Annotated in this window: 60 protein-coding genes (2 of these 60 cut by a window edge); 44 read left to right on the top strand and 16 right to left on the bottom strand. The window is 63.3% G+C overall.

The window, feature by feature from the left end:
• Nucleotides 1-1,758 carry the 5' portion of a heavy metal translocating P-type ATPase gene (locus tag E2L08_RS00615; RefSeq protein WP_240757842.1) on the bottom strand. It extends 474 nt beyond the left edge of the window, so 1,758 of the gene's 2,232 nt are visible here — the first part of the coding sequence; the start codon lies at nt 1,756-1,758; its stop codon lies beyond the left edge, outside the window.
• Between the two features lie 92 nt (nt 1,759-1,850).
• Between E2L08_RS00615 and E2L08_RS00610 the strand changes: the two genes are divergently transcribed.
• The 4 genes from E2L08_RS00610 to E2L08_RS00590 all read left to right on the top strand — a co-directional run bounded on the left by E2L08_RS00610 (nt 1,851) and on the right by E2L08_RS00590 (nt 7,132).
• The gene (locus E2L08_RS00610) at nt 1,851-2,291 is read left to right on the top strand and encodes a MerR family transcriptional regulator (RefSeq protein WP_045681275.1); all 441 of its coding nucleotides are present in this window, start codon (nt 1,851-1,853) and stop codon (nt 2,289-2,291) included.
• Nucleotides 2,288-2,629, top strand: coding sequence for a YnfA family protein (locus tag E2L08_RS00605; RefSeq protein ID WP_140197623.1), 342 nt, complete (start codon nt 2,288-2,290; stop codon nt 2,627-2,629). The genes E2L08_RS00610 and E2L08_RS00605 overlap by 4 nt, the downstream gene beginning before the upstream one ends.
• Nucleotides 2,630-3,154: 525 nt before the next feature.
• Nucleotides 3,155-3,991, top strand: a complete 837-nt coding sequence (locus tag E2L08_RS00600; protein WP_133395116.1) for a protein NO VEIN domain-containing protein — start codon at nt 3,155-3,157, stop codon at nt 3,989-3,991.
• 957 nt (nt 3,992-4,948) lie between these two features.
• Complete coding sequence (locus tag E2L08_RS00590) at nt 4,949-7,132, top strand: NACHT domain-containing protein (RefSeq protein WP_133395114.1); 2,184 nt, start codon at nt 4,949-4,951, stop codon at nt 7,130-7,132.
• Between the two features lie 186 nt (nt 7,133-7,318).
• Here E2L08_RS00590 and E2L08_RS00585 read toward each other — a convergent pair whose 3' ends face one another.
• On the bottom strand, nt 7,319-8,530 hold the full coding sequence (locus E2L08_RS00585; protein WP_168771009.1) for an ATP-dependent Clp protease proteolytic subunit: 1,212 nt from the start codon (nt 8,528-8,530) through the stop codon (nt 7,319-7,321).
• 208 nt (nt 8,531-8,738) lie between these two features.
• On the opposite strand from E2L08_RS00585, the gene E2L08_RS00580 reads away from it, so the two are divergent.
• Complete coding sequence (locus tag E2L08_RS00580) at nt 8,739-10,100, top strand: COG3904 family protein (protein WP_133395112.1); 1,362 nt, start codon at nt 8,739-8,741, stop codon at nt 10,098-10,100.
• A gap of 224 nt (nt 10,101-10,324) precedes the next feature.
• Here the strand turns inward: E2L08_RS00580 and E2L08_RS00575 are convergent, their stop codons facing one another.
• From E2L08_RS00575 to E2L08_RS00550, 6 genes are all read right to left on the bottom strand, one after another.
• Nucleotides 10,325-10,720, bottom strand: a complete 396-nt coding sequence (locus E2L08_RS00575) for a hypothetical protein (RefSeq protein WP_133395111.1) — start codon at nt 10,718-10,720, stop codon at nt 10,325-10,327.
• Nucleotides 10,717-12,042: a recombinase family protein gene (locus tag E2L08_RS00570; RefSeq protein WP_133395427.1), complete on the bottom strand. Its 1,326-nt coding sequence runs from the start codon at nt 12,040-12,042 to the stop codon at nt 10,717-10,719. Before E2L08_RS00570 ends, E2L08_RS00575 begins: the two co-directional genes overlap by 4 nt.
• Nucleotides 12,042-12,542 (bottom strand): DUF2924 domain-containing protein, encoded by a 501-nt coding sequence (locus E2L08_RS00565; RefSeq protein ID WP_133395110.1) that lies wholly within the window; start codon nt 12,540-12,542, stop codon nt 12,042-12,044. The genes E2L08_RS00570 and E2L08_RS00565 overlap by 1 nt, the downstream gene beginning before the upstream one ends.
• The gene (locus tag E2L08_RS00560; protein ID WP_133395109.1) at nt 12,526-12,774 is read right to left on the bottom strand and encodes a hypothetical protein; all 249 of its coding nucleotides are present in this window, start codon (nt 12,772-12,774) and stop codon (nt 12,526-12,528) included. The genes E2L08_RS00565 and E2L08_RS00560 overlap by 17 nt, the downstream gene beginning before the upstream one ends.
• A 126-nt stretch (nt 12,775-12,900) precedes the next feature.
• Complete coding sequence (locus E2L08_RS00555) at nt 12,901-13,632, bottom strand: hypothetical protein (protein ID WP_133395108.1); 732 nt, start codon at nt 13,630-13,632, stop codon at nt 12,901-12,903.
• Between the two features lie 12 nt (nt 13,633-13,644).
• Nucleotides 13,645-14,454 carry an HIT domain-containing protein gene (locus tag E2L08_RS00550; protein WP_240757840.1) on the bottom strand — a complete coding sequence of 270 codons (810 nt, stop codon included), beginning with the start codon at nt 14,452-14,454 and terminating at the stop codon, nt 13,645-13,647.
• Nucleotides 14,455-14,620: 166 nt separating this feature from the next.
• Here E2L08_RS00550 and E2L08_RS00545 point away from each other — a divergent pair, with 166 nt between their 5' ends.
• Complete coding sequence (locus E2L08_RS00545) at nt 14,621-15,871, top strand: IS256 family transposase (protein WP_133395106.1); 1,251 nt, start codon at nt 14,621-14,623, stop codon at nt 15,869-15,871.
• A gap of 224 nt (nt 15,872-16,095) precedes the next feature.
• Here E2L08_RS00545 and E2L08_RS00540 read toward each other — a convergent pair whose 3' ends face one another.
• Nucleotides 16,096-16,773 (bottom strand): LexA family transcriptional regulator, encoded by a 678-nt coding sequence (locus tag E2L08_RS00540; protein ID WP_133395105.1) that lies wholly within the window; start codon nt 16,771-16,773, stop codon nt 16,096-16,098.
• A gap of 107 nt (nt 16,774-16,880) precedes the next feature.
• On the opposite strand from E2L08_RS00540, the gene E2L08_RS00535 reads away from it, so the two are divergent.
• From E2L08_RS00535 to E2L08_RS00450, 17 genes are all read left to right on the top strand, one after another.
• Nucleotides 16,881-17,564 (top strand): hypothetical protein, encoded by a 684-nt coding sequence (locus E2L08_RS00535; RefSeq protein WP_133395104.1) that lies wholly within the window; start codon nt 16,881-16,883, stop codon nt 17,562-17,564.
• Nucleotides 17,565-17,763: 199 nt separating this feature from the next.
• A complete protein-coding gene (locus E2L08_RS00530; protein ID WP_240757829.1) occupies nt 17,764-18,075 on the top strand; it encodes a helix-turn-helix transcriptional regulator in 312 nt (103 codons plus the stop codon).
• Between the two features lie 12 nt (nt 18,076-18,087).
• Nucleotides 18,088-18,441: a hypothetical protein gene (locus E2L08_RS00525; protein WP_206076946.1), complete on the top strand. Its 354-nt coding sequence runs from the start codon at nt 18,088-18,090 to the stop codon at nt 18,439-18,441.
• The gene (locus E2L08_RS00520; RefSeq protein WP_206076945.1) at nt 18,441-18,974 is read left to right on the top strand and encodes a hypothetical protein; all 534 of its coding nucleotides are present in this window, start codon (nt 18,441-18,443) and stop codon (nt 18,972-18,974) included. Before E2L08_RS00525 ends, E2L08_RS00520 begins: the two co-directional genes overlap by 1 nt.
• On the top strand, nt 18,971-19,846 hold the full coding sequence (locus E2L08_RS00515) for an ATP-binding protein (protein ID WP_133395103.1): 876 nt from the start codon (nt 18,971-18,973) through the stop codon (nt 19,844-19,846). Before E2L08_RS00520 ends, E2L08_RS00515 begins: the two co-directional genes overlap by 4 nt.
• 19 nt (nt 19,847-19,865) lie before the next feature.
• Nucleotides 19,866-20,492: a hypothetical protein gene (locus E2L08_RS00510; RefSeq protein ID WP_133395102.1), complete on the top strand. Its 627-nt coding sequence runs from the start codon at nt 19,866-19,868 to the stop codon at nt 20,490-20,492.
• A 12-nt stretch (nt 20,493-20,504) separates the two neighbouring features.
• On the top strand, nt 20,505-22,187 hold the full coding sequence (locus tag E2L08_RS00505; RefSeq protein WP_133395101.1) for a DEAD/DEAH box helicase: 1,683 nt from the start codon (nt 20,505-20,507) through the stop codon (nt 22,185-22,187).
• 263 nt (nt 22,188-22,450) lie between these two features.
• The gene (locus E2L08_RS00500) at nt 22,451-22,657 is read left to right on the top strand and encodes a DUF6511 domain-containing protein (protein ID WP_133395100.1); all 207 of its coding nucleotides are present in this window, start codon (nt 22,451-22,453) and stop codon (nt 22,655-22,657) included.
• Nucleotides 22,657-23,415, top strand: a complete 759-nt coding sequence (locus E2L08_RS00495) for a hypothetical protein (RefSeq protein ID WP_133395099.1) — start codon at nt 22,657-22,659, stop codon at nt 23,413-23,415. Before E2L08_RS00500 ends, E2L08_RS00495 begins: the two co-directional genes overlap by 1 nt.
• Nucleotides 23,412-25,787 (top strand): AAA family ATPase, encoded by a 2,376-nt coding sequence (locus E2L08_RS00490; RefSeq protein ID WP_133395098.1) that lies wholly within the window; start codon nt 23,412-23,414, stop codon nt 25,785-25,787. Before E2L08_RS00495 ends, E2L08_RS00490 begins: the two co-directional genes overlap by 4 nt.
• Nucleotides 25,784-26,686 carry a crossover junction endodeoxyribonuclease RuvC gene (locus E2L08_RS17465; protein WP_338069513.1) on the top strand — a complete coding sequence of 301 codons (903 nt, stop codon included), beginning with the start codon at nt 25,784-25,786 and terminating at the stop codon, nt 26,684-26,686. The genes E2L08_RS00490 and E2L08_RS17465 overlap by 4 nt, the downstream gene beginning before the upstream one ends.
• Complete coding sequence (locus tag E2L08_RS00480; RefSeq protein WP_133395097.1) at nt 26,683-26,886, top strand: hypothetical protein; 204 nt, start codon at nt 26,683-26,685, stop codon at nt 26,884-26,886. Before E2L08_RS17465 ends, E2L08_RS00480 begins: the two co-directional genes overlap by 4 nt.
• Nucleotides 26,879-27,325 carry a DUF6362 family protein gene (locus E2L08_RS00475; protein ID WP_133395096.1) on the top strand — a complete coding sequence of 149 codons (447 nt, stop codon included), beginning with the start codon at nt 26,879-26,881 and terminating at the stop codon, nt 27,323-27,325. The genes E2L08_RS00480 and E2L08_RS00475 overlap by 8 nt, the downstream gene beginning before the upstream one ends.
• A gap of 516 nt (nt 27,326-27,841) precedes the next feature.
• A complete protein-coding gene (locus tag E2L08_RS00470; RefSeq protein WP_133395095.1) occupies nt 27,842-29,095 on the top strand; it encodes a site-specific DNA-methyltransferase in 1,254 nt (417 codons plus the stop codon).
• Between the two features lie 369 nt (nt 29,096-29,464).
• Nucleotides 29,465-30,397, top strand: a complete 933-nt coding sequence (locus E2L08_RS00460) for an IS110 family RNA-guided transposase (RefSeq protein ID WP_133395094.1) — start codon at nt 29,465-29,467, stop codon at nt 30,395-30,397.
• 40 nt (nt 30,398-30,437) lie between these two features.
• Nucleotides 30,438-31,433: a DNA cytosine methyltransferase gene (locus E2L08_RS00455; RefSeq protein WP_240757826.1), complete on the top strand. Its 996-nt coding sequence runs from the start codon at nt 30,438-30,440 to the stop codon at nt 31,431-31,433.
• A 9-nt stretch (nt 31,434-31,442) separates the two neighbouring features.
• Entirely contained in the window at nt 31,443-31,709 is a 267-nt protein-coding gene (locus tag E2L08_RS00450) for a DUF7220 family protein (protein ID WP_133395092.1), read from the top strand.
• Here the strand turns inward: E2L08_RS00450 and E2L08_RS00445 are convergent.
• From E2L08_RS00445 to E2L08_RS00425, 5 genes are all read right to left on the bottom strand, one after another.
• Entirely contained in the window at nt 31,645-31,956 is a 312-nt protein-coding gene (locus E2L08_RS00445; protein ID WP_206076944.1) for a type II toxin-antitoxin system RelE/ParE family toxin, read from the bottom strand. The genes E2L08_RS00450 and E2L08_RS00445 overlap by 65 nt on opposite strands.
• Nucleotides 31,953-32,228 (bottom strand): type II toxin-antitoxin system Phd/YefM family antitoxin, encoded by a 276-nt coding sequence (locus tag E2L08_RS00440; RefSeq protein WP_133395091.1) that lies wholly within the window; start codon nt 32,226-32,228, stop codon nt 31,953-31,955. Before E2L08_RS00440 ends, E2L08_RS00445 begins: the two co-directional genes overlap by 4 nt.
• Nucleotides 32,229-32,303: 75 nt before the next feature.
• The gene (locus tag E2L08_RS00435) at nt 32,304-32,864 is read right to left on the bottom strand and encodes a DUF3489 domain-containing protein (RefSeq protein WP_133395090.1); all 561 of its coding nucleotides are present in this window, start codon (nt 32,862-32,864) and stop codon (nt 32,304-32,306) included.
• Between the two features lie 95 nt (nt 32,865-32,959).
• A complete protein-coding gene (locus E2L08_RS00430) occupies nt 32,960-33,178 on the bottom strand; it encodes a hypothetical protein (RefSeq protein ID WP_133395089.1) in 219 nt (72 codons plus the stop codon).
• 14 nt (nt 33,179-33,192) lie between these two features.
• A complete protein-coding gene (locus tag E2L08_RS00425; RefSeq protein ID WP_133395088.1) occupies nt 33,193-33,462 on the bottom strand; it encodes a hypothetical protein in 270 nt (89 codons plus the stop codon).
• Nucleotides 33,463-33,607: 145 nt separating this feature from the next.
• Between E2L08_RS00425 and E2L08_RS00420 the strand changes: the two genes are divergently transcribed.
• Together E2L08_RS00420 and E2L08_RS00415 are read left to right on the top strand one after the other, a co-directional pair.
• Entirely contained in the window at nt 33,608-34,168 is a 561-nt protein-coding gene (locus E2L08_RS00420) for a hypothetical protein (RefSeq protein ID WP_133395087.1), read from the top strand.
• The gene (locus tag E2L08_RS00415; protein WP_133395086.1) at nt 34,116-36,152 is read left to right on the top strand and encodes a phage terminase large subunit family protein; all 2,037 of its coding nucleotides are present in this window, start codon (nt 34,116-34,118) and stop codon (nt 36,150-36,152) included. The genes E2L08_RS00420 and E2L08_RS00415 overlap by 53 nt, the downstream gene beginning before the upstream one ends.
• Before the next feature lie 11 nt (nt 36,153-36,163).
• Here E2L08_RS00415 and E2L08_RS00410 read toward each other — a convergent pair whose 3' ends face one another.
• Nucleotides 36,164-36,778, bottom strand: a complete 615-nt coding sequence (locus tag E2L08_RS00410) for a plasmid pRiA4b ORF-3 family protein (protein WP_133395085.1) — start codon at nt 36,776-36,778, stop codon at nt 36,164-36,166.
• Between the two features lie 48 nt (nt 36,779-36,826).
• On the opposite strand from E2L08_RS00410, the gene E2L08_RS00405 reads away from it, so the two are divergent.
• From E2L08_RS00405 to E2L08_RS00375, 7 genes are read left to right on the top strand one after another with little or no spacing between them, the layout of a single operon-like run.
• The gene (locus E2L08_RS00405) at nt 36,827-37,042 is read left to right on the top strand and encodes a phage head-tail joining protein (protein ID WP_133395084.1); all 216 of its coding nucleotides are present in this window, start codon (nt 36,827-36,829) and stop codon (nt 37,040-37,042) included.
• Nucleotides 37,043-37,045: 3 nt separating this feature from the next.
• Nucleotides 37,046-38,581 carry a phage portal protein gene (locus E2L08_RS00400; RefSeq protein WP_240757813.1) on the top strand — a complete coding sequence of 512 codons (1,536 nt, stop codon included), beginning with the start codon at nt 37,046-37,048 and terminating at the stop codon, nt 38,579-38,581.
• Between the two features lie 4 nt (nt 38,582-38,585).
• Nucleotides 38,586-39,617 (top strand): head maturation protease, ClpP-related, encoded by a 1,032-nt coding sequence (locus tag E2L08_RS00395; RefSeq protein WP_168771008.1) that lies wholly within the window; start codon nt 38,586-38,588, stop codon nt 39,615-39,617.
• A gap of 4 nt (nt 39,618-39,621) precedes the next feature.
• On the top strand, nt 39,622-39,987 hold the full coding sequence (locus E2L08_RS00390) for a head decoration protein (protein WP_133395082.1): 366 nt from the start codon (nt 39,622-39,624) through the stop codon (nt 39,985-39,987).
• Between the two features lie 25 nt (nt 39,988-40,012).
• Nucleotides 40,013-41,026, top strand: coding sequence for a major capsid protein (locus tag E2L08_RS00385; RefSeq protein WP_168771007.1), 1,014 nt, complete (start codon nt 40,013-40,015; stop codon nt 41,024-41,026).
• On the top strand, nt 41,026-41,337 hold the full coding sequence (locus E2L08_RS00380) for a head-tail joining protein (protein WP_133395080.1): 312 nt from the start codon (nt 41,026-41,028) through the stop codon (nt 41,335-41,337). The genes E2L08_RS00385 and E2L08_RS00380 overlap by 1 nt, the downstream gene beginning before the upstream one ends.
• Complete coding sequence (locus E2L08_RS00375; protein WP_133395079.1) at nt 41,334-41,960, top strand: DUF6441 family protein; 627 nt, start codon at nt 41,334-41,336, stop codon at nt 41,958-41,960. Before E2L08_RS00380 ends, E2L08_RS00375 begins: the two co-directional genes overlap by 4 nt.
• Before the next feature lie 65 nt (nt 41,961-42,025).
• Here E2L08_RS00375 and E2L08_RS16905 read toward each other — a convergent pair whose 3' ends face one another.
• On the bottom strand, nt 42,026-42,193 hold the full coding sequence (locus E2L08_RS16905; RefSeq protein ID WP_168771006.1) for a hypothetical protein: 168 nt from the start codon (nt 42,191-42,193) through the stop codon (nt 42,026-42,028).
• Nucleotides 42,194-42,348: 155 nt separating this feature from the next.
• Here E2L08_RS16905 and E2L08_RS00370 point away from each other — a divergent pair, with 155 nt between their 5' ends.
• From E2L08_RS00370 to E2L08_RS00315, 12 genes are all read left to right on the top strand, one after another.
• Entirely contained in the window at nt 42,349-42,768 is a 420-nt protein-coding gene (locus E2L08_RS00370) for an acyl-CoA transferase (protein WP_133395078.1), read from the top strand.
• A gap of 24 nt (nt 42,769-42,792) precedes the next feature.
• A complete protein-coding gene (locus E2L08_RS00365; protein WP_133395077.1) occupies nt 42,793-43,731 on the top strand; it encodes a phage tail tube protein in 939 nt (312 codons plus the stop codon).
• Nucleotides 43,731-44,168: a phage-derived protein YdaY family protein gene (locus tag E2L08_RS00360; protein WP_133395076.1), complete on the top strand. Its 438-nt coding sequence runs from the start codon at nt 43,731-43,733 to the stop codon at nt 44,166-44,168. The genes E2L08_RS00365 and E2L08_RS00360 overlap by 1 nt, the downstream gene beginning before the upstream one ends.
• Nucleotides 44,159-44,395: a DUF7697 family protein gene (locus E2L08_RS00355; RefSeq protein ID WP_168771001.1), complete on the top strand. Its 237-nt coding sequence runs from the start codon at nt 44,159-44,161 to the stop codon at nt 44,393-44,395. The genes E2L08_RS00360 and E2L08_RS00355 overlap by 10 nt, the downstream gene beginning before the upstream one ends.
• Nucleotides 44,388-46,805 carry a phage tail tape measure C-terminal domain-containing protein gene (locus tag E2L08_RS00350; RefSeq protein ID WP_133395075.1) on the top strand — a complete coding sequence of 806 codons (2,418 nt, stop codon included), beginning with the start codon at nt 44,388-44,390 and terminating at the stop codon, nt 46,803-46,805. Before E2L08_RS00355 ends, E2L08_RS00350 begins: the two co-directional genes overlap by 8 nt.
• Nucleotides 46,805-47,431, top strand: coding sequence for a DUF2460 domain-containing protein (locus tag E2L08_RS00345; RefSeq protein ID WP_133395074.1), 627 nt, complete (start codon nt 46,805-46,807; stop codon nt 47,429-47,431). Before E2L08_RS00350 ends, E2L08_RS00345 begins: the two co-directional genes overlap by 1 nt.
• Nucleotides 47,428-48,312, top strand: a complete 885-nt coding sequence (locus E2L08_RS00340) for a phage/gene transfer agent baseplate hub protein (RefSeq protein ID WP_133395073.1) — start codon at nt 47,428-47,430, stop codon at nt 48,310-48,312. The genes E2L08_RS00345 and E2L08_RS00340 overlap by 4 nt, the downstream gene beginning before the upstream one ends.
• Nucleotides 48,313-48,350: 38 nt before the next feature.
• Nucleotides 48,351-48,803, top strand: coding sequence for an NlpC/P60 family protein (locus E2L08_RS00335; RefSeq protein WP_133395419.1), 453 nt, complete (start codon nt 48,351-48,353; stop codon nt 48,801-48,803).
• A gap of 9 nt (nt 48,804-48,812) precedes the next feature.
• Nucleotides 48,813-52,799 (top strand): baseplate multidomain protein megatron, encoded by a 3,987-nt coding sequence (locus E2L08_RS00330; protein ID WP_133395072.1) that lies wholly within the window; start codon nt 48,813-48,815, stop codon nt 52,797-52,799.
• Nucleotides 52,800-52,809: 10 nt separating this feature from the next.
• A complete protein-coding gene (locus E2L08_RS00325; protein ID WP_133395071.1) occupies nt 52,810-53,886 on the top strand; it encodes a DUF2793 domain-containing protein in 1,077 nt (358 codons plus the stop codon).
• On the top strand, nt 53,883-54,191 hold the full coding sequence (locus E2L08_RS00320) for a hypothetical protein (protein WP_133395070.1): 309 nt from the start codon (nt 53,883-53,885) through the stop codon (nt 54,189-54,191). The genes E2L08_RS00325 and E2L08_RS00320 overlap by 4 nt, the downstream gene beginning before the upstream one ends.
• Nucleotides 54,192-54,346: 155 nt before the next feature.
• A protein-coding gene (locus E2L08_RS00315; RefSeq protein ID WP_133395069.1) for a YcbK family protein crosses the window boundary here: on the top strand, nt 54,347-54,791 show its 5' portion. 230 nt of this gene lie beyond the right edge of the window; only the first 445 of its 675 coding nucleotides appear in the window; the start codon lies at nt 54,347-54,349; the stop codon falls past the right edge of the window.

Genomic DNA, 54,791 nt, shown 5'->3' with positions numbered 1-54,791 from the left:
CACAGACGCGATGCCAAGCGCCTTGAGTTGCTGCACCGCGCGGGCGGTATCCTCTCGGGGTTCGTCCCGGAGCGCTACGAGTCCGACCAACTGGCTCCGGCGGAAGACCGCGACGACTGTCTTGCCTTCATCTTCCATGCCGACCACCGCCCGGAGCGCGTGGTCGTCCAACACACCGCGCTCCCCGGCGAACCGTGGAGAGCCCACCCAGGCGGTTTCACCCTCAACGACTGCTTCGGCCCCTTTGCCCGGAAGCGCTTTGGCGGCGGTCGCGGCCAGGAACGGCGCTCCCGCAGCTTCCGCGCGGGACAGGATCGCCTCCGCCAGAGGATGGCTCGACCCCGCTTCGACGGCGGCAGCCAGCGCCAGCACCTCTGTCTCCGATCCCGAGATCGGCACCACGTCCGTGACGCGCGGCCGTCCGTGGGTCAGGGTTCCGGTCTTGTCGAATGCGACATGCGTGGTGGCCGCCGCGGCCTCGATCACGGCGCCTCCTTTCATCAGCAGCCCGCGACGCGCGCCTGAAGAAAGCGCAGAGGCGATGGAAGCCGGTACCGAGATCACCAGCGCGCAGGGGCATCCGATCAGGAGAAGCGCGAGCGCCCGGTAGATCCACGTATCCCAGCCTTGCCCGAACGCGAGGGGCGGGACGATGGCCACCAGCACCGCAACTCCGACGACGGCCGGCATGTAGATGCGGCTGAAACGGTCGATGAAGCGCTCGGTCGGGGCCCGGGCGCTTTCCGCTTCCTCGACCAGCCGGATGATACGGGCAATGGTGTTGTCCTCGGCCGACTTGGTGACCCGAACACGCAGCGCCGCCTCGGAATTGATGGAGCCGGCAAAGACGGAGGCACCGGGTTCCTTCAGCTTCGGCACACTCTCGCCCGTGACGGCGCTCTCATCGACGCCCGAGGTGCCCTCGATAACTTCGCCATCTGCCGGGACCCGGTCTCCCGGGCGCACCAGAACGATCTGGTCCACCTGCAGCTGGTCGGCTGGTATCACCCGAGTCCGGCCGCCGATCTCCAGGATCGCGGTCTTCGGTACCAGACGAGCGAGCGCCCGGATCCCGTCGCGGGCCTTGTTCGCCGCAACACCTTCGAGAACCTCCCCGACGGCGAAGAGGAAGACGACGAGCGCCGCTTCCTCGGCGGCGTCGATGACGAGCGCGCCGCTGGCGGCGATTGTCATCAGCATCTCGATCGTGAATGGCATCCCCGCTCTGGCGGACGCGACGGCGCGGCGTGCGATAGGGGCGACACCAATGAGCGTCGCGAGGATGAATGCCCACGTTGCCACATCCTGGGAGGCGAGCAGTTTCACGGCCCATGCCGCCGCGAGGAGGAGACCGGTGCCGATCACCAGTCTGCCCTTCGCGGTCTGATACCAACGCGAACCGGGCCCGGGACCGCTCTCGGGCCCTGTCGATCCAGCGTTGGGCTCGAGTCCTGCGGCATCTCGCGAGCCGTCCGCACGGGACGCTTGCTCATCGTCCGGCAGCACGAAGCCTTTCCGATCGGGGCTCGATCCTTTCGCCGCGATCCCGTAGCCGAGCCGCTTGACGATTGCTTCGATCTGGTTGCGAGAGGTCTGCCCTTCATCCAGAGTCAGCCGAAGCCGCTCGGTCATCAGCGCCACATCGACGTCGCTCACGCCAGGCAGGCGTTCGACCGCACCCCGGACCTTGCCGGCGCACGACGCACAGTCCATCCCGGAAACCGTCCATTCGTAGGTTGCACTGTCGTTCGCCGTCATCACGCCCTTCCAACCCGCCCAGCGGGCAACATTGTATTTGCTGAGTCGGGAACCTAAGGTCTCTAGTAGCTATAGCTTCAAGAGGAAATCTGATGCTCACCATCGGAAAATTGGGCGAAGCGGCCGGCGTGAAGGTTCCGACGATCCGCTACTACGAGCAGATCGGGCTCCTGCCGGAGCCAGATCGCAGTGCCGGGAACCAGCGGCTCTATGGGCAGTCGGCACTGGATCGGCTAGCCTTCATCCGCCATGCGCGGGAGCTCGGTTTTCCGCTGGACGCTATCCGAGACCTTCTGAGTCTCTCTGACAGACCCGATCAATCCTGCGCAGCCGCCGATGTCATCGCCAGGGCGCAGCTGGCCGAGGTTGAAAGCCGCCTTGCGCGCCTGACTGCGCTGAAAGGCGAACTTGAGCGCATGGTCGTGCAATGTGCAGGCGGTCGGATTGCCGATTGCCGGGTCATTGAAGTTCTGGGCGACCATTCGCTATGCGCAACCGATCACCAGCATCCGGAGAGCGAGGCGGCATCGTGAACGCACCCGGCACCCTCGCCATCTACATCGGTGCCGCTCTGGCCGAGATTGCGGGCTGCTTTGCGGTCTGGGCATGGATGCGGCAAGGCGCGAGCGCGCTCTGGCTGGTCCCCGGCCTCCTGAGCCTGGCCGTCTTCGCTTGGCTCCTGACCCTTGCCCCCTCCGATTTTGCGGGGCGGGCCTACGCAGCTTATGGCGGGGTCTATATCGCAGCCTCGCTCCTCTGGCTGTGGCTCATCGAGAAGCAGCGCCCGGACACTTGGGACCTGACAGGTGCCGCAATCTGCCTCGCCGGTGCGGCCGTCATCCTGTTGGCGCCGAGGGCGGCTGGTGGATGATCGGGGGTGCTCTCCAAGATCAAGGCAGCCGACTGCCGCTCATCGTTGCCGACATCACGATAGAGCCAACCTTTGCGGACGGACTCCCGCTCTTCCAGCGCAGCAGCTGTGCATATCAAATAAAATCAATGACTTATACTGGAGAAGGTTGGACGTCAGACCCATCCCCTCCGCCACATACCATTCGCGAACCCGAGACGAGGCCCCAGTGTGGGCCTTTTTTCTTTTTGTTTCAAAGGGGTTTAACGAGGCCATCCGACTTTCGGAGACTGGCCGTTTGCCGGAAATCGGTCTCTGAACGCCCCGCGTCTCCTTTCACCCGCCCTTCACCCAAATCGAGACGCATTGAAAAATATACGTCTTTTCAGATGCTTGCCGGAAATGGGTTGAGCTGCAGTTGAGGTGGGTTCGACCGCTAGCGAAAAGACCCGAGACACCCGAGGGCGGCGTGTTTCTGCGAAACGGTGCGAACGGTCGCGAGAAGTCTTTGATGACAAACAGTCTTTCCGCTCCTAGCCTGGCGGCATGTCGAACCGGCCTTGGACAGATGCAGAAAACGACCTGATCGTCGCGGATTACTTCGCGATGCTGGCTGAGGACATGGCGGGCCGTCCCTACAACAAGGCTCAGCACCGCCGCAGTTTGATGCCCCTATTACAGAGCCGAACGGAAGGCTCGATCGAGTTCAAGCATCAGAATATCAGTGCGGTGCTGAAGGGGCTCGGCGAAGATTGGATCCCTGGCTACAAGCCAGCGTTCAACTTCCAGATGACTTTGGTTGATGCTGTGGAGCGCTGGTTGGCATGGAACCCGGCTTGGCTTGGGCGGATGCCTGGCTCGCGACCAGCCATTGGCCTACGCGAGGCTACACAGATCTGGATAGGACCGTCACCAACGCTGTCTAACCAGCCGCCGCCGCAGGAACTGGAGCAGATGCTGCATGTCGCTAGAAAATTTGACGTTGCGGGTCGGGATGAACGCAACCGTGCTCTCGGCCGTGCCGGAGAAGAGCGGGTCGTTGCACACGAACGATCTGCATTGAAGTTGGCCGATCGAGAGGATCTGGCGCGCAAGGTGCGTTGGGTTTCAGAAGAGGATGGCGACGGTGCTGGGTATGACATTGCCAGCTTCACGCCGGACGGACGGGAGCGATTGATCGAGGTAAAAACGACAAACGGCTGGGAACGCACGCCCTTTTACATTTCTCGCAATGAACTGGCGGTCGCCGAAGAGCGCCGGTCGGAATGGTGCCTGTTTCGCCTCTGGAATTTCTCACGTGAGCCGAAAGCGTTTGAGTTGCACCCGCCGCTGGACGCGCATGTCTCGCTAACCGCGACAGCGTTTCAGGCGAGTTTTCATTGAGCTCCTGCTTGCTGCGGAGGCCAATTTCTCACGGGTCACTGCCCGAAAGGCGAAAATGAAAGCCGCCTTTTTCTTGCAGACATAACGGCACGAAGGGTGGAAAGCGAACGTTCGCGGCACCCGCGAGCGTCCTGCGCATTGAGGGCTAAAGCTGACATTGTTCGAAGCGACACAAACGTGTTTGACCTACACAATCCTTGGTCGTGAAAACACAGGGAGTGTTGACTTCATGTGGTCCGAACAGAGACAGTGGGGCAGTTGTGATCGGCAGTGCCTTACTGGTAATGTTCATATAGGTTTTAACAAAGTAATGGCAATCCGACCCATTCGCACCCACGTTCTAATCGATTGGAACAGCGAGCTGCGGTCGTTGCAAGGCCACATTGCGAGCGACGGAGAAGAGGTCGCTCGCCGGGTACTCAAACAGGTCTGTCGCCGCGTCGGCAGGCTGTTGCATGATCAAGCGGGAGACGAAGCGTTCTTTCTATCTTTGCGGGCGTACCATGGATGGCGTAGAGGTTTTGAGCCAACAGTCAGGCGCCGTGCCTTGGAAGCTGCTTTCGTGTACAATCCAGCTAACCCAGACGATCGTGGGCTAAGCGAGTATTCTCCCAGACGCTCACAGGTCGTGAGAAGCTTGGAGTTTGGAGACCGGTTGTTGGGCGCGAGGGAAGTGCGGCTCTGCGGTCAAAGGCAGGACCATCATTTGCCGAGCACTGTGCAGCAAGATCGAGCTGGCAGCCTGGGAGAAAAAATGGTCGATACAGCGCTTGTCTGCGACCTCATTTTCCTCGCGATGGAGGATGATGACAGCTGGCTCATTGTTGTCGGACAAGACGCAGACCTAGTCCCAGGCATTCTAACGGCCGAAGGACTATTGCAAGGAACAGATCGCCGCGTGATCTTTCTAGCTCGCGGTGGTATCACCAACAGTAACCCCACTATGACGGATTTGATATGCCGCCGCTAAGCCTTTCCATTAAAGACATCAATGCCTTTGCCGATCTTGGCACGCAGGTCGTGACGGAGAGAAACGAGTTTACAGTAACCCGAAACGGGGACAGGTACACGGTCACTGAGAATGGACAAAGCTACACCGTTACAACCTCGAATGGCGCTGAAAAAACCTTTCCGAATGCTGGCGCGCTTCTAGTCGATCCGGCATTTGCAGACCTTCCGAGAATTGCGAAGAATCAAGTGGTATTGCTATCGCCGCAAAGAATTGGTGATAGCCCGGTGCCGATTGTCGGCGAACTGAAGAGTATCGTTGGCAATAGCTCGCCATTCGCCATCGAACAAGGTCAGACGCCTTGGTTTGCGCTCGATCAATGGCTCGCCAATCAGCAGGGTTCCAGCAATCAAGACGGGACGGACCTCCTCTTGATTGACGGTCCAGCCGGTGTTGGGAAGACTACAGTCGTCCGTGAAGCGGCTCTATTGCGTGCTGAGTACTACGATGGATCAGCGCCGCTGATACTTCAGATTGCGAGCCGCGGGCGAGTTCTTCAAAACATCGCTGACCTAATTGCATTTGCGCTGCAAGATGTTCGATCGAATCTGACGATTGGGCAACTAATGTCGCTGGTGCGGCATGGACTTATCATTCTTGCTATCGATGGCTTCGACGAATTGTCCGATCCAAACGGCTTTGAGACAGCTTGGAGCGGGCTGAACGGCCTTATCGCAGATTCGCGCGGTGTAGCGACATTCCTACTCGCGGGGCGGGAAACATTCGTTTCCACCGAGCTAATGCAAAGGCAACTAACGTCCTTTAATACCGAAAATGACAGGCTTTCGGCTCTGACATTGGGAGACCCTGACCCAGTAGCAGCGAAGAATTGGTTACTTCAAAACCCGGGCTGGGACCACACGCTATTGGGTCGAAAATTCGTCGAGCCAATTTTTGATCACGGCTCATATGCCCTACGCCCTTTCTTTCTTGATGTTATTGCGCGCGAACCTGCTGCGCTCGCGAGTGACGAGCCCCCTGCTTCAGATTTGCTGAGTTACCTTGTCCAGATCATGCTTCGAAGGGAAGCGAAGAAATTCATCGAAGCGCTCGACCCTCCCGGTGGACCGGATAACACTCAAGACTATGAAACTTACGTCGGGCGTTTCTTGGAGGAGGTCGCGCGCGATCTGGCTGAGAACCAATCTGAGGCATTGGCTGACGATGCCCTTGACCTGCTCGCGACCGTTGCTGCCGACGGGCTGCTGCCAGACGATCAAGTAGCAGCTGTTGTTCAGCGTGCTCGAACAGTAGTATTTCTAGCCAATGACCTGCGTGCAGGTCACGTCCGTTTCGCCCATGAACAACTCTTGCAGCACTTCCTCGCTCGCGAAGCGCTTCGATCGGTAAGTGAAGGCGAGACACCTCGATATGTGCGGCGCAACCTGTTCGGGCGCGACGCATTGGAAGTGTTCGCCCACGTAGCAAGGGGCCGCCACGACGTGTCAGAGCGTTTCCTAAATTCGGTCCGCGCAGGCATCGCCCAACCATCTCGCGACAGGACGAACACGAACTTATCGGTGCTCGGAGTCGCAGCCGCATGTGGAACGGCCGTTGAAAGCGCCGATCTTCAAATTCGAGACGTCGGAATCAACGAGTTGTATTTTCCTTTTTCTGCGCCGATCGGGATTTCGTTTCGAGATACAGCAATCAGCATCCTGTATGCCGCTAGTGCCGACCTCCGGAATGTCGTCTTTGAAAGCGGGGTCCATATATCCACGCTTGAAGTCGATCGGCGAACCCAACTGCCAGTCCAATTACCTCAACCGCAAATGCTGGTGCATGCTGGCGGAACGACAAGCGACCCCAGCGAAATCCAAGATATTCTCAACCCTGATGCTCAACAGTCCGCTGCCCACCTCGATTGGTCGGATGATCTTTTTGAGATTCTGGGGCGGATTGAACGCTACCGAACGTTCTGGCTGAGGACAAATCTAGACGATACGGACCATCAAGGACGGCGCATCGTAACTCACCCCTCGTGGCCAAGCGTGTACAGTGCTTTGCGCAGTTTGGATCTCGTCACTGTCAAAACAAAGCAAGCATCTGGGCCATACGCCGAGTTCATCCATTTCCGGCAAGATGTTATCTTGACCGAACACAAGGACCTATTCCGAGCTCTAAATGGTTGATCCACATTGGCTTGTGTTGATGCAGTTGCAGCGAATGTCGGCACTGCGGGATGCCGCCGCAGCATGGCAGCAAGATGTCGAACGGCAGCTCTGGGCCGTTTGCGTCAACTATGTTCGGTTCATGGATATCTGTGGAACGCTGATTGTCTCACCTGTTGATCCGGGCCACCGTTCGGACCGTCGTACTTACCTTACGGCACTGACGACGTCCGGAGTAGTGATCCGCTGGCCAAGGCCCAGTTTTGGCCAGCACCATTGCTTGGCCGGAACATAGGAAATCGCTTGGCAAAGCCGGTCGCTCACGCAAATCGCCTGACACTCTTCGAAGCTGACGCCGCGGTGTCCCCTCTTTGTCAGATCGTAGCCTGAGAAATCCGTCGAGGGCAGGATCGTCATTTGCGAAGTCTTAGCGGTTCGCGCCGGTGTTGCCGGCTGTTCTGGTGCGCGATAGATTCCCGGACAGCTCGCAGCAATTTCAGCGACCTTCTGGTCACGTATGTCCTGCTCGAAGCCCCAGAAAGTGGTTCCGGCCGGAGTGTACACCCGCGCGCCGATGGTCGTGGCCCGTGCCAGGCGTGCCTTTACCTGTGGAGGGATGCGCATGAATACGCGAGTCCGTCCATTGTCCCGGTTCAGGATCTCGTAGCTGTCGATGCGGTTGTCGCTACCATCGACGACGAAGGAAAAGGTGCCGACGGCGGCAACTGGCGGTTCATCCAGAATGGCATAGGCGATCAGACCGTCGTCGCAGAACAGGGTCATCTCATTGGTCCCGTAGAGGGACTCGTGGAACATGTAGAGGGCGACCTTGCCGTTGAGGTTTCGGTATTCCATGCGGTCCTCGTAGACAGGCCCGGTGACGACCCGCCAGCGTTCGAGCTTGTCGGAAGACAGCCAGGTGATCGCATTGGGCGGCGTATTCGACATCTCGGCGAAGAGGGTGCTGCTGACCCTCTGGCGCTTCAGCAGCGCGACGATCTCGGCCGCGAACCTCTGGGCGATGTCTATCCCCTCTCCCGTATCAAGCCCCTCCCCGGAATGGGAGAACTGGTGGACACCAAGCCTCCCATTCGCAGCGAGGTACCGCAGATCGGCTCCGATGAAGGCCAGGACGCAGGCGGAGGCGCATTCCGCATTTGGGTTCTCATCCGTGCCGACCTGCGAAATGACGATTTCACTTCGGCTTCCCAAGACCCTTGCAATGCGCAACCCCTCGTAGAGACTGCCGCCGGGACTGTCGAAAAACACGAATATCTCGCGAAGGTCATGGCTGTCATAGTGCGAAAGCACGTCGCGCAACCGATCCGCGTCACCGTCTTCGATGGGCCCTGACAGCGTGACATAGAGATTAGGATCGAGAATGGGTCGCAGATCTTGGATCTCCGTCTCGATGCTCATGGCCGATCCCGCCTTCGCCATTAGGAGAAGCAACACGCATAGCAATCGGAGCATTTGAAAACCTTGGACGTTCAAACCATCTGGCACAATGGCAAAAGATCATGCGGTGCAGCGAAAGGTCAAGGCACCGACTCCGGAACGTTAGAGCTGATTGCAATCGCCTCACGTAAGTGGAACCATCTGAAGTTCGCAATCCGGGATCTTCCACATGTTCAAACGCCTCGCTGCCTTCGCGGCACTGACGATCCTCTTAGCACCTCCGGTGCAAGGAGCCGAAATCCAGAGATCGGATGACCAGGAATGCCGGGTGCAGATTACTGGTGAGATCCGGAAGGGGGATGCCGAGGCACTCGCAGGGCTTTCAGATCATTTGATTGTCGATAACGGGGAGAGCACGAGCGCTTCTGTGCTGTGTCTCGATAGCCCAGGCGGCAACATGATCGAGGGCATGAACATGGCAAAGTTCATTCTCGAGAATGGTATCAGTACCCGTATCCGCGCCGACCGTGAGTGCTCCTCAATTTGCGCCATCATGTTCATGATGGGCAACTACCGCGGTGGTGAGGTCGCGGGATTGAGCCGACGAATGCACTACACGTCGAAACTTGGGTTTCATCGCCCATATCTGAAGCCTGACGAGGCCCGGCTCTATACCTCAGATGATCTGGCCAGCATTTATGCGCTAGGGATGGAGACGGTTTTTGGAATTCTGGAAGTCGCGAACCGTCGGGAGCCTTGGGGAACGGCCCAGATGATTGAGCCTGATCTCTTCAAGTTCATCACCGGAACGCCTGGTGACGGCATGTTTTACGTATCGACTGTGGAGGAAGCTTTGCGTTGGCGCATTGAAATCGACGGCGTTCCCGCCAGCGCCAATCAGACTTGGAATCAGTTGCACTACGCCTGCGAAAACGCGTTGGCCAACCGGATATCTCTGACTTCTGTGCTTAATGGCATCGATGGCGCCCTTGGAGATGCAGTCTTTCGACTTCAGCCGTTGAATAGTTACAGCATTCAAGAAATTTCGAGTGCTGGCGATATCAGCAATGATGGCACTGCCGGTGTTGCCAGCTTGCGCGCCGGCTATTCCAGTGTCGGATGCCGTGTCAGGCTGTCGGGAGAACAAGTTGCGGTTTGTGGCAATGATGAAGCCACCGATACCCAAGTTGGTCGCTGCGGCGAAAAATACGGTATGCGGCATTTCTCGCCACTTTCTCGGCTACATCCGAAAACGCGCCTTCAGTCCCTCGGCTTACCTGATGCCTTCAACGCCGATGCACGAAGGATCGCGACTTGCGAGACCTTCGACCAGTCCGGAGGCATTACGGACTCTCAGCCTTGTCTGCAGGCCGTCGTGTTATTGCAGGACGCCGGAAATCCGATGGCAAGACACGTTTTCACGTGGTCATCCGGCTCGAGAACAGTCATCGACATCGATGGGGCGGCATACGGTGAGACCCATACGACGGCCAGGATCAATGGCGGCTCTGGCGAGATCCGCCACGGGCCGGAGGGTAAGAGCTGCGTCAGGAATCTTGCCAGCGGAAACCTTTTTTGCGTGAGCGGGTGAAATCACTACTGCGGCGATGACCCACCCTGACAGGACGAATAGTGGCCCCATTGTGCTATCAATCCATTGCGCAGAAAAGGCATCTGTCCCGATTGGCTTGCCCTGCATTGCTGCCGGCCAACTTTTCCGCGGCTGCAGGGTCGCGTCTGTACGACCGCTTCGGTGACGCTGCGAGGCAGCAAAAGCGTCCTCGATGAATGGCCGGTCAGGGCCGAACACGACGTTCAGGATGTAGCCTCGTCGAGTGCCTGTCTAATTTGTTCCCCCCACGCTGCCCCAGCGAGGAAGCCCAGATCATACAGGCTGACCGCCGATGGTTCGCGCCCGCAGGTCAACCGCTTCAGCACCTCCGGGGCGAGATAAGCGAGCCGCAACTGGCGGCTCACGTGTCGCTCAGCCAACCCGACGGCCTCGGCGAGTTCCTGGATCGTGCTGAACTCGCCAGCCTCCATGCGCCGCCGCCAGCCCCATGCACGGCCGATGGCGCGGAGGACATGTGGGTCCTGCGCCTGGTCTTCGCTGGGCAGATAGTCGGCGGGCGGCAGGATTTTTGGCCGACCGTTCTTCTTGCGGACCTTCAACGGGATCAGGATGCGGATCGTATCGTCAGGCTTGGTCATTCCGCCGCCTCCAGATTGCGCGGTGCAACCATCTCGCGGACGACCCCCGCGATCCCCTCGCGTCGGATGTCGACCTCGAGCCCCGCGGCGGTGACGGAAACGCGCCGGACAAGAAGCTGGATGATCCGTGCCTGCTCGGCCGGGAACAGCTGCGCCCAAAGCGCGCTGAACTCATGCAATGCCGCGATGGCGTCCGCCTCAGAAACAGCGCACTTTTTGACCTTCAGGGCGGCAATCACCTGCGTCACGACCTCCGGCGTCTGGAGAATGCGCCGGACCTCCGTCACGACCGCGTCCTCGACCATTCCGGCAGCCAGCCGCATCGGAGCGGTCTCACCGCCGGTCTCGCGGTTATTGATCGCGTCCATCGACACATAGTAACGATAGAGCTTTGCACCTTTCCGGGTGCTGGTGGGGGTCATGGCGGCGCCGGTGTCGCTGAATATCAGGCCCTTCAATAGCGCAGGTGTCTGCGACCGGCTGTTGTTGGCACGTTTGCGCGGGCTTTCCTTCATGATGGCGTGGGCGCGATCCCAGAGGTCGTTCTCGATGATGGCGTCGTGTTCGCCGGGATAGGCTTTGCCCTTGTGGACGGCCTCACCGCGATAAACACGGTTGTTCAGAAGCCGATAGAGGTACCCCTTGTCGATCAGCGTTCCCTGCTTGTTGCGGAACCCGTCGCGGCGGAGTTCGCGCGCCAGAACCGTGGCGGACCCGAGTTCGACGAACCGCTCGAAGATGCGGCGGACCGATGCGGCCTCGGCGTCGTTGACCGTCAACTTGCGATCCTGCACATCGTAGCCGAGCGGCACGTAGCCGCCCATCCAGATCCCGCGCTTGCGGGACGCGGCTACCTTGTCGCGGATGCGCTCGCCGATCACCTCGCGTTCGAACTGGGCGAAACTGAGCAGGATGTTCAGCGTCAGCCGCCCCATCGAGGTCGTGGTGTTGAACGACTGCGTGACCGAAACGAAGGTGACGCCGTTGCGGTCAAAGATCTCGACCAACTTGGAAAAGTCCATCAGCGAGCGGCTGAGGCGATCGATCTTGTAAACCACCACCACGTCGATCAACCCGTCGTCGATGTCGGCCATAAGCTGCTTGAGACCCGGACGCTCGAGATTGCCACCGGAAAAGCCGCCGTCGTCATAACGGTCGCGGGTCGCAACCCAACCCTCGGAGCGCTGGCTGGCGATATAGGCCTCGCATGCCTCCCGCTGGGCATCGAGGCTGTTGAACTCCATGTCGAGCCCTTCCTCGCTCGACTTGCGGGTGTAGATTGCGCAGCGCAGGCGGCGGGCAGGGCGGGTCGTGCGATCCATCATGCCTGCTCCCGCTTGCGTTCACGGAGGCCGAAGAAGCGATAGCCATTCCAGCGCGTTCCGGTGATGGCACGGGCCACGGCCGAGAGCGATTTGTATTTCTGGCCCTGCCAGTCAAAACCGTCCTTGAGGACGATCACCGTATGCTCGACCCCGTCCCATTCCCGGATCAGTCTGGTGCCCACCACAGGATTGCGCGGGTCGGCAATCTGCTTCTTCCTCCGGGCAACTCCCTCTACTTCATCGGCCAGCAAATCAAGCATGCGCCGGGTTTGCCGGTCGGGACCGCCGTAGGTCAGTTCCTGGATGCGATAAGCGATGCGAATTTCCAAAAAGGTCCGGCTATTGTTCGGCGCGGCGGTGCCGATGAGCTTTTCCCATTCGGCTTTCAGATCCCTGACCGACATGGCCTTAAGCGCAGCCAGGCGGGCCAGGACTGTTTGATCCACTGCTCCGTCCTGCCCAGGCTTTGCAGGTGATATCTTATTGTGATGCTTCATGAATTCCTCCGATGCGGATACGTTTTGCACGACGACCACCGCTCGTTCGGGGCGAGAAGTCCACGAAACTGTCTCCGCCTTCGTCAGATAAAGACCTGGCATTTTCTGCGTTCAGACGAATGACGCCGACGGCTAGAATGCGGCCGAGTTCGGCGAGGCGTGCCCGGGCAGACATCTTGTTGGGGCATAGCGGATTGGGCCCCGAAACCGGGGTTGAGATTTCATCAATCATCGGAGCGCCTTTCGGGTTGTTGCCCTATCTGGGCTTCAGGCGGCGCTGGTATTCAAGTTAAAACAACGGGTTGCGGGGCTGGTTCGGGGTGCCGCGTGCTGGATCGGGTTTGCGTCGCGCGGCCTTTCAGTGCCGTGTCGCGGGTTGGACCATCGAATCCGTCTCGAGTTTAAGCGCGGCCTTCCAAAGAGGGGTTTTGGTGAACACGCTTTCCTGCGACCGAAAGGATTTCCCAGGGCGTGTTTCCTGAATCAGACCGGTCCAGACGAGCGGGCGCAGAACCTGAGTGTAAAGGCTGCCCATCATCTCATCGTAGCGTGGAAAAGGGCTGGAGTCGGGTTCGCCAAACAAGATCTGTCGCAGATGCTGGCCCGCTGCGCCGTCCTCCGTCTCGACATTGAGGACGTTGAGGAAGATGTTCCAGTTTCCTGGAACCGGTTCTCTCGGGGTCCGTGACCAACTCGAATGATCGATTTCAAAGAGGTAGAACGGCGTTAAAATCCCAAATAGACGGCCGGGTTGATGTGCCAAGTCCGACCCTGACTTCGTCAGCTTGAAATCCCCCTTATAGTGCCGACCCATTTTCAGGCTGGTCAGCAGGAAGTGAATATCTCCAAGCGGCATGAAGTCATGTTCGTTGAGCACTTTGTTGACGGCGAAGAGATCGTCCTCTGTGTACCCGGGCCAGTCGAACGCGGCTGCGGCCCAGTGAACGAAATTGCGCTTGAAGGCTTTTGAGGGGGTGAGGCCGATGGAACCATGCTCGTGGACGTAAGCGTAGGTTTTCAAAACCCCGCGCAAGAGGGGCGAGAAGCTCAAGGCAGGTTCATCATCAGCGAGGGAGCGGAATTCGATCATTGAACCTGACCGCTAGTACGACTGCTTGCCAGGAATGACACCGCGAACACCTCCTCGGGGCTCTTTCACATCACCGTCCCGTCTCGGGATCAGGTGGATATGGCAATGAAAAATCGTCTGACCAGCAGACTCACCGGAATTAATCCCGACGTTGAATCCCGAAACCGTATGATCGCCTGAGAGGATTTTCGCCCTTTGCTCCTTCAAGAGCTGGTCGATCGCGTTCCGCTCTGGCTGATACAGATCGAAGTAATCGGCGACATGTCGCTTCGGGACCACTAGCGTGTGGAGGTCCGTAACCGGAAATCCGTCCCGGATTGCATAACAAAGCTCGTTTTCAGCAATGATGCGATCGGTTGGGATTTCGCAGAAAAGACATCCGCTTTGACGTTCCGCGTATTGCTCGGCCATGTTTCTGAAATCGGTATCGTCGGTATCCCGTTTGTTGGTATTGCACGTGATGCACAGAGCCTGGAAGTTGCTCAGCTCGTCCAGGCCTCCCTTGTTGCGCGGAACGATGTGATCGACGTGCAAGGCGATCTTCTCCGCAGAAGCGCCGCAAAGTTCGCACCGAAATCTGGCCCGCTTCAGAACTTCATAGCGAACGGACCCTGGGATATAGCCATTCGCATTTGTTCGGTGCTGCCAGATAACGCCGCCGCGGCGTTCAATATATTCCGCAATTTTTGCATCACATGCTGCAATCAGTTGCTCTGTTTCTCCCGCAGTGAGTTCGGCTTCCAGAAGCCGATATCCGATCGTTCTGACGCCATCCTTGATCGGTTCAACGATCTGATTATTGGTCAGAACACGCCCGACCATGTTTTTGGTCCTGATCTCGTAATACTCAACCTGAGACAGGTCATACGACAGTAATGCCCTGGCAATCTGTTGAGAAACGCGCGAAAGTTGGTGATGCCCTGAGGGGCGGCATATCATGGCGGTGTTCAGACGCCGTCAATTCTCAGCCGAGAAAGGGATATGCCACATGCCAGAGAATACCATCACTGAACTGCCCGATCCATCAGGATTTGGCTCCGACCCATTCACCGAGGTCCTGCGCGATGGAGCGCGCAAGCTGATCGAACAGGCGATCCACGCGGAGCTGGCCGCGCTCATGAACGCCTTTTCCGGGGACAAGCTCGAGGACGGTCGGGCACGCCTGGTGCGCCATGGTCACTTACCCGAACGCGAGGTGATGACCGGCATTGGTCCGGTGCCCGTGAAGGTGCCGCGCGTGCGGGACCGCAAGCCAGGCGAAGACAAGATTACCTTCACGCCCAGCATCCTGCCGCGCTATCTGCGCAAGGCGAAATCGGTCGAGGAGTTGCTGCCGTGGCTCTACCTCAAGGGCGTGTCCACAGGCGATTTTACCGAGGCGTTGGGGGCGCTGCTGGGTCCGAATGCCAAGGGGTTATCGGCCAAGACCGTCACGCGGCTGAAGGCCGACTGGTGGGCAGACTACGAGGCTTGGCAGAAACGCGACCTTGGCACGCGGCGGTTCCTCTACATCTGGGCCGATGGCGTCTATTTCAAACCGCGCATGGCTGAGGAAAAACAATGTGTTCTGGTGATCGTCGGGGCGGATGAATACGGCCGCAAGGAGTTGCTGGCCATGACCGACGGCTTCCGTGAAAGCACCCAAAGCTGGCGCGAGGTGCTGCTCGATCTCAAGCGCCGCGGCCTGAAACAGGACCCGAAACTGGCCATCGGTGATGGCGCATTGGGGTTCTGGACCGCGCTGCGCGAGGTGTTCGCTACGACGCGGGAACAACGGTGCTGGGTCCACAAGACCATGAACGTGCTGAACGCGCTGCCGAAATCTATCCAAGCCAAGGCGAAGGCGCACCTGCACGACATCTGGCAGGCCGACACGAAAGCCGAAGCGAACGCCGCCTTCGATTTCTTCGTCGAAACCTACGGCGTGAAGTGGAACAAGCCGGTGGCCAAGCTGGTCAAGGACCGGGACGCGCTGCTGACCTTCTACGACTATCCGGCCGAACACTGGAAGCACATCCGCACGTCAAACCCGATTGAAAGCACCTTTGCCACCGTCCGGCATCGCACGAAACGCACCAAGGGCTGCCTCAGCCGCAAGACCGGGCTGGCCATGGCATTCAAGCTGATGATGTCAGCGCAGGGAAAATGGCGCAAACTCGACGGCCGGAACCGCCTGCCCGAAATCATCGACGGGGTTGAGTTCCGCGACGGTCTCCGCCACGTTCAAATCGCCGCCTGATCAAGCATCACCAACTTTTGCGCATATCTCCAATCTGTTCAACGGTCGCCTGTCCATCTGACAGCAATAACTCTCGCAACACCACCGGTTGATAGATGTGGGACATTCGCATTCGCTGCGTGATAAAGTTTAGCAGGCTCTCTGGATGCATTTGGATCGTTCCGGAAACGGTTTCAGTATCTGATCATCAATAAGTGTATTGAACTTGGCAAACCACACTGCCTCTATATTTCTCGCGCGAACCAGCGGATCCGCCCGATGACGTGGATCTCTTCGACCGTGCGCTCGTAGGGGCTGTAAAAGCTGTTGTCGGAGATGACCCGCACCGCGGATGGATCGCTGTTCGGGATGTGCTCCAGCCGCTTGGCGACCAAGCCCATCCCGTCGTTCAGCACGAAGATCCCGGGCGGGTTCGGAGTCTTGCGCGCCATGTCGACCAGCACCGTATCGCCGTCCAGCAGGGTAGGGGCCATGCTGTCGCCTTCAACATGCATGATGCGCAGCTGCGAGGGGCTGGCCTTGAGGCTGCCCTTTATCCAGGACCGGCGGAAGTGATAGGCGCGGCCCGGCGTGTCGCGATCTTCAAGCACCACCGCGCCGCCGCCCATTGAGGGGCGCGGGCTGGCATGTGCAATCGCCACAAAGGCTTCGTCAGGATTGTCGATGAAGGGCGGCGTGCCGTCCACGTCGCCGATGCCGTGGATCAACCAGTCGCGATCCACCTTCAGGACTGCCGCGACCTCGCGGAGCTTTTCGATCCCGGGGCGCGTCGATCGCCCGCGCAGGATGTCGTAGACGAAGGAGCGGTTCACACCGGCCATCTCGGCGACATGCGCCGGGCTGAGGCCAAGTTGATCGGCGCGGGCGCGGAGGCGGTCGGCAAGGGTATGTTGCTCGGTCATGATTTCCCCAAGGGGCTGTGGACTAAATAGGATAAAATAGGATTGATCCGATAACGTCAAGCAACTAGAACAAAGTATAAACATTTAGCGGCGGGAATCGAGGGCGGATGGAGATCGATAAAGCGTATTTTACCCTCCCCGAGGTTCTGGACCGCTGGCGGATCTCTGAGGCCGACCTGATCTACCTTGCCGAGAATGACAGTCTGCGGCTTTCGATGCGGGTGTTTGGTGTGCCAGTGGAGTTCGGCGGCTACGAAGACAACGGGGACGGGGTTGGTCATCGTGTGCCGTGGGAGCAGGCCCACTATGATGGCTTGCTGGATCTGCACGCCCGGGATGCGTTTCAGCTCTTTCGCTGTGGTGAGGTCCACCTGAGTGACTTCCGCACTCCCCAGGCTGATTATGCCACGCTCTGCGAGCACGCCGAGCCGGTGCTGGTTCTGATCGGCGATCTTCTGATAAGGCGCGAGGAACGCGACCGTTTCGAGATCGCCAACGGGTTTTCCGGGGCAGGTGCGGCCATTGAGGAACCCACCTTCATCGCCTCGGCTGACTACCAGGAGGTGCGGTGCAATGGCAGCCGCTTCAAGCTTGGGCCGATCCAGGCGGAAGTGGTCCGGGCATTGCACGGCGCGGCGATGGCGGGCGAGCCGTGGCAGAACGGCAAGTCGGTTCTCTCCGGAGCCGGTTCGAAGAGCCTGCGCATGGCCGATGTATTCAAGTCGCAGGTCAATTGGCGGCACCTGATCCGCTCGGATCGCCGGGGCGGATACCGACTCAATCTGGACTGATTTGCACCACCGGTCACCCGGGGGTGGGGGATCGTGAGGGGGATGAGTGGGGGATGGAGGGGGATGGCTCACCCTCCAGGCTGCCGGAGGTGCAGTCGTGCAAGGGTCACGCGATCCCCCTCCGCATCCCCCGCCAATCCCCACGACATCCCATACCGTTAATTTGCATTGTGTCCTCATCAACGATGAAGAGGAGACAATGATGCTGCAAAAGCATTGCCTGAATCAGAAGGAGCTGGCCCGTCGCTGGGGCATCTCCCATCGGACGCTGGAGCGTTGGCGCCATGTTGGCCAGGGGCCAACGTTTCTCAAGCTTGGCGGGCGCGTGCTGTATCGGCGCGAGGAGATCGAAGCTTTCGAAGAGAGCCAGTTGCAGCGGGCGAAAGTCGTGAGTGCTGCAATTGACCGAGCCGGACCCGCAGAGGGGCGGAGGCTGTCAGCTGTTCCCGTCACATCCTCACCTCTGAATGGCAGGGCCCCGTCCGGGGCGATGTCGCTGCGCAGTTCGTAGAGGGGGGAGATCATGTTCATGGGACCCACACCCTTTATCACGGTTCGCGCCAGCCGACCGCTGACCGAGATCGAGTTCTGCGCCTGGGTGGCGCAGGCCGCTCCCGGCGACCGGCTGGAATATCATCGCGGTTTTCTGGTGCTCGACATCTTCCCTGTGTTTTCAGGGCTGTCGGATGCGGCGCGGGCCGAGTTGAGCAGGCTTGGATCCCGCGCTTTCTGGGCCGCTGAACTTGGTCTCGTGCATCTCGTTCAGGAGCGCGTGGGCCCCGATCAGTTCGCCTATATCGCCGTCGCCCGGCCCAAGCCCAAAGCCGCCGCTGCCTCCCTGTCCGAGCTGCTGCTCGCCGAGCCGGAGGCCGCGTGATGTCCGCCTTCCAAACCTTTTTCACCGATCACGGAGACCAATTCATGCCATTCCCCGAGAACACACCCACGCCCGACGATCTGCCGTCGCTCACCGCCGCCGAAATAGCGGCCCTGCCGGTCGAGTTGCTGGCAATCCTGCAGCGCGAGATCGACGAGCGCCTGAAGCGCGACAAGGCCGCCAAGACCCGCTTCGATGCCGGACTGGCCATCCGCTACGCCACTCGCGCCACCGAAGAACGCCAGGCCGCAGGCAAGGACACCGGCACGGTCCGATTCGATGACGGCGATTTCACCGTGGTCGCCGATCTGCCAAAACGGGTGGGTTGGGATCAGGACCGGTTGGCTGCGATGGTCGCGCGGATCTGCGATGCAGGCGACGACCCCGCCGAATACGTTGATCTCTCCTTCAAGGTGCCCGAGCGCAAATACGCGGCCTGGCCCGAGGCCATCCGGCAGGGTTTCGAGCCCGCGCGCACCGTGAGGCCCGGCACGCTGAAGGTCGAGATCCTCGCGCAGGGGGCCGAGCAGTGAGCCTCCCCATCATCAGCGCCGACCAGCGGTTGGCGGAGCCGCGCGGCATCAAGGGCTGTATCTTCGGCAAGAGTGGAATCGGCAAAACCTCACTGCTCTGGACGCTCGACCCTGAGCGCACGCTGTTCATGGATCTCGAAGCGGGCGATCTCGCCATCGAGGGCTGGGCGGGCGACAGCATCCGGCCGCGCACATGGGCGGAATGCCGGGATTTCGCGGTGTTCATCGGCGGGCCCAACCCGGCACTGCGCGACGAGCAGCCCTATAGCCCGGCCCATTACAAGGCCGTCTGCGACCGCTTCGGTGATCCGGCAGCGCTCGACCGCTACGATACGATCTTCGTCGACTCGATCACCGTCGCCGGGCGGCTGTGCTTCGGGTGGTGCAAGGGCCAGCCAGAAGCGCTGTCGGAGAAAACCGGCAAGCCGGATGTCCGTGGCGCTTACGGTCTGCACGGCCGCGAGATGATCGGCTGGCTCACCCACCTCCAGCACACGCGGGCCAAGAACGTCTGGTTCGTCGGGATCCTCGACGAGAAGCTCGACGACTTCAATCGCAAGGTGTTCCAGCCGCAGATCGACGGTTCCAAGACCGGGCTCGAGCTGCCGGGGATCGTCGATGAGGTGATCACCATGGCGGAGTTGAAGGCCGATGGCGGCGATCCGTATCGCGCCTTCGTCTGCCAGACGATCAATCCCTGGGGCTTTCCGGCAAAGGACCGCTCCGGCCGCCTGGCCCAAGTCGAAGAACCCCATCTCGGCCGCCTGATGGCGAAGATCCGGACGCCCGCGATACCGGCACCCGACCGGCTGACCTACGCGCCACCACCCGCCGATCCGCCGACCGACAAACAATCCAAACCGCAAAACTGATCAGAAAAGGAGGTTCCCCATGGGTTCCTGGAACGATTTCAACGACGCGCAGAGCAACACCAACCTCATCCCGAAGGGCACGCTGGCCAAGGTGCGCCTGACTATCCGCCCCGGCGGGTTCGACGATGCCTCGCAGGGGTGGACCGGCGGCTATGCCACGCGCGGCTCCACTGGCGCGGTGTACCTGAACGGCGAGTTCACCGTGACCGAGGGTCCCTATGCCCGGCGCAAGATATTCACGCTGATCGGTCTTTACAGCCCCAAGGGGCCAGACTGGACCAACATGGGCCGCAGCCTCGTGCGCGGTATGCTGAATTCGGCGCGCGGGATTTCCGACAAGGACATGTCGGCCGAGGCGCAGGCGGCGCGGCGCATTAGCGGCTTTGCCGATCTGGACGGGATCGAGTTCATCGCCCGCATTGATATCGGCACCGATGCAAGCGGTGACGACAAGAACGAGATCCGCAGCGCGGTCACGCCTGACCATCGCGACTATGCGCAGGTCATGGGAACGGCGCCCCTGCAGTTCAGTGGTAACGCCGGGCCGGGGGCCACTCCGCAGCAGAATGCTGCCGCCCCAACGTCCTCGTCCAATCCGCCAGCAGCCAACCCCGGTGCCCCCGGGCGGCCGAGCTGGGCACAGTAAGGGGTATCGGTCATGCGCCTTCGCCCCCGCCAGAAAACCTTTGTCGAGCGCAGTGTTGCTGCGCTCGCCTCCCGCAGCAACACGTTGGGCGTGGCACCCACCGGCGCGGGCAAAACCATCATGCTCTCGGCGGTCACCGGCGAGATGATCGGCGACGGTGCCAAGGCCTGTGTTCTGGCGCATCGTGACGAGTTGACCGCGCAGAACCGCGCCAAGTTCCAGCGTGTGGTGCCGGAGGCATCCACCTCGGTGATCGACGCCACCGAGAAATCCTGGGGTGGCGACGTCACCTTCGCCATGGTGCCCACACTGGCGCGGGCGTCAAACCTGGCCGCCATGCCGCGCCTTGATCTGCTGGTGATCGACGAGGCACATCACGCGGTGGCGGACAGCTACCGCCGGATCATCGACCGGGTGCGCGACGCCAATCCTGACGCCCGGGTTTTCGGGGTGACGGCGACACCGACCCGGGGCGATCGCAAAGGTCTGCGCGAGGTCTTCGACAATGTCGCCGACCAGGTGCGTCTGGGCGAGTTGATCGCGTCTGGCCACCTCGTGCCGCCGCGCACCTTTGTCATCGATGTGGGCGTGCAGGAGGAATTGAAGTCGGTCCGCAAGACCAGCGCGGATTTCGACATGTCCGAGGTGGCGGACATCATGGACCGCGCGCCGGTCACCGACGAAGTGATCCGCCACTGGCGTGAGAAGGCAGGGGACCGTCAGACGGTCGTCTTCTGTTCGACCGTTGCCCACGCGGAACATGTGACCGAGGCATTTCGCGCGGCGGGGATCGCGGCCGCGCTGATCCATGGTGATCTGGCTTCCGAGACCCGCAAGGCCATCCTGGCTGACTACGCGGCAGGCAAGACCCGCGTGGTCATTAACGTTTCGGTGCTCACTGAGGGTTGGGATCATCCGCCGACGTCCTGCGTCGTGCTGCTGCGCCCCAGCTCCTACAAATCCACCATGATCCAGATGGTTGGGCGGGGCCTGCGCACCGTCGATCCGGCGGAACACCCCGGCATCGTCAAGACCGATTGCGTGGTTCTGGATTTCGGGACGTCGAGCCTGATCCACGGCACGCTGGAGCAGGATGTCGATCTGGATGGCAAGATCGGCACCGGTGAAGCCCCGATGAAAACTTGCCCGGCCTGCGCGGCAGAGATCCCGCTCGCCGCCACCGAATGCCCGCTCTGCGGCGAGATGTTGCTCCAGGACGAAGGCGAGACCGGCGCGGACGCAGTGCCGCTCTCGGGCTTTGTCATGACCGAGATCGATCTGCTGAGACGGTCCAGTTTCGCATGGGTCGATCTCTTCGGGACGGACGATGCGCTGATGGCCACGGGCTTCACCGCCTGGGGCGGCATCTTCTGGATGGAGGGCGTTTGGTACGCCATCGGCGGGGCCAAGGGTGTGCGACCGCGCTTGCTGGGCGTCGGCGAACGCACCGTCTGCCTCGCGCAGGCCGACGACTGGCTCAACACCCACGAGAGCGATGAAAGCGCCTTCAAGACGCGAGGATGGCTGCGCCAGCCACCGACGGACAAGCAGCTAAAATACCTGCCTCCCGAATGCCGCCACGATTTTGGCCTGACGCGCTACCACGCCTCGGCGCTGATGACCTTCGGGTTCAACAAACGGGCGATCCGCGCGGCTATTGATGCGGCGGCCGGGACAGAACGGATGGCGGCGTGAACCATGTCGCGCAAATCCCATCCCCGCCGTTCGCCGGGAGAACGGTCCCCCAGACCGTTCTCGGGTCCGGCTCACCGGCTGCGGATTGCCCGGAGCGTCTTCGGCACTGGCATCCGCGTTTTGTTACATGCGCCGTTTGCCTGTGCCCGGCGCAAGGTTTCGGCTTCTTCAATCCCAACACACGCCGCCCACGCGAACACCGCTGGTTTTGCTCGATGCCCTGTCAGGCATGGTTCGCGGCCCGCCAGAAGAAAGGACTGACCATGCAGGGAATGACTGAAGAGGAGCACCTCGCTGTCACCGCCACCATGAAACACATCGCCCTGCTGATGGACGAGATCGGCTGGCAGACCGCCTTCGCCGAACTGACCGAGGCGCAGGTGCGCGCCCTGATCGAGGAAGCCGTCGAGGGGTTCCGCGAGGCCATGGCCGACATCGCGCGGGCCCAGACACCGGAGGTGCCGTTCTGATGCTGGATTTTAACCCACGCCCCTCCACCGCCGAGCGGATCAACGCGCTGGTCGATGCAGCTCTCATCGCCGAACGGGAAGCCACACCGCGTCGGACCTATCTCGGCGCCTCCCGGCTTGGACATGCCTGCGAACGCGCGCTGCAGTTCGAGTTTGCCGGTGCGCCCAAGGATGAGGGTGCGGATTTCGGCGGGCAGACGCTGCGGATCTTCGCCATCGGCCACCAGCTCGAGGATCTGGCGATCCGCTGGCTGCGCGCGGCCGGGATCGATCTGGTGACCCAAAAACGCGATGGCGGCCAGTTCGGCTTTTCCGTCGCGGGCGGTCGCATCCGGGGCCATGTCGACGGGATCATCGCTGATGCCCCGGCGGCACTTGGTCTGCGCGCCCCAGCGCTCTGGGAATGCAAGACGATGAACGCGAAGAACTGGCGCGCCTGCGTCAAGGACGGGGTCGCTGTCTCCAAGCCCGTCTATGCCGCCCAGATCGCGATCTATCAGGCCTATATGGAGCCCTCGGTGCCGGGGATTTCGGCCGCACCGGCGCTGTTCACGGCGATCAACAAGGACACGGCGGAGCTGCATCATGAGCTCGTGCCGTTCGATGCCGATCTGGCGCAGCGCATGTCCGACCGCGCCGTGCGCATCCTGCAGGCCACCGACGCAGGCGAGTTGCTGCCGCGCATCGCCACCAACCGGGATTTCTTCGAATGCCGGTTCTGTGCCCATACCGAGCGGTGTTGGGGGCTGGCGGCATGACTGACGAGCCCACTTACAAGCCGAATTCCGAGCAGGACCAAGCCATGCAAGATGATACGCCGCCCGATGGGCCCAAGGAAAACATCGTCCATTTCAACCCTTGGCGGGATTTTAATGACGCCGCGCCGCAAACCGATCCTTTCGGCGACGAGCCCGATCCCGAGCAGATCGCCCAGTTCATGCAGGTGGTCTTCGGCTACTGCGATGGCCTGATCCCGGTGCGCAGTTTCATCGACAAGGGGCAGGGCATTGATGGCCGCCCGCATAACATCTGGCTGGAGGCGGATCCGGCCGCCCCCGAGAAAATGGCGACCTTCGCCACATGGGCGTCGCGGGAGGGCGCAGCGGTCTATGTGATCCCCGGCACCGTGGCCGCGCCTGGGCAGGCCAAGGCCGCCGAAATCCTGCAGATGCAGACCATCGTGGTCGATCTCGACACAGGAGATATCGCCGCCAAGCGGGCCCATCTGGAGCGCCACCTCGGCGCGCCGACCATGGTGGTGGAAAGCGGTGGCGTGACGCCTGATGGCCAGCGGAAAGCCCACATCTGGTGGGCGCTGACCGAGCCCGCCGAGGGAGATGACATTCGAAGCGTCTGCAGACTGCGCGGTGACATAGCCGCAAAAATCGGTGGGGACATGCACTTCCGCTCAGCGCATCAACCGATCCGGGTGGCAGGCAGCGTTTATTACAAGAACAGCCTCAAGACCCAGGTTCGGATTGTCGAGCTGAATGCCGACCGGGAGCGTGATCTGGCCGAGTTCATCGAGGCGGTCACCGACATGCCACCCGCGCCCGGCGTGTCCATGCAGCCTGAGTTTTCCCACCCCGACAAGCCCGCGATGGACGAAGTTCTGGTCACGCCGGTACGCGAGGGCGCCCAGGACGATTGGTCCCGCTTCGAAGGTGCGTCGGCCGCGATCGGCCATTTCATCCGCATGGTCCACGAGGGCCGGATGACTAAGGATGAGGGCTGGGAGGGCATCTGCGGCTACAACGCCGCGATGCTGCGACCCCAGTGGCCGGTCGAACGGTTGAAGCGCGAGTCCGAGCGGCTCTGGGAACGCCATGTCGAGAAATACGGCCCGCCGCTGATCCGGCTGGAGTCCGGCGCACCGGGGCCACAGGAGATGCCAGCGTTCACGCTCGGCGCGTTGCTGGACGACCAGAGCCCGATGCCGCAGGACATCATTGCGCCGCGGGTGCTGACGCCAGGCGGGCTGCTGGTGCTGGGTGGCGCGCCCAAGGTGGGCAAGAGCGACCTGTTGATCTCCTGGCTCGTCCACATGGCTGCGGGTGTGCCGTTTCTGGGCTTCACTCCGCCGCGGCCGCTGCGGATTTTCTACCTACAGGCCGAGATCCAGTATCACTATCTGCGCGAACGCTTGAAGCAGATCGCCCTGCCGCCAGACGTGTTGGCCGCCGCACGCGACACCTTCGTCGCCACGCCGAAACTCAAGATGCTGCTCGACAATGAGGGCAGCGTTCAGGTTGCCCGCGCCGTGCAAACCGCGTTCCCGGAGGCGCCGGTGGACATCCTCTGCGTCGACCCGATCCGCAACCTGTTTGACGGCGGTCCCGATGGCGGCGGCGAGAATGACAACACCGCGATGATGTTTTTCCTGAAGGAAAGGGTCGAGGTCCTGCGCGACCATATCGACCCCGACTGTGGGGTGATCCTGATCCACCACACCAAGAAGCTCAGCAAGCAGCAGGTCAAGGATGATCCCTTCCTCGCGCTCTCCGGTGCCAGCGCACTGCGCGGGTTCTACACCTCCGGCCTGATCCTGCACCGCCCAGACGAGGAATGTTCGCAACGAAAACTGGAGATCGAGCTGCGCAATGGCCCCGCGTTGCCGCCAAAGCTGATCGACAAGGTCGGCGGCCAATGGGTCGAGATCAACCCGATGAACGAGCGTCTGGTGCGCCAGGACGTCGGCGCGAAGCACGATGCGGAGCGGGATCGCAAGGGCGAGGTGATCTGCGGCCTGCTTTATGAAGAGGCCCTTCAGGGTCGGATGTACACGATGACCCATTTCGCTGAGACCTTCGAGAACACCGGGGGTCTTGGCGGGCAATCGATCATTCGCGAACGGCTGAACGTGCTGACCACCAAAGGGTACGTGAAGTTCGTCCGCGGGGCCGCTGCGACAGCGCTGGATCTGGCGACCGAGCGGAGCAAATACGGCTACCTCTGCGTGGAAACCATGCGTCTTGCGACCAGCCGGGAGCATGTCGATCCGGGCACCGGAGAGGTCACGTTGGAGCTGATCGACGTCTTGCCCAGCCACTACAAATGCCCACAGACCGGTGCCGTCCTGCCCGTCGAAAACCCGTCCGTCTGGGTCTATCGCGAGGTGGAGGACGCATGATGAAACACGTCGTTTTGCCCTCCGAAATCTGGGTGCAGAATCCCGAAATCTGGCCAGATTTTGCAGAATCTGGAATCCTGGCGAAATCTGGAATCTGGCTTTTTCCATTTGGTTTCAGGGGTTTGAAAGGTCCTTTCCAGATTTCGGAAGGGTGTTTCCGAAATCTGCTCCACAATCTGGATTTGCTCAATAAAATCAGTGCTCTGCGCCAGATTCCAGATTTCAGAAAAGTCCCCCCTAAAGGGGTAGGTGTTCTCCCCGCTACAGGCGGGGAGAGCCACCACCTACCCCTGGGCAATTTCTCGGGTCGCAGTCTGACCCGTTTCACCCCTCGAGCAGCCAATCACAAAAGGAGAAAGCCCATGGCGGACCAGACCATGACCAACCCCAATCAGAACGCCGTCCGAAATGTGCTGCCCGCATTTTCCGGTCAGCGCACCTTGCTGGCGCTCGATCTCGGCACGACCACAGGCTGGGCGCTGCATGGTGCCGACGGGCTGATCACCAGCGGCACCGTCAGCTTCAAGCCCAGTCGCTATGACGGCGGCGGCATACGCTACCTGCGTTTCACCAACTGGCTGACCGAGATCGATCGGCTGTCCGGGCCGATCGGAGCCATCTATTTCGAAGAAGTGCGCCGCCATGTCGGGACCGATGCTGCCCACGTCTTTGGAGGGCTGCTGGCTGTTCTGACAAGCTGGGGTGAGCTGCGCGGCGTGCCCTATCAGGGCGTGCCTGTCGGCACCATCAAGCGTCACGCCACCGGCAAGGGCAACGCCAACAAGGACGCCATGATCGCCGCCGCCCGGGCGCGCGGGTTCAGCCCGGCTGATGACAACGAGGCCGACGCCATCGCGATCCTGCTCTGGGCCATGGAAACCCAAGGAGGTGTGCAATGAGAAGCATGCGGTTCATGCCCAAGGGCTACGGCGGGCACCGCCGCCAGCCCGACGAGGTCAAACGGGACGGCTGGAAAGAACAGGGGCTGCTGGCCGTCGCCATTGACGATGACCGGCTGACCTGGCCCGAGCGGGAACTGGTGCGCCAGCTTGGCGAGCGTCTCTACGGCAAACGGGAACGGGAGGCGCGCCATGGGTGAGTGGACAATCACACGGGTGGAGGACCGGCTGGAGAGTGCGGCCGACGTTTTCCGCAGCTTGCCCGGCGTCATGCCGCAGGGCTTCTTCAACGCCTGGCCCGAGTACTTCCACAGCTTCGCGGACAAGGTCGGTCAGGAACCGCAGATGCGGCGGCCCCGACCGGGTCCGCGGCAGATCACCGAAGCCGAGGAGGCACTGCTCTGGCTGCGCTGGCTGGAACGGGATGATGCCCGGATCGTCTGGCTGCGAGCCGAACGCACGCCGTGGAAGAAGATCACCTGGGAGGTTGGGCTGAGCCGCCCGGCGGCCAACCGCCATTGGCAATACGGCGTCGCGCTGATCACCTGGCGGCTCAATGGGCGCATGCCGCCTTCGAAGCGGTCACAGCGCTTCGTGGTCGAGAACGCGAACACCCTGTCAAGAAAAATCGTCCTGTGACAGAATTTTCAGTGAGACATCGCAAAGGGTTACAGTTTCCGGCTGAGAGGCTACAAATTGGATATACTCGGGAGAGGCGCGCGCGGGACGGCACAAACGGTTTCGAGATGGATTTCGAGGTGGACCCCAGAGTCCGAACCGGAATCCGGATCGGAGCCAAGGCGGTTCGAAAGACGAGAGGCAGGCAGTTGACGGGGTACGAGGGTGGCGACGGTTTTTCGGATGAAGCGATGACCGAACGGAACTGAGCGAAAACTCTAACCCATTGTTTTCCGGTTCCTTTCCGGCCGAAAACGTATGCTGGCGGGCGAAGCGCGGGACATCGCCAGCGACAGGGCCGGATTTTTGGGAAGCCACCCGGAAGCCGGAGCCACGTGCGCCCTGCGCAAACACCAATGAACGCTGGCCTTCCAACCGGACACCGCTGGTAGCCGCTGGACTCCGTGTGGGGTCCAGCCCGGCATCCGGAGTCCGGAGGCCACCGGCATCCACCCGCCCCAAGGAACCTTGCCCATCATGACGCTGAGCTTCGCCCCGGATGCGATCGAGACTTGGCCGCTGGCCAAGCTCCAGCCTTATGCGAACAACGCCAAGATGCACGGCGCGGATCAGGTCGCAAAAATCGCCTCCAGCATGGCCGAGTTCGGCTGGACCGTGCCTTGCCTGGTCGGTGACGACGGCGAGCTGATCGCGGGCCATGGGCGCGTCTTGGCGGCAACGCAGCTCGGGCTGACCGAAGCGCCGGTGATCGTTCTGGGTCATCTGACCGAGGCGCAGCGCCGGGCCTACCGCATCGCGGACAACAAGCTGACGGAACTCGGGACCTGGGATGAGGCACTGCTCTCGGCCGAGTTGAACGACCTGCTGGCAGAGGACTATGATCTGTCGCTCATCGGTTTCGACGACGCTGAGCTCGAGGCGCTGCTGGCTGGTGAGGTCGACCTTGAAACCGCCTCTCGCGAGGGCGAGGACGATGTTCCTGAGGCCCCTGAATCCCCGATCAGCCGTCCCGGCGATCTCTGGCTGCTGGGCAAGCATCGGCTGCTCTGCGGTGACGCGACCGTTGCCACCGATGTCGAGCGTCTGCTGGGTGATGTGCAGCCGCTCCTGATGGTGACCGATCCGCCCTATGGCGTCGAATACGATCCCGGCTGGCGCAACAGGGCAGGGGCCGCCGCAACCAGGCGCACCGGCAAGGTGCTGAATGACGACCGTGCTGACTGGCGCGAGGCCTGGGCGTTGTTCCCCGGCGACGTCGCTTATGTCTGGCACGGCGCGCTGCATGCGACCACGGTCGCCGACAGCCTGACCGCCTCCGGCTTCAATATCCGGTCGCAGATCATCTGGGCCAAGGATCGCTTGGTGCTGAGCCGCGGTGATTATCACTGGCAGCATGAGCCGTGCCTTTATGCCGTGAAGAAAACCGGCAAGGGCCACTGGGCCGGCGACCGCAAGCAGACAACGCTGTGGCAGATCTCGGGCAAGGATCAGGATGCTGAAACCGTGCACGGGACGCAGAAGCCGGTCGAATGCATGCGTCGGCCAATCCTGAACAATTCCAGCCTCGGACAGGCGGTCTACGAGCCGTTCATGGGATCCGGCACCACGCTGATCGCGGCCGAAACGACGGGGCGGGTCTGCTACGGGATCGAACTCAATCCGGCTTACGTCGATGTCGCCGTGGAGCGGTGGCAGCAGTTCACGGGCAAGGAGGCTGTTCTCTCCGGCTCGGGCGAGGCCTTCAACAAAATCAAGACCAAAGACGATTGAGGCATGCATGACCTGGCTCTACCTTCCTGCGGACTTGGCTCTGGAAACGGCGACGCATGCCTGTTCGGCCTGTCCCTCTGCTCCGGCGCAGGCGGGCTCGACCTCGGGCTCACCATTGCCATCCCCGGATATCGAACTGTGGGCCATGTCGAACGGGAAACCTTGTCTTATGACTTCCGTCGGCTCCTTTGAGATAAAGGAGCCGCTGCCTGGCACGGCATATATGCCGGGCAGCGGCGGGGGTCGGATCGAGGGAAACCAGGTGCTTCACCACCGAGGCGTAGTGTGATCGCCCCCGTCTTTTCATCTGTCCTGAACGGATACCCGGGTTCTGGGCCCGGATGACAAGCAGAGGAAGAGGAAAAGACAATGGATGATACCATCGGCGTCGACATCTCGAAACCCACTCTCGATGCCTTTTGCCTGCGCACGCGCGAGCATCGGCAATTCCCGAACGACCGGGCCGGGTGTGCTGCACTGGTCCGCTGGATCGGCACATCGGCCGTGCGCGTCGTGTTCGAACCGACCGGCCCCTATCACCGGCTCTTCGAGGCGTCTCTGGTCGCGGCAGGCATCGAGGCGGTCAAGGTCAATCCCCGGTCCTCGCGCCGTTTCGCCGAGGCAACCGGCGAACTGGCCAAGACCGATCGGATCGACGCGGCGATCCTGGCGCGGATGGGCGCGGTTCTCGATCTGGAAGGGCGGCCGGCGAAGACTGAAACCCTGCATGATCTCAGGGAGTTGGGCGTCGCTCGCCAAGCTCTGGTCAAGGATCGTATCGCCGCAACCAATCGCGAGCAGATCGCTGTGAACCCCGTGATCAAGCGCCAGTTGCGGGCCCGCCTGAAGCAGATCGGCATGCAGTTGAAAGAGATCGATACCGCGATCGCGACCTTGGTCGGCAGCGATCCCGGCCTGTCCCGGCGCCGGGATGTTCTGGCTTCCATTCCCGGCATTGGAGCAGTCACCGCAATGGCGATCCTGATCGAGATGCCAGAGCTCGGCACACTGGAAAATAAGCAGGCCGCCAGCCTTGCCGGTCTCGCGCCCATGACGCGCCAGTCCGGCACCTGGTCCGGGCGGGCGCGCATCCGAGGCGGCCGGCGCAGCCTGCGCACGGCGCTCTACATGCCCGCGCTCGTGGCGCTGCGCTTCAACCCGGACCTGAAGCAGAAGTATCAGGCCCTCAAGGACGCCGGGAAACCCTCGAAGGTCGCCATCACGGCCATCATGCGAAAGCTGCTGATCCTCGCGAACGCCCTGCTGCGCGACGACCGCAAATGGAACGCAAAAGCCGCTTGATCAAGACGGATACTTCGCCGCGGCCACTCTCGTGGCGCGGATGGAAGACTCGGCCCTGGATCAGGCTGTTGTCTGGGACGACGTTGGAACCTTCGACGGCCGACCATGGCGCGGCGCGGTGGACATCGTCACTGCGGGCTATCCGTGCCAGCCGTTCTCGGTTGCAGGCAAGCGCCTCGGCGCGGAGGATCCGCGACACCTCTGGCCGCATGTCGCCCGCATCATTGGTGAATGCGAGCCGCCCTTCGTCTTCCTCGAGAATGTCGCCCATCATCTCCGCCTCGGCTTCCCCGAAGTCGCCAGCGGACTGGTCGGCATGGGCTACCGCCTTGCGGCAGGCCTCTTTACGGCGGCGGAAGTCGGTGCGCCGCACAAGCGCGAGCGGTTGTTCATCCTCGCCGTCCGCGAAGGGGACGAGCTGGCCGACCCCGCGCGCCTGCTCTGGCACCCGGTCGAGTGGCGGCAACCGGACCGAGATGTTGCGTCTGTGGCCGACACCTCGGGCCAGCGCCAACGAGAACCGGCAAACGAAGCCGACGCCATCGCAGGAAGCGGGCAGGCACGGGATGAACCTGGCAACGAGCGCGGCGCTGTGGCCGACGCCGCAGACCGACAGCTTTCGGAGCCGTGGCGGCGCGCGGAAGCACGAGAAGGGTCTGGACGGCATGGCGCGGGACTGGCCGACGCCGATGGCCAACGACGGCTGCAAGCCGAGCGCGGGCAGCCGCAAGACAGCGGATCTGACAAACGCCAGCCGCATGTGGATGACGCCGACGGCGCGGGATCACAAGGACGGGGCGACGACATTGGCGAACACCCCGGTGAACGGCCTGCTTGGCCGCCAGGTCCTCGTGACGCCGATGGCTGGGAGCGATACCTCCGAGCCGCGCCGGACCTTGAATCCGCTGTTCGTCGAGGCGCTGATGGGCTGGCCCACCGGGTGGACCGGCTTCGCCTCTGTGGCAACGGCGTGGTCCCCTTGGTTGCGGCGCATGCGCTGCGAATTCTTGCGGCTGAATTGCTGGCCGAGGGATGAGGTGGCGGGATGAAGCAGTCACGCCTCATGTCGCTGGTGGAGTCCGTCGTCAACGTGATCGTCGGCTACGGCGTCGCGGTCGTCACGCAGATTTTGATCTTCCCGATTTTCGGGCTGCATACGACGCTGGCGCAGAACCTCAAAATGGGCGCCATTTTCTCATTCGTGAGCATTGCCCGCTCATTTGTCCTTCGGCGGCTGTTTGAACGGATCAGGGTTGCCAATCACTGCGACGGCCATGCCGGATATGAAGAACCTGCACCGCCCCGTCGATGACGGCATAGTAGACCCGCCAGCGGGTTCCGCGACCATAGAGCGCGCGCCGGATCGGCAGATCGAAGGCCTTCGATTCCTGCGCAATCGGATGCGCCTCGGGCATGGCGCCAAGGTCGAGGATCATATTGCGGATGCCCGCAAGCCATTCGTCCGCAGCCCTCGGGTTGCGGTCGCGCAGCCAGATCCATGAAGCTGTCAGATCATCCGCCGCATTCGGCGTGATGATCACCGGCAGTGAAGCCGTCATTTCGTCTGAGCGAGTTCGTCAAAGAATCGGCCAGCCTCTGTGCCTTCACCGGCCCGGGCCTGCGATAGTCCCTTGCGGATGCCCGCGACGGTCTCGGCATGGTCAAGCTGGTCCTGCATGTCCTGCCATGCGCTGGCGTCCATGACGACGACCGAAGGCTTGCCATTGACGGTCAGGATCTGCGGCCGTCCGCTTTCCTTGATGCGCGCGATCATGCGCGCCGAATTCCGTTTGAACTCGGTCAGCGGGCTGATGTCTTTGATGATGTCCATGGCTGGGCTCCCGGCGCGCATCTAATTCGGTGCGAATATAGCGCCATTTTAAATGCGGGTCGAGATGTTCCGCGATCAATCGCGGATAGCGTATACGCGGCCTCTTCCGTCAACCACCTCGGAGGTGATGGTCAGGCCGAGCTTCTTCTTCAGCGCACCGGACATGGCACCCCTAGCAGTGTGCTGTTGCCATTCGAGCGCTGCGACAATCTCGTCGATGGTCGCGCCGTCCGGCGCGCGCAGCATGGCGATCAACGTGGCTTGTTTGGTGCCCTCGCGCGGCGTCCGCGCCTTGGGTGCGGCCTTGGTCTCGGTGGACGTGTCCGGCGCGGGCTCCTCGGTCAGCGCGCGCGAAGGCGCGGCGTTGGCTTCCTCAGGTTCGATGCCGATGGCGGCGAGGCCTGCGTTGGTGGCGACCAGCGTGACACCATGGCCGTCGCCGGTCTCGCGCCAGACCGGTTCGCCGTTGCGCATGTCGGCATCGGCCTCTTCTAGGAAGCCCTTGGCAAGCAGTGCGTTTACCACCTTAGCGGCGGCCCCGCCGCGCAGGCTGTCGGGCAGCGGCAGGGAAATGCGGTCCTCGTTCTGGGCCGCGCGGGACAGGATGATCGTCTGGGTGTCGGATAGCTTGGTCATGGGGTCGTTTCCGTGTTCGGACCGCGACCGTCGCGGTCTTCTACGACCCCAAACCGCGCAGGGCGCGCGGTCGGAGTTCGGGCGGGGGCCCGAGGTCAGATCAGCCCGAGGTCTTTCAGGCAGGCGGCCGCATCAATCAGTTGATCGGTCGGAACCTCGATGGTGATCGTCATGCTGTCGGCATAGGCGCGAACATAAACGCCGCCGTCGTCCATCAGGGCGCCTTCGATCTCGTCGAGGACCGTGGTGATGCGGCTTCTGTCCAAGTGGTCGGGCAGTTTGCGGATCGGCAATCGGATGGTGCTGGTTTCCATGGCGTTGGCTCCTGTCACTCGGCGTGCTCGCCTTCGCTGAAGGCACTGTCGGTGATGCGCTTCAGCAGGCTGGCGTAATGCTCAAGGGTGCCAACATGGCCCCAGTTCACTTCGTCGGGGTGGGCGTTGAAGTGGTCGTCGCTCAGGCTTGCCAAGCGGGCGAGCATCTCGTCGATCTCGGCTTTCTTGCCCATGAAGGCGCTAAGCGCTGCTTCCTTGTTCCGCGCGGCCTTCTCGGCGCGCAACTGGTGGCGGGGCGTTGTCTGGGGATTCAGGCGGGTCATCGTGGCGGCTCCTTGGTTTTGCGCTACCGCTGCGCTGCTTGAGCGCGGCGGTGAGTTGCATCGGTCTCAACGGACAGGTTCGCTCTGACGCGGAGGCTTATCAACTACATAAGCAAATGATTTTGAATGATAATCGGAGCGTGCAATGGAGGGTCTGAGCGAGCGCCAATACGCCGCCCGCGTCGGCCTCTCGCGCGGGGCGATCCAGAAGGCCAAGGCGACGGGGCGGCTGGTTCTGCACGGCGATGGCAGCATCGACGCGGTCGCCAGCGATGCCCTGCGGGCTGAAGCGACCGATCCGTCCAAAACCCGCAAGGCACCGCAGCCGAAACTCAAAGCCGTTCCCGAGGCGGCGGTCTCCGCCGTGGGCGAAACCCTGCGCGAACAGGGAATGGCGGCTCCGCCAGTCGGCAGCGGCACCACCTTCCTGCAGGCCAAGACCGCCAACGAAGTGCTGAAGGCGCAGGAACGCCGCCTCCGGCTGCAAAAGCTGAAGGGCGAGCTGATCGACCGGGCCCGCGCGCTGTCGCTGGTGTTCCGGCTGGCGCGGCAGGAGCGCGACGTCTGGGTCAACTGGCCCGCCCGTGCGGCTGCGCTGATGGCGGCTGACCTCGGTGTTGAGCCCGCCGCGATGCAGAAGGTTCTGGAGAAACATGTCCGTGCCCAACTCGACGATCTTGCCGAGGTCAAACCCGATCTCCGGTGACGATGCCTTTGAGTTCGACGGCGCGGCAGAGATCCTGCGCGCCTGGAGCGCGGGGCTCACGCCAGACCCGGACCTGACGGTGTCAGAATGGGCGGATCGGCACAGGATGCTCTCGGGCCGCGCTTCGGCCGAACCGGGGCGGTATCGCACGGCGCGCACGCCCTATATGGGCGAGATCATGGACCGGTTGTCGCCGGGCGATCCGACCCAGCGGATCGTGTTCATGAAGGCGGCGCAGGTCGGGGCGACCGAGGCCGGCAACAACTGGATCGGGTTCGCGATCCACCAGGCTCCGGGGCCGATGCTGGCGGTCCAGCCGACGGTGGACCTGGCCAAGCGAAACTCGCGCCAGCGGATCGACCCGCTGATCGACGAGAGCCCGGAACTGCGCGAGCGGGTGAAACCCGCCCGATCCCGCGACGCGGGCAACACCATGCTGTCGAAGGAATTCGCGGGCGGCATCCTGATCATGACGGGGGCAAACTCGGCGGTCGGTTTGCGCTCGACGCCAGCGCGCTACATTTTCCTCGACGAGGTCGATGCCTATCCGGCCTCGGCCGATGAGGAAGGCGATCCGGTGACGCTGGCCGAAGCCCGGTCATTGACCTTCGCGCACCGGCGCAAGGTATTCCTGGTCTCGACGCCCACGATCCGGGGGCTGAGCCGGATCGAGCGCGAGTTTGAGGCGAGCGATCAGCGGCGGTTCTTCGTGCCCTGTCCGCATTGTGGCCAGCAACAATGGCTGAAGTTCGAACGGCTGCGCTGGCAGAAAGGCCACCCCGAGACGGCGGAATATCATTGTGAGGGCTGTGAGACACCCATCGCCGAACACCACAAGACGGCAATGCTGGAAGCGGGCGAATGGCGCGCGACAGCCACGGCGGCCGATCCCAATACCGTCGGCTATCACCTTTCGGCGCTTTACTCGCCGATTGGCTGGCTCAGTTGGGAGCGGATCGTGCGGGCCTGGGACGCGGCGCAAGGCTCGGACGAGGCGATCAAGGCGTTCCGCAACACGATCCTCGGCGAGACATGGGTTGAAAGCGGCGAGGCGCCGGACTGGCAGCGCTTGGCGGATCAGCGCGAGACCTGGACTGCTGGCACCGTTCCAGCGGGCGGGTTGTTTCTGACCGCCGGGGCCGATGTGCAGAAGGACCGGATCGAGGTCGATGTCTGGGCCTGGGGCAGGGGCCTGGAGAGCTGGCTCATCGATCATCTGGTCCTGGAGGGCGGGCCTGGCGATCCGGCGTGCTGGCAGCAGTTGACCAATCTGCTTGGCCAGACATGGGAGCATGCGTCCGGTCAGCCGATGACTTTGGCGCGGCTGGCGATCGATACCGGCTATGAGACCAGCGCCGTCTATGCCTGGTCGCGACAGGTCGGTTTCGCGCAGGTGGCGCCGGTGAAGGGCGTCGAAGGATTCAACCGCTCGAGCCCGGTGACCGGCCCGACCTATGTGGACGCGACCATTGCGGGCAGGAGGCTGCGCCGTGGCGCGCGGCTCTGGACGGTGGCCACCTCGACCTTCAAGACCGAGACCTATCGGTTCCTGCGCCAGGATCGTCCGACGCGGGAGGGTGAGGCGGAACCGTCGCGCCAGTGGCGCGGCGTAAGTTCGCCGAACGAGGCGGGCATGATCTGCCCGCCGGGAACCATCCATCTGCCCAACTGGGCGGACGGCGAGTGGTTGAAGCAATTCACGGCCGAACAACTGATCACGGTGCGTACCCGGCGTGGCTTCGCTCGGCTCGAATGGCAGAAACTGCGCGAACGCAACGAGGCGCTGGATTGCCGGGTCTATGCCCGCGCCGCCGCGTGGATCCTCGGAGCCGATCGCTGGTCGGATGCGCGGTGGGCCGACCTTGAAGCCCAACTCGGAGTCACGGCTCAGGACGTGGCTGATGGTGGCGCGGGAAACACCACGCCGATTGCGCAGCGAACGGCGCCACGACGGCGGACTGTGCGCTCAAATTACATGGGGTGAGTTGACCGATTTTAGTTGTCCCGCATACCGCGGCTGCGTTGGAAGGCATCGTAAGAAACCTTGCGCCGCAGAGCTAACTCGCGAACGCGCGATTTTATTTCTGCAGCGCCGAAATCGGTAGGGTGGAATGGGCCACCATACCAGCGGACCATGTCCTTGTACTGTGGGTGGCTGCGTTTGCTGATCGCCTCGACGAAATCCATGAATCCTGATGGCCCGCCGACGTCTTCGGGCGGTGCGCGTCGCTCACCGCCAACAAAGACTGGGTAGTCGACATCGGGTTCGGCGTCGACGACGCTTGCGATAAGGACGCGATGCCTCCAGTCGTCCCCGAAGTCGTAGGTATACAGGAATTCGTCGACGCCGCGATCAATCAGCATCCCGAGCCGCAGGGATTTCGCCTGATAGACCTTGCGGCCCCAGACCGCGTCTTCAGGGTCAGGTTCGCCGTAAGATCTGTCGCCAACAGTGAACTCGTAAAGATGATAGTCTTCCCAAGGCATAACCGTCTGGATCAGCTCATGCAGCGATCGCAGGTTGGTGCTGATCGGCACATCGATGATCCGGAAGATACATGGCTCAATAGCCTCAAGCTCAATTCTGAGGCGGACAATTTTCTGGGTCATGGCTTTCGAAGCGGTTTCATTTCCGCTTGAGCATAGAAGGCGACTGGAATGGCGACAATCACAGAACTTCGCGCCCGCCGCGAGACTCTCACTGCACAGCGGTCCTCTGGCGTGGCGCGGGTCAGCTATGACGGAAAGACGGTGGACTATCGCAGTGTGGCGGAGATCGACCGGGCCATCGAGGCGCTCGACCGCGAGATTGCGGCCGCAGAGGGACGACGGATCGTGCGGCAGGTGCGTGTCACGACGACGAAGGGCCTCTGATCCATGGGGCTGTTTGATCGCTTTCGCCGCCGGGGCCCCGGCGGTCCTGCTGCTGTGTCCGCGCGTCTGGAAGGCGCCATGGCGAAACGGCGGCTTCGGGGCTGGAACCCGCCGCTCGAGAATATCAACGCGATGGTCGCCTCCGGCGGCCCGCGTCTCTTGGCACGGTCGCGAGAGTTGGTGGTCACCAACGGGTATGCGGCCAATGCCTGCGAGGCCTTTGCCTCAAACCTGGTGGGTGATGGGATCAAGCCCTCGTCGCTGATCGAGGATGCTGACTTGCGCGATCAGGTGCAGCGGCTCTGGCTGGCCTGGACCGATGAGGCTGATGCCGATGGGCTGACGGATTTCTACGGCCTGCAGGCGATGGTCGCGCGGGAGATGTTCGTGGCGGGCGAGTGTTTCGTGCGGCTGCGGCCGCGCCGGGCCGAGGATGGGATGCTGGTGCCGCTGCAATTGCAGCTTCTGCAATCCGAGATGCTGCCCTTCGACAAGACCGAGACGGCGGCCAACGGCAATCGCATCCGCTGCGGCATTGAATTTGACGGCATCGGCCGCCGTGTTGCCTATCACTTTCGCCGCCGCCATCCGGGTGACAGCACAGATCAGGGGGCTGTGATTCCGGAAACGGTCCGGGTGTCCGCCGACGACGTGCTGCACATCTACCGGCCGATCGATGCGGGTCAGATCCGGGGCTTGCCGCATGTTGCACCGGCCATGGTGCGGCTGTTTCTGCTGGATCAATACGACGACGCCGAACTGGACCGGAAGAAGATCGCGGCGATGTTCGCGGGGTTCATCACCAAGACCGCGCCGGAAGACCCGATGATGGGCGAGTCCGAGGCTGATCTTGACGGGGCGGCCATCGCCAGCCTCGAGCCCGGCACGATGCAGGTGCTGCTGCCGGGCGAAGACGTGAAGTTCTCGAGCCCTGCCGATGTGGGGGGTGGCTACGAGGCATTCCAGTACCGGACGCTGCTCGCGGTATCGGCTTCGCTGGGGCTGCCCTATCACCTGGTGACCGGGGATGTGCGGCAGGCGAACTATTCGAGCTTGCGGGCAGAGCTGGTCGAGTTCCGCCGCCGCATTGGCCAGCTGCAGCACGGCGTTATTGTCCACCAGTTGTGTCGCCCGATCTGGCGGCGCTGGCTGGAGACGGCCGCCTTGGCAGGTGGGTTGCACATCGAGGATCCCGTTGCCGCACGGGTGGTGCAGTGGATCCCGCCACGTTGGGATTGGGTCGACCCGCTGAAGGACATTCAGGCACAGGTGCTGGCGATGGAAGCGGGCATCACCTCGCGGCGCAAGGTGGTCGAGGCCACCGGCTATGACGTCGAGGAAGTCGATCGCGAGAATGCGGCGGATGCGAGGCGCGTCGCCGATCTCGGGCTGAGCTACCGCACCAGCCCCGGCGAGACCCAAGGTGCGCGAGCAACGCCAGCGACACGGCCGAACCCCGGTGAGGGCACTGGGGACGATGCGGGCGAAGACACAGGCGGTGGAGCCGCAACACCCGATCCGGCCACCGAACAGGAGTGACAGAATGGCAAACTGGTATGCAATCCGCGCCCGATCCTCGGGGGCGGAAGTCTCGATCTATGACGAGATCGGCGCTTATGGGGTCTCGGCGAAAGGGTTCCTTGCCGAACTCGGCGCGCTGCCCGAGGGAACGCCGGTCGATCTGCGGCTGAACAGCCCGGGCGGGTCGGTGTTCGATGCCGTGGCGATCTATAATGCGCTGAAACGGCACGCGGGCCCGGTCACGGTCTGGATCGATGGCATTGCCGCCTCGGCTGCGTCCTACATCGCAATGGCGGGCGACGAGATCGTCATGCCCGAAAACGCCTTCTTGATGATCCACGACCCATCAGGGCTGGCAATGGGCACGGCAAGCGACATGCGCGCCATGGCCGAGGCGCTGGACAAGATCGCAGGCAGTCTCGTCCGGGGATATGCCGCCAAATCCGGCAAACCCGACGACGAGGTTGCCGCGTTGATGGCGGCTGAGACCTGGTTCGACGCGGGTGATGCGGTGGCGGCGGGCTTTGCAGACAGGCTGGCGGAACCGGTCCGGATGGCTGCACGCTTTGACATCGCTCGGTTCCGCAACGCGCCGCCCGACCTGATCGAAGCGGTGGAAGTCGCAGGCGACGAGGATGACGCATGTCCGGAGACCGAGCCGGGCGCCGTCGCGGAAGAAGATGGCGGACCGACTGGAGGTGCCATTGACGACAGCCCCGGCGATGCGACAGCTGCGCTCGACGGGCATGTTGAAGCCACCGACATGCCCGACCCCACGACGCCAGATGCATCGCTTGATCCAGAAGCAACCCGGGCCTCGGGGATCGCCCACGCCCGCGCCATCGTCGATCTTTGCCGCCTTGCGGGCCAGGTCCAGATGGCCGGGCGGTTCCTCGAACAGGACACCAACCTGGATGAGGTCCGCATCGCTCTGCTCGCCGCCAAAGCCGAAGCCGAACCCGAGATTGCCGGGCATCACGCGCAACCGGGCCGCAGCTCAGCGGCGCGCCCTTGGGGCGAGATTGTTGCCCGCACCTTCAAGCTGAAAGGATAACCCAGTGACGACTATCACCGAGACCACCCATCCCGGAGGCTTCCTCGTCTGGGAGGCGTTCCGCGACTACACCCGCGAAACCGTCACCGTTGCTTCCGGCACGCTCGATCCCGGCACCGTGCTGGGCAAGATCACCGCCTCTGGCAAATACGCCGCCCATGATCCCGCCGCCGTCGATGGGACGGAAACCGCCGTCGCGGTGCTCTGGGGCAAGGCGGACGCCACCGGCGGCGACGTGCCAGCCGTTGCCCTGGTTCGCGGCCCCGCCATCGTCAACCGCCACGATCTGATCTTCGCAGGCACGCCCAGCGAAGGCGAGATCACCGCCGCCCATGCCGCGCTGCTGGCGGTCGGCATCCTCGTCCGCTGATCAAACCCTCATAGGAGGCATTCCCATGGCCACCATGGACATCTTCGAAGGCGATGCCTTCACCATCATCGAACTCACCCGCGCGCTGGAAAACATCCCCTTCAAGCCAGCGATCCTGTCGGGCGCCAGCCTGTTCTCGCCGCGCGGCGTGCGCGCGCGCACCGTCGTAATCGAGAGCCGGGATGGCACACTGTCGCTGATCCCGTTCTCCGAACGCGGCTCGGCGGCCGAGCAACAGGTGCCTGAACGGCGCGACATGCGCGCCTTCGTCTGCCGCCAGTTCAAGAAGCAGGACGTGCTCTGGGCCTCGGAAATCCAGGGCATTCGCGACTTCGGCTCGGAAAGCGCGACCCAGCAGGTGCAAAGCGAGGTCGCCCGCAAACTCGGTCGTCTGCGCCAGGATGCGGAGGCGACGTTCGAATATCACCTGCTGAACGGCATTCAGGGGCTTGTGAAGGATCCCAAGGACAATGCCACGGTGATCAACTACTTCACCGAGTTCGGCATCTCGCCCGCCACCGAGATCGACTTCGATCTCGACAACGCGACCCCGGGCTCGGGCGCGCTGCGCAAACGCTGCCAGGCGCTGATCGAAAGCGTCGAAGACAGCATGGGCGGCCTTGCGGCCGGGGCCGTGCAGGTCCGCGCTGAATGCGGCTCGGCCTTCTTTGCCGACCTCATTGCCCATAAGGAGGTGCGCGAGACCTACCTCAACACAGCAGCCGCTGCCGATCTGCGGGGCAGGGTGGCCGACGAGGTCAGCTTTGGTGGCATTACCTTCCGCCGCTACAGGGGCGGGGCAGGCTTCGGCATTCCGACCGACAAGGCCTACTTCTATCCCGAAGGAGTGGAGGGCCTCTTTGAGATCTACCATGCCCCCGCCGACACCTTCGAGACGGTAAATACCCTCGGCCTGCCGCTCTACGCCCGGACCATCCCCGACAGGGATCGCGACGAATGGGTCCGGCTGGAGATCGAAAGCAACCCGCTGCCGATCTGCACCCGGCCGCAGGTGCTGCGCAGCGCCAGGCGGACGTGATGTCTGCCTTTGCGGCGGCCGTCGAGCTGCTGTTCGCCGACCCGAACATCGGGCGAGAGGCCAGCTACACCTCCGACGGCGGTGCGCCCATGCTGGTGCGCATCGTCTCCCGGCAGGCTGATGCGATCACCGACTTCGGCGATGCGCGGCTCTGGTCGGAAACCACGCGGATCGACCTGCGCGTGGCCGAGGTGCCAAATCCGCGCCCGGGTGACCGGATAGAGATCGATGGCGACGGCTTTCTCATTCAGGGCGAGCCAGTGCGAGATCGCGAGCGGCTGGTCTGGACCATCGATCTGCGCCCGGCATGAAGCTCAAGCTCGACATTGATCCGGACATCGTCGCCATAATGTCAGCGGAGGTTGCGGCGGGCGAACGCGCGGTGACGGCGGCCATGCGCGAGGCCGGGACCGGGCTGAAGTCTGCATGGCGCACCCAAATCACCGGCGCGGGGCTTGGTCGAAGACTTGCCAACTCGATACGCAACCAGAACTTCCCGCGGTCGGGCGAGAGCCTCGATGCAGCAGCGCTGGTCTGGTCCAAGGCACCGGTGATTGTCGGCGCGCATGACACCGGCCCGCTGATCCGCTCGAAGGATGGGTTCTGGCTGGCGATCCCGCTTCCCGCCGCAGGCAATTCCACGCGCGGCGGCAGGATCACCCCCGGCGAATGGGAACGGCGGCGCAGGCTGCGCCTGCGGTTCGTCTATCGACGGACGGGCCCGAGCCTGCTGGTGGCAGAGGGGCGGCTGAACACCAAGGGCCAGGCCGTGGTGTCCCGCTCGAAGACCGGGCGCGGAAAAGTTACGGCGCCGATTTTCCTTCTGGTGCCGCAGGTAAAGCTGCCGAAGCGGCTGGACCTGGCGCGGGACGCCGAGCGGGCGTATGATAGCGTGCCGGGGCTGATTGTGGCGAATTGGGTGGAGGGGCGATAAAGCCAAATTGGGCGTGTTACATCACAATCTTCCGCCAACCAAAGAAGAGTGCGCAGGGTGCGCTATCACACCCTGCGCGAATAGATCGGAGCGGAGAACACCATCGCTGCAGTTACGCCAGCTCCCGTTGCCCACAAAGTTTCGAAGATATGGGTTACGATCATCACTAGTTTCGACTTCAGACGCTTAGCTGTGCAGGACTTGGACTTCGACTTCTTCATCTTTTTGTTCATTGCGAACCTCCTTAGTTGACTGTTTCCGAAATGGAAAAGGCTGAGAAGGACAACAAGAACTAGCGCAACCGCAGGATTTGAACCTGCCCCGACCTCCGAAGGACGAGTTACCTGTAATATCGGACAACTCGCTTAAGAATTCAAGCAGCGGACAGATGCCCACACCACGCGAGACCATCCTCGCCGCGCTGCACGCGCGGCTATTGGCGCTGCCCGCCACCGCGCTCCGCGGCGAAGTGCTGCCCGAGCGCATCCCAGCCGATGGGCTGCTGATCCTGCGTGACGGCGAACCGGGGGAGCCCGAGGTGACGCTGTCGCCGCTCGCCTATCACTTCCAGCACCGGGCCGAGATCGAGGCTGTCGTTCAGGGCGCCGACCGTGACGCCGGTTTCGACGCGCTCTGCGCCAGCATCGGCGCGGCCATCGCCGCCGACCGCACGCTGGGCGGCCTCTGCGATTGGGTCGAGGCGGAAGCACCGCGACCGGTCGATCTGCCGGTCGAGGGTGCGGCGAGCCTGAAGGCCGCCGTGATCCCGGTTGTCCTGCACTATTCCACGGCAGACCAACTGGCCTGATTCCGACAACCCGAGGAGAACACAATGGCACGAGCCCAAGGGGCGCGGGCGCAGATGGCGCTTGCGTTCGAAACAACCTATGGAACGCCCCCCGTGGGCGGCTTCACGAAGATGCCCTTCGCCAGCACCTCGCTGGGGGCGGAGCAGCCGCTGCTCAATTCCGAACTTCTGGGCTACGGCCGTGATCCGCTGGCACCGATCAAGGATGCAGTGACGGCCGATGGCGACGTCGTGGTGCCGCTCGATGCGGAAGCTTTCGGGTTCTGGCTGAAGGCAGCCTTTGATGACCCAACCACGACCGGCACCGGCCCCTGGACGCACGAGTTTCAGTCTGGGTCCTGGACGCTGCCCAGCATGTCCATCGAGACCGGCATGCCCGAGGTGCCACGCTATGCGATGTATTCCGGCTGCGTGCTCGACCAGATCAATTGGCAGATGCAGCGTTCAGGGCTGCTGACCGCGACGGCGCGGCTGGTGGCGCAGGGCGAGACCGTGGGCACCACGACGAGCGCGGGGACACCGGCCGCGCTGGAGCTGAAGCGCTTCGGGCATTTCAACGGGGCGATCACGCGCAACGGCACCGCACTCGGCAATGTGGTCTCGGCGGAAATCACCTATGCCAACAACCTCGACCGGATCGAGACGATCCGGTCGGACGGGCGCATCGACGGGGCGGACCCGTCCATCGCCGCGCTGACCGGCCGGATCGAGGTCCGCTTCGCCGACCAGACGCTGGTGACGCAGGCGATCAACGGCGAGGCCTGCGAGATGGAATTCGCCTATGTCCTGCCCTCCGGCGAGAGCTTCACCTTCACCGTGCACGCCGTCTACCTGCCGCGCCCGCGCATCGAGATTTCCGGGCCGCAGGGCGTGCAGGCGACCTTCGACTGGCAGGCAGCGCGCGACAGCGTGGTCGGTCGGATGTGCACGGCAACCCTAATCAACGACATAGAGGTGTACTGATGCTCGCTCTCGACCTGACCAACGCTCCGCGCTGGCACGATCTCGCCACCGGCGTCCGCGTGCAGCTCCGCCCGCTGACCACCGCGCTGATGGTGGCGACGCGCAGCGATCCCGCCGTTGAGGCGGTGCCCGAAGAGGCTTCCGACGAGGAGCGGGCCGTCGCCTTCGCCAAGGCTCTCGCGCGGCGCGCCGTGCTCGCCTGGGAGGGCATCGGCGACGCCGACGGCAGCGCCATCGACCCAAGCCCCGAGGCCATCGACGCGCTGCTCGACGTCTGGCCGATCTTCGAGGTCTTCCAGCTGACCTACGTCTCGAAGGGCCTGCTGCTGGAGCAGGAAAAAAACGCCTCCGCGCTCTCGCCGAATGGTCCTTCGGCGGGGGCGAGCGATACTGCGACGCGTGCGAAGCGACGTGCGAAACCTGCGCGGTGCGGCTGAACCAACCTTCAACCTTTGAAGGCTGGCAGGTCTGGGATCTGGTCGGCCGTCTCGGCGGCCAGCTCCGCGTGCTGCCCGGCGCGGTGATTGGCTGGGATATGTCGGCCGCGTTTGCCCTAGGTGACGCGCTTGGCATCCCGCCTCTGGCGATGGCCGAACTGCTGCCCGTCGTCGAGGCGGTGATGGTCGCAAAACTCAACGAACAGATGGATCATTCCAATGGCTGAGAAACGCGTTTCTGTCCGACTTGCCGCAGTCGGCGGGCGACAGATGCGCGCCGAGCTGGAAGGTGTCGGTGAGGCCGGAGCGCGCGGTTTCGGCCGCCTTAGCCGGGAGATGGAAGCGGCCAACACGCGGCTCGCGGCATTTTCCCGTCGTGTTACAGTGGCTGCCGCGGCCGCCGTGGCCGCCGCCGCTGCGGCTGGCGTGGCGATGGTCCGATCCGGGCTTGAAACCGTCGACGCGCAGGCCAAGTTGGCGCAATCGCTGGGGACCACCGTCGCATCGATCCAGACCCTAGAGCGGGCGGGTGAGCTTGCGGGCGTCTCCATGTCCGGCATCGAACAGGCGACGAAGGATCTGACGCGCCGGCTCAGCCAGGCGGCTGCCGGGACGGGACCTGCTGCCGACGCGCTGGACCGGCTCGGGCTCTCGGCCTCCGAGCTGATCGCCCTGCCGCTTGACCAACGTGTGGGTGCGATCAACGCGGCAATCGAAAGTTTCGTGCCCGCCGCAGAACGCGCCGCTGTAGCAGGTCAGCTTTTCGGTGAGGAAGGCTCCATCGCCATGAGCCGGATCGACACCGCGACGCTACGCCAGGCGACCGAGGACGTCCTCGCCTTCGGTGTCGTCGTCTCGGAGCAGGACGCCGACCAGATCGAGCGGACGAACGATGCCATCTCGCGGCTCGGCCTGATCTGGCGCGGGCTGTCGAACCAACTGGCCGTCGCTGCGGCCCCTGCGCTGGAAGCGGTCGCCAACGCGATGGCGGCGGTCGCCAGCCGCACCGGGCCGCTCGGTATCGCGATCCGGGGCCTTTTCGACAATATCGACCGTCTGACCACCTATGCCACGACCTTTGTGGCCTTTCTTGCAGGCCGTTGGGTCGCCGGGATGGCTGTCGCAGCGCTGTCGGTCCGTGGGCTCGCCACGGCGCTGGTCTTGCTGCGCGGCGCGCTGATCCGCACCGGGATCGGGGCGTTGATCGTTGGCGCGGGCGAGCTTGTCTACCAGTTCACCCGCCTTGTTTCCGGCGCGGGTGGGATTGGCGAAGCGATGTCCCTCCTGAAAGACCTCGCCGTCGAGGTCTGGGATCGCATCAAGATGGGCGCTGCGGCAGCGGGCGCTGCGGCCACGGCGATGTTCTTCGACCTGAAGGCCGATGCCGCGGCGGGCATGCAGAACGCCATCGAGAGCGTCGTGGCTTTTGGCAACACGGCCGCGAACACGTTTGAGGGGGCCTATGAGGCGATCAAGGCGATCTGGGGCATGCTGCCAGCCGCCATCGGCGATCTGGCGTTTCAGGCGGCGAACAGCCTGATCGACGGTGTTGAGGCGATGCTGAACGGCGTGGTCTCGCGCATCAACACGTTCATTGGCGGGATCAACCAGGGGCTGGAAGCGCTCGGGTCCGAACGGCGCATCTCGATCATCCCCGATCTCGAGTTGGGCCAGATCGAGAACCGGTTTGAGGGCGCAGCAACTGCCGCGACCACCGCCGCACAGACTGCCTTCGACCGCGCTTTTGAGGATAACCCGCTTTCCGCACCCGATCTCGGGCTCACCGCGGCGGCCAATACTGCGCTTGCCACGGCCAACACATATCGTGGCGCGGCCCGCGATCTCGCCGAGGGGGCACGTGCGCCGCTCGCTAGTTGGCAGGCGCTGCGCGATGCGGTGCGGGGCAGCGATGACGATGGCGCGGACGCGCTGACCGAAGCCACCGACGCGGCGGCGCGGTTCGAGACAGCCCTTGGCGATGCCGGACAGGCGGCCACGGGTGCGGGCGCAGCGGCCGGGGCTGCTGCCACTGCTGCCGAACCTGACACCGACGCCGCAGTTTCCGGCTGGCAGGCGGTCACCGCAGCGCTCAGCGACTATGCCAGCAAGGCGCGCGAGATTGGCGGGGACATCGGACAGAGCCTCGTCAGCGCGTTCCAGTCGGCCGAGAATGCGGTCGGCGAGTTCGTGAAGACCGGCAAGCTGGATTTCCGCGATCTGGTTACCTCGCTGTTGGCCGATCTCGCCAAGCTGGCGGCCCGGCGGTTCATCCTCGGGCCGATCGCCAATGCGCTTTCCGGCGCGCTTGGGGGTGCGGGCGGGATCTTCGCCAACATCCTGCATGCGGGCGGCATGGTTGGAGCCTCTGCGCCAGGCCGGATGGTCCCGGCCATGGCGTTCGAGACCGCACCCCGGATGCACTCCGGCGGCGTTGCAGGGCTCCGCCACGATGAGGTCCCCGCAATCTTGCAGCGCGGCGAGCGTGTGCTGTCGCGGCGTGAAGCACAGAGCTACGGCACAGGCGGTGGCGTCAATGTCACCATCATGGCCCGCGATGCCGAGAGCTTCCGCCAATCGCGAACGCAAGTCGCTGCTGACATCGCCCGCGCCGTGTCGATGGGTCGGAGGGGTATGTGATGGCGTTTCACGAGGTCCGGTTTCCCGACAATATCAGTAGAGGCGCGCGCGGTGGGCCAGAGCGCCGCACGCAGATCGTCGAACTCGCCAGCGGCGATGAGGAGCGCAATGCCAGCTGGGCCAACTCGCGCCGTCGCTACGACGTCGCCTACGGCATCCGCCGCGCGGACGATCTCGCGGCCGTCGTCGCCTTCTTCGAGGCTCGCAATGGGCGGCTTCACGGCTTCCGCTTCAAGGACTGGGGCGACTATAAGTCCTGCCTGCCCTCGGGCACATTGTCCTCCACCGATCAGGCGATTGGCACCGGCGACGGCGCGACGACCGCCTTCCAGCTGGTCAAGCGCTACACCTCGGGCGCGCAATCCTCGCCGCGCGCCATCGCGAAGCCGGTGACCGGAACCGTGCGAATCGCGCTGTCGGGCGTCGAGCAGCCCTCTGGCTGGTCGGTCGATGCCACCACTGGCGTCGTCAGCTTTGCTGCCGCACCGGGCTCTGGGGTCGCGATCACCGCAGGCTTCGAGTTCGACGTGCCGGTTCGTTTCGACACCGACGTGCTCGATGTGACGCTCGATCTTGAGCGGCTGGGCTCGATCACCTCCATACCATTGCTGGAACTCCGTCGATGAAAAGCATCACCCCCGATCTGCAAGCGCATCTGGACGACGGGACAACAACGGTATCCTGGTGCTGGCGCATCCTCCGCGCCGACGGCGCGAGTTTTGGCTTCACCGATCACGACCGGACGCTGACGTTCGACGGCACGAACTTCGAGCCGGAAAGCGGGCTGACGGCTTCAGAGGTGCGCTCGGGCTCGGACCTGTCGGTCGACGCGCAAGATGCTGAGGGCGTTCTGACCTCCGACCGGATCACCGAGACCGACATTCTGGATGGCCGCTGGGACAGCGCCGAGGTGGAGGTCTGGCGGGTGAACTGGGCGGACACCGGCCAACGCGTGCTGATGCGACGCGGCGCCATCGGCCAGATCCGACGCGGGCGGCTCGCCTTTGTCGCCGAGGTCCGCTCGCTCGCCCATGTGCTCGGCCAGACGGTTGGCCGGACGTTTCAGGCGACCTGTGATGCTGCGCTCGGGGATGCGCGCTGCGGGGTCGATCTCGAGGATCCCGCCTTCAAGAGCACGGGCGCTGTCATCGATCTCCTGCGTGATCGGGCCTTCACCGCCTCGGGACTCGGCAGTTTTACCTCTGGCTGGTTTACCTTCGGCACGGTCGATTGGACCAGCGGGGCCAATGCCGGGCGACGAGCGGAGGTCATTGCACATGATGTCACGGAGGGCATCGCGGTGCTGACCCTGCTTGAAGCGCCGGTGCGGGCGATCGCCGAGGACGATGCCTTCACCATTCGCGCAGGCTGCGACAAGCGTATCGAAACCTGCAGCGCGAAGTTCGCCAATACCGCCAATTTCCGGGGTTTCCCGCACATCCCCGGCCAAGATGCGGTGCTCCGCTACGCCACGAAGGATGGCGGACATGAGGGAGGCGTGCTGTGACCAAAGTCGTTTCCGCCGGAAACGACGGGCGGCAGTGCATCGCATCGCGATGCACGAGAGCCACCGCCGATCCCGAGCGCGTCATTGCTATCGCGCGCTCCTGGCTCGGCACGCCGTATCACGACCAGGCCAGCCTCCGGGGCGTTGGCTGCGACTGCCTCGGGCTGGCGCGCGGGGTCTGGCGCGAGGTCGTCGGCCCCGAGCCGTTCCCGATCCCGCCGTATAGCCGGGATTGGGGCGAGACCGGCCCCCGCGAGGTTCTGGCCGAAAGCGCTCGGCGCATGATGCCGGAAATCGCAGCTTCAGAGGCCGGTCCCGGCGCGCTAGTGCTGTTCCGCATGACCCCGCGCGCCATCGCCAAGCATGTCGGGATCCTCACCGGGCCCGACAGATTCCTCCACGCCTATGAGCGGCTTGGCGCGATCGAGGAATCGCTCACCCCGTCCTGGCGACGGCGCATCGCCTTCGCATTCCTGTTCCCGCAACGCTGAGACCCACACATGGCCACCCTCGTTCTCGGTGCCGCTGGCGCTGCCATTGGCGGCAGCATCGGCGGTGCGATCCTCGGTGTCGGCGCCGCGACCATCGGTGGCTTCATCGGCTCCACCATTGGCTCTGTCGTCGACAGCTGGATCATCTCGTCACTGGCACCGACCCAGCGGATCGAAGGCGCGCGGATGGACGGTCTGCGCATCGCCTCGGCCACCGAAGGGGCGGTGATCCTGCGGCTCTATGGCCGGATGCGGATCGGTGGGAACATAATCTGGGCCACGGATTTCCGCGAAGAGACGAAGACCACCACGCAGGGCGGTGGCAAGGGCGGCGGGGGTGGCGGCAAGGTCAAGACCACCGAATACTTCTACTACGCCTCCTTTGCGGTCGCGCTCAGCGAAGGCCCGATCACCGGCATCGGCCGCATCTGGGCCGACGGCAAGCTGCTCGACACCGCCGGGATCACATGGCGCTGGTATCCGGGCGACGAGGGCCAGACCCCCGATCCGTTCATTTTGGCGAAGATGGGTGCTGCCAACACGCCTGCCTATCGCGGAACCGCCTATGTGGTCTTCGAGGACCTGCCGCTCGGCAACTATGGCAATCGCATCCCGCAACTGAGTTTCGAGGTGTTCCGCCCGCTCGCCGATCCGGACACGGCGGAGTGGCTCACGCAGGCTGTGACCATGATCCCGGCATCCGGCGAGTTCGCCTATGCCACGCAGGGCATCCGGAAGGGCAGCGGCGGGTCGTCCGAGCCCGAGAACCTCAACGCGCTGACCGACACCGCCGACATGGTGGTTGCGCTGGACCGGCTGCAGGCGATGGCACCGAAAGTCGAGAGCGTATCGGTGGTGGTCGCCTGGTTTGGCGACGATCTGCGGGTAGGCAATTGCAAGGTACGGCCCGGGGTCGAGGTGTCGGCCAAGTCGACCACGCCCGCAATCTGGTCGGTCAATGGCGTCAGCCGCGCCAGCGCCTTCCTCGTCAGCCGCGATGATCAGGATCGTCCCGTTTATGGTGGCACGCCCGCAGATTTCGCCGTGGTGCAGGCGATCCAGGAGATGAAGGCGCGTGGGCTGCGCGTCACCTTCTATCCCTTCATCCTGATGGACGTGCCGCTGGGCAACACGCTGCCGAACCCCTATTCCGACAACGCCGCCGGGACCGGCCAGCCCGCGTTCCCATGGCGGGGCCGGATCACCTGTTCTCCTGCTGTTGGGTACGCCGGATCGGTGGATAAGACTGCCACCGCCGCGACGCAGGTCGCTGCGCTGTTTGGCGCGGGGACGCCTGCCAACTTCAGCGTCTCCGGTCAGTCGGTATCGTGGACCGGGCCCTCCGGTGACTGGGGCCTACGGCGCATGGTGTTGCACTACGCTCATCTCTGCGCGGCGGCGGGCGGTGTCGATGCCTTCCTGATCGGGACGGAAATGCCGGGGCTGACCACCATCCGCTCGGGCGCCAGCGCCTATCCTGCGGTTCAGGCCTTCCGCGATCTGGCGGCCGACGTGCGCTCGATCCTCGGGTCTAGCACCAAGATCGGCTATGCGGCCGACTGGTCGGAGTATTTCGGGCACCAGCCAGGCGATGGCAGCGGCGACGTGTTTTTCCACCTCGATCCGCTCTGGGCCGACCCCGAGATCGATTTCGTCGGCATCGACAATTACATGCCGCTGTCGGATTGGCGCGACGGGTTCGAGCATGCAGATGCGGCCGAGGGCTGGCCCGCGATCTACGACCGCGCCTACTTGCAGGCGAACATTACGGGCGGCGAAGGCTTCGACTGGTTTTATGCCAGCCCTGCCGACCGCTCCGCGCAGGTCCGCACGCCGATCACGGATGGTACTGCCAGCAAGCCATGGGTCTTCCGCTACAAGGATCTGCAGGCTTGGTGGTCGAACGCGCACTACGACCGCCCGGGTGGCGTGGAGGGCGCGACGCCGACGGCGTGGGCACCGCAATCCAAGCCGATCTGGTTCACCGAGCTCGGATGTCCGGCCATCGACCGGGGCACGAACCAGCCCAACGTCTTCATCGATCCGAAGTCGTCCGAAAGCTTCACGCCGCATTTCTCGCGAGGCTGGCGGGACGACGCCATCCAGCGGGCCTATCTCGAGGCGACGTATCTCTGGTGGGGTGAGGCCGCGAATAACCCTGTGTCATCGGTCTACGGCGGCCGGATGGTGCATGTGCCTGAATGCGCTGCCTGGACATGGGACGCGCGGCCCTATCCCTTTTTCCCGGCGCTGACCGACGTGTGGACGGACGGCGCGAACTGGCGGCTCGGCCACTGGCTGACCGGGCGGCTTGGCGCGGTGTCGCTGGCCGCGCTCGTCCGTCATCTCTGCCTGCGGGCTGGAATGCCGGAAGCCCGGATCGACGTCACCGGCCTCTGGGGCGCAGTCGAAGGCTACGCGATCGGCGCGCTGGAATCCCCTCGCGCTTCCATCACCACTCTGTCGCGGCATTTCGGGTTCGACGCGGTTGAGACCGAAGGCGTGATCCGGTTTGTCATGCGGGGGCGCACCGCGGTGGCCAGCGTTATGCACGACGATCTGGTTGCCCCGAGCGCGGGGAGCGGGGCCCGCGACGGCGACGTTCTGGAACTGACCCGCGCGCAGGAAACCGAACTGCCGCAGGCGCTCAAATGGCAGGTGGCGCGGGCGGACGAGGATTACGACGCCGCCCTGGTTGAGGCCCGGCGCATCACCGTGGATACGACCCGGATCGCCTCGGAGAGCTTTCCGATGGCAGTCCCGCCAGAGGAAGCCGAACGGCGCTGCCGCCGCGCGCTGATGGAAGCCTGGACCGGGCGGGAAACGGCGGCGTTTCGCCTGCCTCCCTCACGGCTGGCGCTGGATCCGGCGGACGTTGTCACGCTGGCACATGACGGGCGGCACATCCCGCTGCGATTGGTCTCCATCGCGGATGCCGAGGCGCGAGGCATCGAAGTTGTCCGCCAGGATCGCGAGGCCTTCGACCTGCCGCCCGGATCGCCACGACAGTCGTCCCTGTTAAAGGCCGTGGTGTTCGGCGCACCCGAGGCAGTGTTTCTGGACCTGCCGCAATTGACCGAGGATCAGGCGGCCCATCGCCCGTTTGTCGTAGCTCATGCCGTCCCTTGGCCGGGCGAGATGGCAGTGTTCCGCAGCCCGTCGACGGACGGGTTCGAGCTGCTGACCACTTTTGGTGGCCGTGCCCGGATCGGCGCGCTGGTCTCGGACTTCTATGCTGGTCCCACATCGCGGTTCGATCTCAGCAATGCGCTGGTTGTCGATCTGCTGACCGGCACGCTGGAGAGCGTCACGGACCTGACCCTGTTCGGTGGGGCCAATGCGCTGGCCGTGGAAAACACGGCCGGTACTTGGGAAATCGTGCAAGCAGGGGATGCAGAATTGATCGCGCCGGGCCGCTACAGCCTGACGCGGCTGCTGCGAGGTCAGCGCGGCACGGAAGCAGCCATGGCCAATCCGGCTCCGGCAGGTACGCGGGTGGTGGTGTTGGACGACGCTCTGGCATCATTGCCAATCTCCGAGGCTGATCTCGGGCTGCCGTGGAACTGGCGCGTCGGTCCCGCAAGCCGGTCTGTCAGCGACGAGACCTATGTGGCGGCCAGTTTCACACCGATTGGCGTGGGTCTGCACCCCTTTTCGGTCGCCCATGTCGAGCAGCCCTGGCGCAAGCCACGCGTGCCCGGCGATCTGACGATCCGCTGGACACGCCGGTCCCGGGCCCTGGCGGCCGACAGCTGGGGCGCGGTCGAGGTGCCGCTGATCGAAGAGGTCGAAGCCTATGAGGTCGAGATCCTCGATGGCGTTGCCGTGAAACGCACGCTGACCACTCCCACGACCAGCGCGATCTACACCGGAGCCGAGCAGACCGCCGACTGGGGCGCGCTGCTGGGCTCCGGCGACACGCTCGATATCCGCATCTACCAGCTCTCCGCCCTGATCGGGCGGGGTGCGGCCAAAACCATCACGCTCACATTCTGAAGGCCATCGCATGTCCGACACCACGACCAACCTGCTGCTGCCATATATTCTGGCGGCGCAGGCCCAGAAGCATGTCACCCACAACGAGGCCCTGCGCCTGCTGGATGGGCTCGTGCAGCTCTCAGTTCTCGACCGAGATCTGACTGCGCCACCCGGTTCTCCCAATGATGGCGACCGCTACATCGTGGCCAGCGGCGGCACCGGTGACTGGACGGGGTGGGACGCGAACGTGGCACTATTCACCGACGGGGCTTGGCTTCGCCTGCCGCCACGCACCGGCTGGCGCGCATGGGTCGAGGACGAAGGTCTGCTGTTGGTCTACGACAGCACGGGCTGGGTCGGCTCGACCCCGGACGCCCTGCAGAACCTTGCACTTCTGGGGCTGGGGACCACCGCCGACGCCGCCAATCCATTCTCCGCGAAGCTGAACGCCGCGCTCTGGACGGCGAAGACCGTGGCCGAAGGCGGGACTGGCGATCTCTTTTATACAATGAACAAGGAGGCCGCGGGCGACGATCTCGGGCTCACGCTCCAGACCAATTTCGTGACGAAGGTGCTGGTCGGGCTCTTTGGGTCCGACCGGTTCCGACTGGCTGTCTCCGCCGACGGCAGCACCTTCTTCGACGGGCTGAGCGTCGACAACACGAACGGCATCGTCGACCAGCCGCAACTGCCGCGCTTCAAGGCCTGGACGAATTACGACAACTATGTCGGCGTCGGAGCCTGGACGAAGATCGGCCTCAACAACACCGACTACAACGATCAGGGCTGTTTCGATTCCGGGACCAACCTCTTCACAGCACCGGTCGACGGCACCTACCTCTTCGGCGCGACGCTGCTCTACAAGATCAACGCCAGCACGACCGCGCGCATGCGGGGGCGGCTGGTGCTGAACGGTTTGAGCGAAATCCGGGGCTCCTTTGGGGAGGTCAGCGGCGATCACGTCACTGAAGCCACGGCGCTGTGGTTGCAGACCATGGTGCCGCTGGTTGCAGGCGATACCGTAGAACTGCAGGGTGATTTCCGCGTCGCGGATGGGTATTTTGCGGCCGACGCCACCAGCTTCTGGGGGGCGAAAATCGGATGACCCTGAAACCGACCCTCGCAGAACAAATTGGTGATGCCTTCCGCGACCATGGGATCACCGCGGCCATCGGCGTCTGGCTGACCTTCGTCGCAGGGCTGGCCGCGGCCGTCACCCGCAAGGCCTTCACCAATGAAGCCCTGTTGCACAAGCTCGAGCAAGAGCTTGAGGCCGAGCGCGCCCGTATCGAAAAACGCCGCGACGAAGACCGAAAGATCGATCACGACCGTCTGGCTCGGATCGAGGTCGACATCCACGACATGCGCAACCTGATGCTGCAAGCCTTTCAACGCTATCCCGACAGGTGACACGCGCACCTTTCCGATCATCTGCACACCCGCCCTCGTGGCGGGGGCAGCCGGGATCTGCCTGCAAGGCAGACGGGAGGGTCCAGTGGACCTTCCCGAGCGGCGAACGCACCGAGCCCCTACTAGGGGCCGGAAACTCGTTTCTGGAGGACATCATGACGACGACCTTTTACGACCATTGGCGTGACGTGCCGGAAAGCGCCTGGCGCTGGCCTAACTTCTCGCCCGCTGAAATCGCCTGCCGGGGCACCGGCAAACTGATGATCAACGGACCAGCACTGGACAAGCTGCAGGCGCTGCGCAACCGGCTGGGCAAGCCACTGATCGTCCGCTCCGCCTATCGCAGCCCCGAACACAATCGTGCCGTCGGCGGCGCATCCCGCTCGAAGCACATGGACGGCGCGGCCTTCGATATCGCCATGGCCAACCACGACCCTGCGGCATTCGAGGCGGCGGCACAGGAGGTCGGTTTCCTCGGCTTCGGCTTCTATCCCCGTTCGGGGTTCGTCCATGTCGACCTCGGCCCCGCACGGCAGTGGGGCGAGCGCTTCCCGGGCCGGGCGACGGCATTTGCAGCGGAGACGCCGCCCGCGCGCGAGG

Source organism: Palleronia sediminis (assembly GCF_004358695.1).
In the GTDB taxonomy this organism is placed as follows: domain Bacteria; phylum Pseudomonadota; class Alphaproteobacteria; order Rhodobacterales; family Rhodobacteraceae; genus Palleronia; species Palleronia sediminis.
This window is presented reverse-complemented; position numbering and strand designations above follow the sequence as displayed.

What these genes read in the sequence shown, in the direction of transcription:
- E2L08_RS00400 (WP_240757813.1), top strand. Translation starts at nt 37,046, where the DNA reads ATGGGGCTGTTTGATCGCTTTCGCCGCCGGGGCCCCGGCGGTCCTGCT.
- E2L08_RS16905 (WP_168771006.1), bottom strand. Translation starts at nt 42,193, where the DNA reads ATGAACAAAAAGATGAAGAAGTCGAAGTCCAAGTCCTGCACAGCTAAG.
- E2L08_RS00495 (WP_133395099.1), top strand. Translation starts at nt 22,657, where the DNA reads ATGCTGGATTTTAACCCACGCCCCTCCACCGCCGAGCGGATCAACGCG.
- E2L08_RS00505 (WP_133395101.1), top strand. Translation starts at nt 20,505, where the DNA reads ATGCGCCTTCGCCCCCGCCAGAAAACCTTTGTCGAGCGCAGTGTTGCT.
- E2L08_RS00520 (WP_206076945.1), top strand. Translation starts at nt 18,441, where the DNA reads ATGTCCGCCTTCCAAACCTTTTTCACCGATCACGGAGACCAATTCATG.
- E2L08_RS00365 (WP_133395077.1), top strand. Translation starts at nt 42,793, where the DNA reads ATGGCACGAGCCCAAGGGGCGCGGGCGCAGATGGCGCTTGCGTTCGAA.
- E2L08_RS17465 (WP_338069513.1), top strand. Translation starts at nt 25,784, where the DNA reads ATGATGAAACACGTCGTTTTGCCCTCCGAAATCTGGGTGCAGAATCCC.
- E2L08_RS00530 (WP_240757829.1), top strand. Translation starts at nt 17,764, where the DNA reads ATGATGCTGCAAAAGCATTGCCTGAATCAGAAGGAGCTGGCCCGTCGC.
- E2L08_RS00575 (WP_133395111.1), bottom strand. Translation starts at nt 10,720, where the DNA reads ATGACCAAGCCTGACGATACGATCCGCATCCTGATCCCGTTGAAGGTC.
- E2L08_RS00565 (WP_133395110.1), bottom strand. Translation starts at nt 12,542, where the DNA reads ATGAAGCATCACAATAAGATATCACCTGCAAAGCCTGGGCAGGACGGA.
- E2L08_RS00555 (WP_133395108.1), bottom strand. Translation starts at nt 13,632, where the DNA reads ATGATCGAATTCCGCTCCCTCGCTGATGATGAACCTGCCTTGAGCTTC.
- E2L08_RS00590 (WP_133395114.1), top strand. Translation starts at nt 4,949, where the DNA reads ATGCCGCCGCTAAGCCTTTCCATTAAAGACATCAATGCCTTTGCCGAT.
- E2L08_RS00545 (WP_133395106.1), top strand. Translation starts at nt 14,621, where the DNA reads ATGCCAGAGAATACCATCACTGAACTGCCCGATCCATCAGGATTTGGC.
- E2L08_RS00585 (WP_168771009.1), bottom strand. Translation starts at nt 8,530, where the DNA reads ATGAGCATCGAGACGGAGATCCAAGATCTGCGACCCATTCTCGATCCT.
- E2L08_RS00440 (WP_133395091.1), bottom strand. Translation starts at nt 32,228, where the DNA reads ATGGACATCATCAAAGACATCAGCCCGCTGACCGAGTTCAAACGGAAT.
- E2L08_RS00480 (WP_133395097.1), top strand. Translation starts at nt 26,683, where the DNA reads ATGAGAAGCATGCGGTTCATGCCCAAGGGCTACGGCGGGCACCGCCGC.
- E2L08_RS00395 (WP_168771008.1), top strand. Translation starts at nt 38,586, where the DNA reads ATGGCAAACTGGTATGCAATCCGCGCCCGATCCTCGGGGGCGGAAGTC.
- E2L08_RS00370 (WP_133395078.1), top strand. Translation starts at nt 42,349, where the DNA reads ATGCCCACACCACGCGAGACCATCCTCGCCGCGCTGCACGCGCGGCTA.
- E2L08_RS00610 (WP_045681275.1), top strand. Translation starts at nt 1,851, where the DNA reads ATGCTCACCATCGGAAAATTGGGCGAAGCGGCCGGCGTGAAGGTTCCG.
- E2L08_RS00560 (WP_133395109.1), bottom strand. Translation starts at nt 12,774, where the DNA reads ATGATTGATGAAATCTCAACCCCGGTTTCGGGGCCCAATCCGCTATGC.
- E2L08_RS00460 (WP_133395094.1), top strand. Translation starts at nt 29,465, where the DNA reads ATGGATGATACCATCGGCGTCGACATCTCGAAACCCACTCTCGATGCC.
- E2L08_RS00345 (WP_133395074.1), top strand. Translation starts at nt 46,805, where the DNA reads ATGGCGTTTCACGAGGTCCGGTTTCCCGACAATATCAGTAGAGGCGCG.
- E2L08_RS00470 (WP_133395095.1), top strand. Translation starts at nt 27,842, where the DNA reads ATGACGCTGAGCTTCGCCCCGGATGCGATCGAGACTTGGCCGCTGGCC.
- E2L08_RS00550 (WP_240757840.1), bottom strand. Translation starts at nt 14,454, where the DNA reads ATGGTCGGGCGTGTTCTGACCAATAATCAGATCGTTGAACCGATCAAG.
- E2L08_RS00410 (WP_133395085.1), bottom strand. Translation starts at nt 36,778, where the DNA reads ATGACCCAGAAAATTGTCCGCCTCAGAATTGAGCTTGAGGCTATTGAG.
- E2L08_RS00510 (WP_133395102.1), top strand. Translation starts at nt 19,866, where the DNA reads ATGGGTTCCTGGAACGATTTCAACGACGCGCAGAGCAACACCAACCTC.
- E2L08_RS00580 (WP_133395112.1), top strand. Translation starts at nt 8,739, where the DNA reads ATGTTCAAACGCCTCGCTGCCTTCGCGGCACTGACGATCCTCTTAGCA.
- E2L08_RS00385 (WP_168771007.1), top strand. Translation starts at nt 40,013, where the DNA reads ATGGCCACCATGGACATCTTCGAAGGCGATGCCTTCACCATCATCGAA.
- E2L08_RS00420 (WP_133395087.1), top strand. Translation starts at nt 33,608, where the DNA reads ATGGAGGGTCTGAGCGAGCGCCAATACGCCGCCCGCGTCGGCCTCTCG.
- E2L08_RS00425 (WP_133395088.1), bottom strand. Translation starts at nt 33,462, where the DNA reads ATGACCCGCCTGAATCCCCAGACAACGCCCCGCCACCAGTTGCGCGCC.
- E2L08_RS00320 (WP_133395070.1), top strand. Translation starts at nt 53,883, where the DNA reads ATGACCCTGAAACCGACCCTCGCAGAACAAATTGGTGATGCCTTCCGC.
- E2L08_RS00430 (WP_133395089.1), bottom strand. Translation starts at nt 33,178, where the DNA reads ATGGAAACCAGCACCATCCGATTGCCGATCCGCAAACTGCCCGACCAC.
- E2L08_RS00350 (WP_133395075.1), top strand. Translation starts at nt 44,388, where the DNA reads ATGGCTGAGAAACGCGTTTCTGTCCGACTTGCCGCAGTCGGCGGGCGA.
- E2L08_RS00535 (WP_133395104.1), top strand. Translation starts at nt 16,881, where the DNA reads ATGGAGATCGATAAAGCGTATTTTACCCTCCCCGAGGTTCTGGACCGC.
- E2L08_RS00455 (WP_240757826.1), top strand. Translation starts at nt 30,438, where the DNA reads ATGGAAGACTCGGCCCTGGATCAGGCTGTTGTCTGGGACGACGTTGGA.
- E2L08_RS00340 (WP_133395073.1), top strand. Translation starts at nt 47,428, where the DNA reads ATGAAAAGCATCACCCCCGATCTGCAAGCGCATCTGGACGACGGGACA.
- E2L08_RS00490 (WP_133395098.1), top strand. Translation starts at nt 23,412, where the DNA reads ATGACTGACGAGCCCACTTACAAGCCGAATTCCGAGCAGGACCAAGCC.
- E2L08_RS00570 (WP_133395427.1), bottom strand. Translation starts at nt 12,042, where the DNA reads ATGGATCGCACGACCCGCCCTGCCCGCCGCCTGCGCTGCGCAATCTAC.
- E2L08_RS00525 (WP_206076946.1), top strand. Translation starts at nt 18,088, where the DNA reads ATGTTCATGGGACCCACACCCTTTATCACGGTTCGCGCCAGCCGACCG.
- E2L08_RS00330 (WP_133395072.1), top strand. Translation starts at nt 48,813, where the DNA reads ATGGCCACCCTCGTTCTCGGTGCCGCTGGCGCTGCCATTGGCGGCAGC.
- E2L08_RS00375 (WP_133395079.1), top strand. Translation starts at nt 41,334, where the DNA reads ATGAAGCTCAAGCTCGACATTGATCCGGACATCGTCGCCATAATGTCA.
- E2L08_RS00445 (WP_206076944.1), bottom strand. Translation starts at nt 31,956, where the DNA reads ATGACGGCTTCACTGCCGGTGATCATCACGCCGAATGCGGCGGATGAT.
- E2L08_RS00360 (WP_133395076.1), top strand. Translation starts at nt 43,731, where the DNA reads ATGCTCGCTCTCGACCTGACCAACGCTCCGCGCTGGCACGATCTCGCC.
- E2L08_RS00450 (WP_133395092.1), top strand. Translation starts at nt 31,443, where the DNA reads ATGAAGCAGTCACGCCTCATGTCGCTGGTGGAGTCCGTCGTCAACGTG.
- E2L08_RS00435 (WP_133395090.1), bottom strand. Translation starts at nt 32,864, where the DNA reads ATGACCAAGCTATCCGACACCCAGACGATCATCCTGTCCCGCGCGGCC.
- E2L08_RS00540 (WP_133395105.1), bottom strand. Translation starts at nt 16,773, where the DNA reads ATGACCGAGCAACATACCCTTGCCGACCGCCTCCGCGCCCGCGCCGAT.
- E2L08_RS00405 (WP_133395084.1), top strand. Translation starts at nt 36,827, where the DNA reads ATGGCGACAATCACAGAACTTCGCGCCCGCCGCGAGACTCTCACTGCA.
- E2L08_RS00475 (WP_133395096.1), top strand. Translation starts at nt 26,879, where the DNA reads ATGGGTGAGTGGACAATCACACGGGTGGAGGACCGGCTGGAGAGTGCG.
- E2L08_RS00600 (WP_133395116.1), top strand. Translation starts at nt 3,155, where the DNA reads ATGTCGAACCGGCCTTGGACAGATGCAGAAAACGACCTGATCGTCGCG.
- E2L08_RS00415 (WP_133395086.1), top strand. Translation starts at nt 34,116, where the DNA reads ATGTCCGTGCCCAACTCGACGATCTTGCCGAGGTCAAACCCGATCTCC.
- E2L08_RS00500 (WP_133395100.1), top strand. Translation starts at nt 22,451, where the DNA reads ATGCAGGGAATGACTGAAGAGGAGCACCTCGCTGTCACCGCCACCATG.
- E2L08_RS00325 (WP_133395071.1), top strand. Translation starts at nt 52,810, where the DNA reads ATGTCCGACACCACGACCAACCTGCTGCTGCCATATATTCTGGCGGCG.
- E2L08_RS00380 (WP_133395080.1), top strand. Translation starts at nt 41,026, where the DNA reads ATGTCTGCCTTTGCGGCGGCCGTCGAGCTGCTGTTCGCCGACCCGAAC.